Genomic DNA, 56,243 nt, shown 5'->3' with positions numbered 1-56,243 from the left:
CCCGGCGGCCCGGACTGTTCGAAGGGAGGAAGATTGACGTTGTGAAGATTCTCTCGATTCAGTCGGCCGTCGCGCACGGCCACGTTGGCAACTCAGCGGCCGTGTTCCCACTTCAGCGCATCGGGGTCGAAGTACTCCCGGTCAACACAGTGAACTTCTCCAACCACACGGGGTATGGCGCGTGGCGCGGATCCCTCATCACACCCGAGGATGTGCATGATGTGATCCTCGGCATCGAGGAACGTGGCGTGCTCCCCCAGATCGACGTGGTGCTCTCGGGATACCAAGGCGGCACCGGGATCGGCGACGTCATCGTGGATGCGGTGCAGCGGGTGAAAGCGGCGAACCCCTCGGCCATCTACGCGTGTGACCCCGTGATGGGCAACGCGAAGTCCGGGTGCTTCGTGGCGCCCGAGATCCCCCACCTCCTGCGGGATCGTGTGGTCCCCGTGGCCGACATCATCACTCCGAACCAGTTCGAGTTGGGATTCCTCACCGGCACCGAGCCATCGACGATGGACTCGACCCTCGACTCCGTCGACCTCGCCCGGGCCATGGGACCGAGCACCGTGCTCGTGACGAGTGTGGAGCGGCCCGACCGCGAGGCCGGCACCATCGAGATGCTCGCAGTGGATGCTGCGGGCGCGTGGGTCGTGCAGACTCCCCATTTGCCTTTCAAAGCGAACGGATCGGGTGACGTCACCGCGGCACTCTTCTCGGCGCACTACCGCGCGACAGGTGATGCGGCTGTGGCGCTGGAACGGACCGCGTCCAGCGTGTTCGATCTCATCGAGCTGACGTATCAGTCGGGCGAGCGAGAATTGCAGCTCGTGCAGGCGCAAAGCTTCTACGCTCATCCGCGCATGCAGTTCTCCGCCCAGCGCGTGCGCTGACGAGGCGCACAGGCTCTATCGCGGCGTGCGGATGCCGTCGCGGCGCTTGGTGGTCTGGCCGCCGGTCGGGTACACGCGGATCGGACCGGTGACGCTGAACTCGTCCTCCCAGCATTCGATGCCGGCCACGTCGGGAAAGAGCGCGCGGGTGAACACCGGGTCGCGGCCTTCTCGTCGTTGGCGGGTGTAGTCCTTGAGCAACCGGAACGCGATGCCGGAGAGCAGGCCGATGGCGATGAGATTCGTGAGTGCCATGAGTCCCATGACGCCGTCCGCGAAGTTCCAGATCAGGTCGGCGCCCGATACCGATCCCACGAGCACCGCGCCCACGACGAGCACCCGGTACGCGGTGAGCACCCCGCGCCGCTTGGTGATGAATTGGATGTTCGACTGGCCGTAGTAGTAATTGCCGAGGATCGAGGAGAACGCCAGCATGAAGATGATCACACTCAGCGCGATGTTCGACCACGCGCCCAGAGTGCCCACCAGCGCGCCCTGAGTGAGACCGATCCCTCGTTCTGCTCCCGCCAGGTCGGGTACCGACACGAGGATGATGAACGCCGTGATGGAGCACACCAGGAAGGTATCGAAGTAGACCCCGAGGGTCTGCACGAGTCCCTGCTTCACAGGATGGGTGACCGCGGCACTCGCCGCCGCGTTCGGCGCAGACCCCAGGCCCGCCTCGTTGGAAAACATGCCGCGCTTGACACCGGTGAGGATGATGTACCCGAACGCGGCACCGACGACCTCGTTGAACCCCCACGCCGACGTGAAGATCTCGGCGAAGACCGGGCCGACTCGGTCGAGATGCAGAGCCACCACCACGAGCCCGAGCAGCAGATACGCGAGCGCCATGATGGGCACGAGCACCTGGGTGACGTGGGCGATCCGCCTGACTCCACCGAAGACGACGAGGCCGGTCAGTACCGCGATCCCCACGCCGATCGCCCACGGCAGCCAGGGCACATCCCCGCCGATGCTCGCGGTCACCGTCGCCGAGATCGTGTTGGCCTGCAACGAGCTGAACGCGAATGGGAAACAGACGATGAGGATGACCGCGAACCACACGCCCAGCCAGCGGGCCTTGAGTCCACGTTCCATGTAATAGGCGGGCCCACCGCGAAAGCCCTCGGCGTCCCGCACCTTGAAGAGTTGTGCCAGCGAGGACTCGATGAAGCTCGACGCTCCCCCAACGAACGCCATCATCCACATCCAGAACACCGCCCCGGGTCCTCCGACCGCGATCGCCGTGCCGACACCGGCGATATTGCCGACCCCCACTCGCGACGCCGCCGAGATTGTGAAGGCCTGGAATGCCGAGATCGACTGCGGCTCACCCGCCGCCGTCTGGGGCGTCTTATCGGTCAGCGTCCGGAACATGTCCGGAATGAGCCGGAACTGCACCACCCCTGAGCGGACGGTGAAGTAGATCCCCAGGCCCACCACGACCGGCAACACGATCCAGGTCCACAGGTTGTCGCCCCAGGTCAGCAGCCACTCGTTCACAGAATCCATCTGGCAAGTATGGCGAACATGCCCCCCAAACGGGAAACCGGTTCCCAACCAGTGGATTCGGTGGAACGTGCTAGGACTCCGATGGCTCCATGGGCAGTTCGGCTCCGTAGTTCCACGACAAGATGGCCGGCTGCTCGCGGTAGTAGCTGAGCACGGAGACCGATCCAGCATCCAGCGTGATTTGAGCACCGAATCGAGGGGCCAATCTCAGGTACACGGCGGTCAGGATGCGCAGGAAATGGCCGTGCGCGATCAGGGCGACATCTCCCTCCACCATCGCAGGCAGTACCCGCGTGAGCACCCGCGATGCGCGGGCGGCGACCTCCTCGACCGTCTCACCGGGCGTGTCACCACGAATCACGCCGTGGGTGAATGCGCTCCAGTTGTAGCCGAGCTCGCTGCGGATGTCGCGCGTCGTGCGCCCCTCGTACCCGCCGTAGTCCCATTCGACGAGTAGCGGATCGACATCGGCATGCAGGCCCGCGAGCTCGGCAGTGCGTCGCGCACGCTGCAGCGGCGACGTCAGCACGAGCGAGAAATCGTAGTCGGCCACCAACCTGCCCGCGCCGCGGGCAAGTTCCTCTCCCCGGGCCGTGAGCGGAACATCCGTGAGCCCAGTGTGTTTGCCACTCTTCGACCACTCCGTCTCCCCGTGGCGCAAGAGAATCAGCTTCCCGGACGGGTTATCCGGAGCGGGGTGGTCGGGCAGCGGATCGATTGTAGACATACGGCCACAGTAGTATCGCTCCCCGGATTTGATGCCGAGCTGGTGCATTGTGACTTGGGACAAGCGTTTCAACGGCCCAAGCAGGAGCCCGGCGCCTAGCTCGGGGGCGTGAGGGGTGCAGCCCGGAGCCAAGCACGAAGGCGTCCGCGGGCGTTCACGTAGGGCGAGGATGAGTTCAGCGAAATCATGCGTCCCATGGTCCATTTGCCGTACCACGGGCGCCCGTACAGCTCGGCGTCGGTGTAGTCCTCGATGAGTGCCAGGAGATTGTCCTTGGCACCGACTAGGTGGGCCCTGAGCTCGTCCCACGTTTCGTCGCGGTAGGCGTCGTAGTAGCGCTGGGCGAGCAAGCCAAGCTGGTTCCATTTAAGGCCGGCGGCGGGCAGCTCATCGGGTAGCCCGGCTGCGCGGCGTGCGTGCCAGGTGGCGACCTGCTCGTTCCAGCCGATCAGGTAGGAAACCAGTTCAGCAGGACTCATCATGGTGTTTTTCGCATGCCCCGGAAGGACCTGGTCGTAGACGAGCGACGGTGGGATCCGATCGAGATCGGCTTCGAGCTGGGCCAACGTGGTGCCGATCGCGGCCACAAGGTCTGTCTTGGAGCTCGGGACGGCCATGGATTCCCTCTCGCAGATACGCCTGCGGTCAGACGGTAAAGAGTTGCAACTGCACTCTTTCACGAGAATTCGCCGTGGCGAGAGGGTCTAAGGACCCGCTGCGTGCCGACTTGACCGCCTCGGCAGCGTCTAACTGCGCCGCACGGCGATCGAGTTGGCCATGCCCCACACGATGCACAAGGCGACCACCTGTGCGGCGGCCAGTGCAACCAGCTGGTTGAAAACCAGGGCCAGCACAAACTCAAGGAAGGAGAGGATCAAGGCAGCGGCACCGACAGCGGCAAACCCCTGCTTGGCCAGGAGGCGGTCTCGTTCGTCTCGGTACTCGATGGCGTTCAGCCGGGTGATGTCGCGAGACTCCGGGCGGCGCGCGTAAAGCGCAGCACCGAGGCCCGCGGCGCCGCCGGCGACGAAGACAAACGCGGCGAACCAGTTGTGTGTGAGAGCGGTCGCGATCGCCCCCGCGAAGAGCGTGCCGGCCAAGGCGATATTGACGGTCGAGATGGGCAAGCGCTTAGTGGGATTCAATGTGGAACACTTCCTCAACGGTGGACTCGAAGAAACGGGCTACGCGAACGGCAAGACTTAGCGACGGATCGTAACGCCCTGTTTCGATGGCGTTGATGGTCTGACGAGAAACCCCCAAGGCTTCGCCAAGGGCGGCCTGGGAGAGGCCAGCGGCTTGACGCCTTGCTCTTACCTGGGATTCCATATGACAAGCGTGCTTTACTATCTGGTTTGTGTCAAGCGGGCTTGTCATATGTCCCCATTCGATGCAGCAGCCCGTCATGGACGATCGGCATACCGGCGTCCGCGTCTCCGCCAAGGGCGCAACGCGTTAGCCTGTCCTCAGTGATACTTTCTTTCTCTCTGTGACCCAGAGACCTTTCAGCGACACCAGTTCGCTCCTCGAACGAGGGACGGTGATTTCGTGCGCCCGGAAGGGGAGCTCCTTGCGGAGTTCCCCTGCACCCTGGCCCCCTCTCGAAACCACCTTAGAAAGACCGTTCACTCATGACGTCCACCGACTCTTCCGACGCGAGCACTGACGACCGCTCAACCCTCCGCGCGAACTGCGCTGACTGCTTCGCACTTTGCTGCACAGCTTTCGGCTTTCAAAGGTCCGCCGACTTTCCGATCAACAAGCCGGCGGGAACCCCGTGCCTGAATTTGGCAGACGATTTTTCCTGCTCCATCCACCACTCCTTGCGAGCACGGGGCTTTCGCGGGTGCACCGTATTCGATTGCTTCGGTGCGGGCCAATACGTGTCGCAGAAACTGTTTGGCGGAACAAGCTGGAGGGAACGCCCCGACACGAGCGCCGAGATGTTCAGTACTTTTGCCGTCGTCCGGCAGCTGCACGAGATGCTCTGGTACCTCGCCGAAGCCGCCGAACGGGCAACCGCCTCGGAGCTCTCAGGGCCGGTGGCCCAACTTCGACGCGAAATCCTGCGAGCCCTGGACGGCGATGCGTCAGAGATACTCGCGACTGATGTCGATCGGATTCGCTTAGAGGTCCGGCAAGCGTTGATCGATGTGAGCGAGGAGGCGCGCGGCGGCTATGCCGCCGGTGCCGAAGCCGACGTGAGCGACGACCTGCATCCGTCAGCGGACCTGGTCGGCCGCGACTTGCGATCGATTCGTCTGTGCGGAGCTGATCTCCGCGGCGCCTACCTCATCGCCGCGGATCTTCGACGAGGCGATCTGGCGGGGGTCGACTTGCTCGGTGCGGATTTGCGCGACGCGCGGCTCGAGGGTGCGGACCTATCGAGTGCTCTGTTTCTCACACAATTACAAGTCGATGCAGCTCAGGGCGACGACACTACCGTCCTGCCGGCTGTCCTCAATCGGCCGCGGCACTGGCTCGCCTAGGCGCTCGGACGTATTGCGCCTCTGAGGAGTGGGGTGGACGACATAGGATCGACGGCATGACCCGTGTCATCTTCATGTGTGGCCCGGCTGGGTCGGGCAAGTCCACGGTTGCTCGCCAACTAGAGTCCGGCGGCATGTCACGGCTGTCCTTCGACGAGGAGGCTTGGCGCCTGGGAATTCGTTCCCAACCCTTGGCCGAGGATGTTAGGCGCGAGATCGAAAGCCACCTGGTGCAGAAGCTTCTCGACCTCGTGATGACCCGCTCAGATGTGGTGCTGGATTATTCCTTTTGGTCGCGGCGCATGCGCGAGGAATACCGTGCCATCATCCGTCCGTTGGGTGTCGAGCCGGAGACGTTCTATCTCGCGACGCCACGAAGTGTGGTCCTGGCTCGTGTCTGTGCTCGCGCGGGACAAGAAGCGAATGACGTTCAGCTGCCCGATCATTTGGCGGCCGCCTACTTCGATAACTTCGAGATCCCCACCCCTGATGAGGGGCCCTTGACCGTCAGCACATAGTCGAGGGGGAATTAAGCGCACTTGTGACTTCCTTCTCACAGACCACGGTAGCTAGGCCGCGTCGTCATGACGATCAGTGTTCGAGTGTGAGCAGCGCCTTCTCCCAACGCGGGCCGAGGGGTTCCATCGGCCTCTGCCAGTCTTGGTGCATGGAGATTCGCGCTGGCTGGTACGTACGAAGCGAGGAACCCGGCCGGAAGGTTGAGTGTGGGACGGCGAATGGTGGACGGGTGCGAGCGCCACGTGAGCACGGAGGCGTCCTGTGAACGTGTACGGTCACCCTCCTGAGATCGTGGGGGTTTTCGATCCGGAGTTCGAGGAGTACATGCACTACATGTATCTCCCGATCCGGATGCCGGAAGGGAACGGGGTCTGGGACCTGCGCGTTCCCCGCCGGCTAGGGTTCGCATCGGAGATGATCGCACGCGCGATCGCGATCGAGGAGGAGCGGAACAACCGGTGGGACTACATCTATCTCACCGCGCGCCGCGGGTGGGCCACCCCGGGCAACCCGCTGAACCGACCCGGCTGGCACTCCGACGCGTTCGGCAAATCCGACATCAACTACGTCTGGACTGACCGTTTCCCAACCGTGTTCGCCGAGGGGCCATTCGAGCAGATCAGCGACGACCACGTCCGCTCGACCGAACAATTCGAGGAGCAGGTCCGCAGCAACGACGACATCCGCCTGGTGACCTACGGCGACCGGGTGCTCATGCGCCTGGACTCGTCCGTGATCCACACGGCGCCTGAGATCCCAGCTCCGGGAGACAACCGATCCTTCATCAAGGTGTCGTTCTCGAACGAGCGATGGAACCTGGGCGGCAACAGTCACAACTACCTCTTCGAATACGAGTGGCAGATGTTCGATCGCGCCCCGATCCGCAACGATCCGGCGCGAGCGAACGCGGATGCAGTATGAAGGCCCGCGCCGTGCGTGACCGCACTCTCGCGGGCTCCGCCGACCGCGAATCGCGGCTGACCTGAGTCACCTGATTCACCGGCTCCTCTCCTGAGAAGCGAAAACATTCTGGGTCGGAACACTTTTGGTTTCGATGTCCTCCAGCGTGCGGCCACGAGTTTCGGGAACACGAGTCCGGATGAAGATGACACCAAGAATGCAGATGGCACCGAAGATCGCGAACACCGCGTCCTGGCTCATCAATGCGGTCATGATCGGGAACAAGAGACCGACAGCGAACGATCCGATCCAATTGAAGGACGATGCGATACCAGAGGCCCTGCCGCGAATCGCCATTGGGAAGATCTCTCCAACGATCACCCAGGTGAGTGGGGCCCACGTGAACGAATAGGCGGCCACGTAGATGCTCAAGAACACCACGATCATCATCGGGTTCGCGTCCTCCATCACGGTATTGAGTATCGCGGGCAGAAGGAAGGACACACCCATGATCGTGCCGCCCACGGTCAGCAACAGGCGTCGGTTGAACTTGTCCGCGATCACCAGGAACAGCAAGGAGCCGAGCACGAGGATCACGCCCTGGATGATGGGCCACAGCAGCGCCGAACTTGCCGAATTGCCGGTGGCTTTTTCCACGATCAAAGGGATGTAATAGAAGATTGCGTTGGCACCTTGGAGCTGCTGGAACGCGGCGACACCGACCCCCGCAATGACGAGATACCGGTACTTGCTGTCGAACAACGTTGCCAGTGAGGTGTTGCCTGCCGTCCGCTTCTCGACTTGAGCCGTTTCCTTGATCGATCTGAGCTCGGCATCGACCTCGTCGGGGCGGCGAATGTAGCGAAGCACCGTGGCTGCCTCGTCTTCCTTGCCGACTTTCACCAGAAACCGCGGCGATTCGGGCAACCGCAACACGCCCAAGTACAGAATCACAGCCGGCACCGCGGCCGTCGCCAGCATCACTCGCCACGCCCACGCTTCGGGCAGATCCTTCAGGGAGAAATCCAAGATGTATGAGATCAGCATGCCGGAGACGATCATTGTCTGATTCAGGCCGGACAAGCGTCCACGCAGCCGCGCGGGTGCAAGCTCGGACATGTACGCGGGAACCGATGCGGAGGCCGCGCCGACCGCCAGGCCCAAGAAAATTCGGGCGATGACCAGATAGGTGACACCATCCGGCGGCGCTAGGCCGCAGAGAATGGATCCGAGCATGAAGACAACCGCTGCGGCGAGAATCATCTTGCGCCGTCCGAATCGATCGGAAAGCTGTCCGGCCAGAGCGCCACCAAAGATGGCGCCGAACATTACGCCAGAGGTTACCCAACCGATGATGGCGGCATCGTCAAGGCCCCAGTCACTTTGCAGGAACGGCAGAGCTCCAGTCATGACTCCGATGTCGTAGCCGAAAAGGATGCCTCCGAACGATCCGAAGAAGTATATGAATTTGCTGTCGATCTTTTTTTCATTGTCCATGATTCACTCCGAGTGAGGAACTGGTTTCAGCCCCTGGTGATCACTAGGAAGGATGGCTGGCCGGGACGGTCGTCTCGGGCCAATGCCGTCGTGCGAATGAGCGCGTCCTCGGCGATGACATGGAGCGCGGCACATTGCAATGTGCTGAGTTATTCTCGATCGCAGCTGTCCACTCTGACGCATGCCTTCCCGGCTATGGGACTTGGATGCAACACAGGTGGGCTCTCAGACCCAAAGTGAGCGCTAACATCAAGCTGTTTTGTAGCCTAGCTCACAAAATTTCGGCATCGTGACGTTGACCGGCTTGGGTCGAGGCGCTGGTTCGTCACCCGCCGGCTGGTCATCACCCGCAGCGATGGCATCGCCCACCAACACGCAGAGCTCGGGCAAGCCGCCATCTAAGCTGGACTGTTGCCCACGGAAGGAACCTCAATGAGCATGGAAGGCGCGGCCTGGAGCTCGCTGTACAAGATTTCTACCGCCAGGGACGGCAAGCACGGCTTCTCCCGTGAGTCCGTTCGGCGGATCTTGACGTTCGCGGTGCCCTACCGGTCCAAGCTGCTGATCTTCATCACCCTCTCCACCGTGGGAGCTTTCCTCGCGGTCGCGACGCCGGTACTCGCCGGCCAGGTGGTCGACGTCATCGTCGCCCAGGGTGCGGTCAGCACGATCGTTTGGCTCGCCGTCGTCATCGCCCTCGTGGCCGTGGCCGACGCCGCCGTGTCCCTCGTGACGCGCTGGTACTCGGCGCGGATCGGCGAAGGCGTGATCCTGGACCTCCGCACTGCCGTCTTCAACCACGTGCAGACGATGCCGATCGCGTTCTTCACCCGCACGCGGACGGGCGCCCTCGTGAGCCGCCTCAACAACGATGTGATCGGCGCTCAGCAGGCCTTCAGCGGCACACTGTCCGGCGTGGTCACGAACCTCGTGGCGCTGATCCTCACCCTGATCGTCATGCTCAGCACGTCCTGGCTCGTGACGGTTCTCGCCGTGATCATGCTCCCCATCTTCCTGGTACCCGCGCGCCGCATGGGCAGCCGCCTCGCCGCGCTGCGCCGCGAGGCCGCCGATCACAATTCCGCCATGAGCACGCAGATGACCGAGCGCTTCTCGGCGCCCGGTGCCACCCTCGTCAAGCTGTTCGGCCGGCCCGACGAGGAGGCCGAGGAGTTTCGCGTCCGCGCCGCCCGTGTCCGCGACATCGGGGTCCGGACCGCGATGCTGCAGTTCGTCTTCTTCACCGCACTGATGCTCGTCTCCGCTCTCGCCCTCGCGCTCGTGTATGGGCTCGGCGGCTCCCTCGCACTCGCCGGCCAGCTGAATACCGGTGACGTGGTCACCCTGGCGCTCCTCCTCACCCGCCTCTACGCGCCGCTCACCAGCCTCGCAAACGCACGGGTGGAGATCATGAGCGCGGTGGTCAGCTTCGAGCGCGTCTTCGAGGTGCTGGACCTCGACCCACTCATCAAGGAGAAGCCCGACGCCGTCGCCGTCCCCGAAGGCCAGGTGTCCGTCGAGTTCGACAACGTCCGCTTCGCCTACCCGTCCGCGGACAAGGTGTCCCTCGCCTCTCTCGAGGAGGTTGCAACGCTGGACACCCGCGGCGGCGAGGAGGTGCTGCACGGCGTGTCCTTCAGGATCGAGCCGGGGCAGACCGTTGCCCTCGTTGGTACGTCTGGTGCCGGCAAGTCCACAATTGCGCAGCTCCTCTCGCGCCTGTATGACGTCGACAGCGGCGCCGTGCGCCTCGCGGGGACAGATGTCCGCGATGTCACTTTCGCCTCCATGCGGCACAGCCTGGGCATGGTGACGCAGGACGGCCACCTGTTCCACGAGACCATCCTCTCCAACCTGCGCCTCGCGAGGCCGGAGGCGTCCGACGACGAGGTGTGGGACGCCGTCCGCCGTGCGCGGCTCGAGCCGCTCATCCGGTCCCTGCCGGACCAGCTGGACACCATGGTCGGAGAGCGGGGCTACCGGCTGTCCGGAGGTGAGCGCCAGCGGATGACCATCGCGAGGCTCCTGCTCGCCCAGCCGCGCGTCGTCATCCTCGACGAGGCGACAGCGGCGCTGGACTCGACGTCTGAGGCCGCCGTGCAGGCGGCGCTCAGCGAGGCGCTCGAGGGACGGACGGCGATGGTGATCGCACACCGCCTCTCCACCATCCGCAGCGCGGACCTGATCCTCGTGGTTGAGGACGGCTCGATCGTGGAGCGCGGTACCCACGAGGAACTGCTGGCTATCGGTGGGCGGTACGAGGAATTGCACCGGACCCAGTTCGCCGTGCAGAAGAATGTTGCCGCCGATGAGGAAGCGCTGAGCCGGACCTAGTCGCTGAGCTCGGTGCCCCTGCCCGGGATCGAACCCGCATCTGCCCTTAAGGAGGTGGTCTTACGGGCATTTGCTGAAGGGTTCAAGACCGGGTGCCGCTGAGGGATCGGCTAACGGGCATGCGGTGGCCCGGCGTCGCCGCCGCGACAAATTCACCGGCCGGAGAGCCTTGAACTCTATCCACATCGTTCAAAAACGCTGCCAAAACCCCTGCTCATTCCCAAACCATTTCCCGGATCTTGATTCCGAGCACTTTTGTGAACAGCAGTTCTGACACCCTTTGTGAGCTGCCCTCGAGCAGGCGGATGGGGCGCAGCTCAGAAACGATCGTTTGCGGGCAAAAAGATTGCAAGTGCAATCGGCTGGTTGTTTCGAACCGTTTTCCACTAGCTATGTCAACCCGATTCGGTAAATCTCAACGCGTTCTAAACCCTCCGATGAGCAGACTGGCGATGAGGTGCCCCTGAAGTCTTCTGATAGTGATGAACGTGTCGGAATCCGAGATGCCGGTGACGACTTCCCACTCCAAGCCCGCACCCACGGTATCGCTCATGAAGACGATCTCTGTCGCCAGCAACGTCCGCGCCCAGTCGCGATGCGACATCGGCCGCGATTCGTCAAGGGCGCCCATTATCCGGCGCCCTTCTGTGAACAGGTCCGAGACGGACAAGAAGCCCATCCCGATCGCTAATTCCTCGGTACACAGTGCGGGGCCGCCCCACTGGAGCAAGCCATTGCGAAGAACCAGCCGCTCGATCTCCGTCAGCTCGTATTCCGCAAACTCTTTCGCATTTTCGATCATTCATCATCAAACCACGGATCGTCTGGCCGGCCTTCGGATCCAACCCGACACGATCGTTTTCGCGGGTCTAGAACCAACGAGTGACAGGGCGCCAGCTGACGCTTGGCGGCCTGCGCTCGATCGCGCGCTCGGTCTGCGGTCTGGTTCGCATCACGACGGCGCCATAAACAGCCATCAGTCGCTGGAACTCAACAGATAGAAGACACGAGTGGTTCTAGTGAAGCTAGAGCCATGAAGACTCCGGATATGCAATCAAATGTCGATCAGTTCGACGTCGCTCCGGATCTGGACCCGAAGCTGGCGAGCGTGTAAACGACCGCGTGAAGCTCAACCCGGGCCCAGCCCTCCGGCTTGGAATCGCCGTCGTAGAAACTTCCGAAAACCAGAAGAGCCTCGACGGCCAGAAGCATGTACTCCCGCAGCTCGTCAGGAGAAATCATCATGTTCGGCGCGACACCCCTCACGCTTGCAGCCGGAGAGAGCCCGAAAAGGTCGAACCGAGTCAAAAGGTGCCCGTCACCGTCCGCGTCTTCGATGAAGTCGCAAGCGGTTTCAAACGGAATAACCGTCTCCCCCACAACCAGCTTGAACACTCCGCCAGGAGATCGCCCCCGAGAGGCCAGAAACTGTATCCACACACCCCGCTCGTCATCAACGACCTTGTAGTCACTCGCGCTACCGGCTTTTCCGATACGGAACATGCTCTCAATTCCAATGGATAATGCAGGTCAGAACTCTCCGAAGCACGGCTCAACGAGCCAACTTTATCCACCCCGCACGCCCACCCCTATCCCAAATTAGGGGGACCCGAGCCTCGTCTGACAACACCTCTTAGGTCAGCTCTAGCGAGCCCCTCGACCCTTACTCCCCGGGGGTTTCGCCCTAGAGGATGCTGGCGCTGCACCCCGGCACCCGCCCCTTCACGGAGATGTGACGGCAGTGGGGCGCCCGAACGTGCAGCGTAACCATGTCTTCGCGAGCACAGCCGCTAAATGGTGGAGTCTCCGACTGTGCCCGTAGCAACCGTGAGACTCCCGGGCCTGGCCCGGCTCGAACGGGACAGCCACCCTCACCAACTACGGGCTGGACGCACCCTTACCGGGTAGATGCATCTTGGGCAGGTTGATTCAAGACTAGCTCAGCGCGACGTGCGCGAGTCGTTCACCAAATCACCCGCGTCGCAGGCATTGTCGGCCCGCTGCACGACAACCTACCGAACATAGGTCAGAGCGCAGTTAGGCCTCGCCCGAAGCGCCCAAGGGAGAAGGTGACAACGGTGCGTAAAACGCAACGACTAGCCGAGCTGGTCAACGCCCAGCCGACTCAAGATGGTTTCGAGTTCGTAACCGCTATGGTGCAGCCCGCCGGTCCGTTTAGTCAGTGATGTTTGGGTCTAATTGGCCAGAGCGACGTTGATTAGCCAATTCCGTGAAGAGTATCGCGAACGGCCCTTTGGTCGGGCTGACAGGATTTGAACCTGCGACCCCCTGAAGGTTCTGGCCTTAATTTAGTCGCCACCGAATGTCTCCGAAAACCCTCGGATTCCCTTATGTTTACAGGGAACCAGGCGATTCGCTGCCTCCGATTGTAGCCCATCGTTTTGGGTCAAATAGAGAAGAATTAGATGGGTAAATGGTGGACTTGTGAACCCGCTATGAGCCTCATGACGAGCCCTCTCAACCTCTCCCCCAAGTGCCGCCGCAAGGGATGGAGCCCGGCCGGTGATGGCGATCGGTCGCGCGCACGGTCCGCGATCTGGTGCGCATCAGGTATGAAGACCGTTAGCCTCCTTCCATGAGTCAACAATGCGCGGCATATGACAGCGCAAGGGTCTGATGTCGATGTTCCAAGAAGGACAACGCGTCCAGAAGCAGGAGCGCCCCAAAAGAAACGAGAAGTAGTTTCGCTCCTTTCTAGGCAGCGGTCAGCGACGTTGGCTTGCCCTTCACCGCTGATCGCTGTCTGCAACACTCATGGCGTGGACGCCAGAACCAGGTCGCTCACCTCGCCCATGAGTGACCGGCAGAGGAGCCTCTACCAAGACAGGTATGGCAGGTTGGCTGGGTGAACAGTTCCGACGCGTCCCTCGTCACACTTCGTGCATACGATCCATCAGACGCGGCCGACACCCTCGCCGTTTTCACGGATGCGATCACTCAGACGGCCGGAGCTCACTACACGGCAGAGCAGATCGACGCTTGGGCACAACCGGGCCGGCGGGACCTCACCAGGTGGGACAAAGCAATGAGCGAACGTGGGACTGTCGTGGCCATCCAAGGTACCGAGGTCGTCGGCTTCTCAGACGTTGACCAAAGCGGCTATATCGACATGCTATTTGTCTCACCCAGGCACCTGCGCCGCGGTATCGCACGAACGCTTCTCAGCTTTGTTGAGCAGCAAGCGCGATCAGCCGAGACGGCCGAGCTAACCTCTGACGTCAGTGTTACCGCTTGACCCTTCTTCGAGCGCTTTGGCTTTGACGTTGTAAGAGAGCAGCGACCCATCAAGGGCGGGGTTGAACTGATCAACTATCGGATGAGGAAGAACCTCAGCTCCCCGACCAGCGTCTGATAGAGGATCACCTACCGGTCACTCCCCAGGCCATTTGCAGCGGCTCCTTACTAAAGAGCGCGCCAGGAACAACGTCGCTACCCGAACTGGGGGCGCCTGCCTGCCAAGGGGGACCTTCGAAGAGCGCCGCGGGCGCTAGTCTGACGCTGTGCAGACCGAGTTGAGCCACTCCCCTGATGTGACCAACTGCAGGGGGCGGCCTGGTCTAGTGCTCGCGGTGTGGGCACTCCTGCTGGCTTTGGGAGCGAGTCTCGCCCCATTTGCACAGTCACTGCTCGGGGTACCGTTTCAGCTGTTGTCTCTCGTTATGGTGGCTCCAGCTCTCGCCGCGCTCGTGGTCGTCATTCGTCCAGAATGGGCACCCGCATGGTGGCCCCAAGTTGCTGCAACTCGGGTGATCGTCTCGACCGTGATTGCACTGGTTGCGGTCCTCGGTTTCGTTGTCACGATGGCCCTCCTGACTGGACGCTCCCTCTCGTGGCCACCGGCTGATGTGGGGGCGCCTGTTGCCGTATTCGTCGCCGTTCAAGCATTCGGCACGCTGTGCGAGGAACTTGGGTGGCGAGGCGTTGTGCAACGGGTCGGTGAGCAGCTCGCCCGCCCCGTAGTGGTTTCCGCGATAGCCGGTTTTCTCTTCGGAGCGACACACCTCGGCTACTGGTCACTCGGCGTCATGCCTCTGTTGACGTTCGCCATCACTGCGATGCTGATGAGTCTCACAATCACCACAATTTTCACGGGCGGTCTTTGGCAGCGCATGCTTCCAGCGGTCGTCGTCCACCTTGGCGTGAATCTCGGGATGGGGGCTATCGCTGATCAGGGCGAACCGCTCGCCACAACTCCATGGGCACTCGGAGCTGCGATCGTCATGCTCGGAATTGCCATAATCGGCAGGACTGCGGCCAACAGACTGCGCACCCGGACTCGCCTTTGGAACGTCCGCGGAGATGTCTGAGGGCGCGTGAACCGCGACGCCGGCCAGTCCCGATAGGGGATCGTTCACCGGACACTCCCCCGGGCGTGCAAAACGCCCGGGGTGACGTGTGACTGTTGGCGCTTTGTGGTTGCGTTCTGTGGTCGCTCTTTGGCACACCGACCTGGTTCTCCGCGTTGGCTCGGAGGGATAGTCAGCGTCTTGTATCTCATAGGTTGCGAGACGCTTCGGCTTCTGGTGGCGGGACTTCCGTCACCCGGATTTGCCTGGAACTTGGACGCATACGTGCTCACTGAGGCTGAAGACATCGCAGAGGTCCTTCGTTGGGTCGATGAACAAGCGCGCGGACGCCGGTTCGAACTTTTCGCCGAGTTGGACGACGAGCCTGAGCGATCATTCGAGAGCCCGCGAACGACTGGGCTTGTCCGACTGCTCGGAAGTAATCCCAATGCTGATGAGCCGATTGAGATCGACCTCGTAAGCGTGTAGTCACCGCTCTCTGAATTTTGCGAGCGAACTCGTCTCGTATCGCATGGGATGTGCGGCACCAGAAACCGTCTGAACCCTCGCTGATTGGCTCGGACCGCCAGAGTCGTTCATCCTCGGGTTGTTCCTGTTGCGCAGTACGATTCCCCCGTGAAGAGAACACCCGTTGGCATGCGAACCTCCGCAGCATCGCTCTTCATTGCGTGGTTGATACACGATGCGGAGGAAGCGTTCACGTTCCCGGCTACATCAAGGATCATCGCCGCGCGGTTGGGATCCTCTCGCATTCTTGGCGCCCAGGTCCCCGCTGCGAATAGCCGGTCTGCCAGGCATCCATCCGACTTCCGCCAAGTCATCCGCCCCTGCGTATTCGAGACGTGTCTCGACTACCTTCTGGTCGGCAAGGGGCGACTGTGGAGCCCTACTTCTTCAGTGCGAGGTTGTCTGCTACCTGGTCCCACTCGTCTGACGACGGAAAGTCTGACTCGGCATTCAACTGAGCTTCACGGCCGCCATCCACAAAAAGGGTAATTGGTAGCGAGGTGGAACAACTTTGCACCCAAGCTTCATCAGAGACGTGGATGGTCAAACAAACTTCTCCATCCACAGGTGATTCGGAAGCGAAGTACCGAGCGCTCTCCTCTTCAAACAAAAGGCGAGAGGAGCCCGGGATCGTGGCTGCAGGGCCGGCAGGGAGCTTGTCCGTCTCGGCCTGGGGTCGATCGAACGCCGTCACGTTGGCGCTCGCCTGGGCGCTACAGCCGGACAATAGTGCGAATGAGGCGGTCGCGATCAGAAAAAAGGCTGTGCGTCTGTTCCAGAGCTGCTTCTCCATGACCTCATCATGGCAGCACGAACACCTGATTGATCCCCAAAAATTCTCCCTGTGCGGCAGAAGTTAGGTCGCGCCACTATCCAGGCCCCCGGGTGGCAGAACAGGCGATGCCTAGCCTCGTTACCAATGGGATATGAGGCAGCTAGGTTACGAGACACACACCATGTTGGATCGCTTCGACCAGTGTCGTTTTCCGTGCACGGCTGCACGAATCTTGATACTCGTTTGCACAGCTCGCCGGGGCCGCGGTTTGGTCAAGGCCCAGGAGAAGCGGCCGGCTCGTGGCTTTAGGCGCGGCGCGCAGTGAGCGAATATGCCGCTAGCCCGAATAAGACAGTTCCAGAAAAGCGCTCCATGGTCTTCATTTTGATGCCAGGTTGGAGACGTCGGACTCCGCTGCCGGTTAGAGCCCAGATCAGGTCTGGGAGCGATGCCATTGCGATGAAGATTAATCCGAGGACGCTCATCTGCACCCAGGCTGGGCCGGCACCTTCCTGCACGAACGGTGGCAAGAACGAAAGGAAGAACACAGCTGTTTTGGGATTGAGCACCCCGACGAGCAGGCCGCGTTGGAAGGCCTTCGCGGGTTGGACCCTTCCACCGGCGGCCGCGAGGTCCGCGAGCAACGTGTTAGTGCGAGAGCGCCATGCTTGAATGCCCAACCAGATCAAATAGGCCGCCCCCACGACCTTGACAACGGTGAAAGCCGTCGCGCTGGCGGCGATAACCGCGGAGATGCCGATGACCGCTGCCAAGACGTGCGCGACGTATCCCAGCTCGACACCCGCGACTCCGCTCAGTCCCGCTCGACGCCCCGAGCTCAGCGTGGTGGTCAGGATGAACGCGACAGAGGGGCCAGGCGCCAGGACTAAGGGTAGGCAGGCTGCCATGAAAAGGAGAAAAGTGCTCGTTTGCATTAGGTGCTCTCCATCCGTCAGGTGGGGCGAGGCTATCAGCACAGTGGGTCGGCAGTGTTTCGGGCCGCAGCCCCGACGTTGCAGTCGCCAGAAGGGGTGGTGCCGGCCGTCTCAGTACTCATGGGTTTTGAAGCACTCAGGTTACGAGACGCTCCTGCGGGTGAGACCCAACGTGAGGCCGCACAGGCACTTAGTCGAAGCGCGATAGAATTACCCAGTACCGAATCCTCCGCCCCGCCAGGTGGAGGTTTTTTAGTATGACCACTTCTCAGCCAGGCCCTGCCACCGTGTCTCTGGCGCACGAGGGCGATCGGCCCACTCTCGAACGACTTTGGACCATGTTCCGGCACGAAATGTCCGCCCACTCCGGAGTGCTCCCGAACAATGACGGCCGCTTTCGACAAGAGCGGCTCGATGCCGCCCTCAGCAATCCGGAATGGGCCGGCTTCGTCCTCAGGCTGGGTGGCGCGCCTATCGGCCTGGCTATCGTGCGCGGCACCGAATCCACGGAAAGGATTCTGAGCAGCTTCTTCCTCGTCCACGGCGCGCGCAGAGCTGGTCACGGGCGAACTGCCGTGCGGGCAATTGTCAGTCAGTATCCCGGGCGATGGGCCGTCGCGTTTCAGGACGTGAACTTTCCTGCCGCCGCATTCTGGCGGGCTATCGCTTCCGAGTTAGATGAGGGATGGACGCTGGATCATCAGGACGTACCAGGCCGGCCCGGCTTCGCACCCGATTCGTGGGCCCGGTTCCGCGTACGCAACATGTAGACGGGCACTCATATGTCGCTCGGCAGAACCCGACCTTCATGAGACCGAAGTCCACGGGGCCCTACGTGTCGCTTAACACATGGGTTAAGCGACGAGTAGGTTTCGAGACACTTACCGTTAAAGTCCAGATGCTTCATGCATTCGTGAAAACAGGACTTTTGGATCTGGCCGACGCCGCAGCGGGGGAACTCCCAGTTAGCGTGGAATGCACCGAGCGAGGGATAGCGGAGACGGCCACGCGTTTCGACGCGTCGCCACTGCGGGAGGCTTCACTGCGAGCCCGCCCCTCTGGCCTAGTTCCTGAGCCGCACTCTGAGTTTCTTCCGACGGGCGTACCCGGACAGGTGGAGCAGGGGTAAGGACAGGGCTGACAGGACGACGCCGAGTGCGGCGACTGCGACCATAGCGCCGCGCAAACCCGTCGCTTGTGACCAAACGCCGACGTAGACCGGTCCGAGGAGAAATCCGATGTAGGAAACCGTGGTCACAATGGCGGTGGCTCTGCCGCGATACGCCTCATCCACCCCCCGGGACACGAGGCTGAGCATCGTTGGGTACAGTGCCGCTGTGCCGGCCGCGGCCACGATCAGCCCGAGGATGGCGATCGGAACGGTCGGGGACGCAGCGAGGATCAGCGCACCGGTGGCCGCTGCAAGGGATCCCAAAATCACTATGGGTCTCTCGTTGCCCTGTTGGATGCGCCCCAGGGCAAACCGAGTGACGGCGACGACACCGGCGAAGACGGCTGGCCCGACGGCGCTGAACCCGGGGCCGGCGCTGAGTTGGTCCTCGAGGAAGACCGCACCCCAGCTCTGGTGGGCGTTCTCACTCGCGAACGCGAGCGCGCCCAACACGCCGACAAGCAAGAGCGGCGTGTTGCGCAGGCGTAGGCCGCGGCCGGAATTAGGTCCAGGCGCCCACGCGGCTTTGCGAGTCGGGTTAGCGGCGCCTTGAATTGAGAGAGAGCGCAGAACGCTCGCGCTGGCTACAAGTGACAAGACAGCCACGACCAGGAAGGGGGTGAATACTGGTGCGCCGATCCAAGAGGAGAGTCCTGTCGCGATACTTGCCAGAACGACGAAGCTCGAGAACACACCTCCTGAACGCATGATGATTGCGCTCCCCGATGCTTGCTCTGCACGGCCGGCGATCGAATTCATGGCGACATCGGTGGCCCCACTAGCCAAGCCAACCACGGCGAGCCCAACACAGAGGGCAACGAACCCGTGTGCGGTCAGCGACACACCGAACCCGGCCAAACCGAGGGCGACGATCGCCGCCACCGCGAAGCGGAGCCCCCACTTGTCCAACGCCCGCCCGGTGACCAACATGGCAGGCAGGGCCCCAGCACCAATGAAAAGAAGAGCGAGGCCCAATTGGCCATCGTCGACATCCGCTTGCATCCGAAGGCGAGGGACGCTCGCTCCCCACGCACCCCAGAAAGAGCCGAAGGAAGCGGCAGCGAGATACGCGGCGAACACCAGTTTGCGCACGGGTAACGTTTCGGAAGACATGTGTGTGACGTTACACAGTTACAATGGGGTTATGCAATCACTCCCGCAGCGTCGCCCCACAATGAGCCAGGTTGCCGCGCGAGCCGGAGTGTCGGTGATGACGGTTTCCTACACGTACAACCGCGCCGACAGAGTCTCGGCCGAGAGCCGGGACAAGGTGCTGCAGGCTGCCGCCGAGTTGGGTTACGCGGGCCCTGATCCTGCGGCACGGTCCCTGCGCTACGGCAGTACCCGCACACTTGGAGTCATCCTGGGCGAGCACCTCACCTACGCGTTCGACAACCCTCAGGCCGTCACATTCCTGGCCGGCATCGCAGAGGTCTGTGCGGATCGAGGATACGGAATGCTGATCGTGCCCACTGCCGGAGGCGCCGAAGACAGTCTCCGAGTCAGCGAGGCCGCCGTTGATGCATTCATAATATGGACAACGACCGACGACGACCCCGTGCTCGACGCAGTTTCAGGAAGCGGTCGGCCTGCGGTCATCCATGGTGGGCCTGCCCGCGCGGGCTTCAAGCTCGTGAGCATCGACAACCGAGCGGCCGCCTTTGCAATGGGCATGAAGACCTTCGCCGGTGCCCACCGCCCCGCAATCCTCAGCTTTCCCCTGGATTCCTCGCGAAAGACAGTGCTCGCTGCGGGCATCGACCCCGACGCCGTGCGGTTCCCCGTGACCAGGCAGCGCCTCCTCGGGTACAGGGATGCAATTGAAGCGCTGGGGCTTGACTGGAACGACGTGATTGTAGGCGCCGCGGCAACCAACAACGAGGGCGAAGCCCGCTCCCTCGCCGAGCGAATGTTCGCCCTAGAGCACCCTATCGATGCAATCGCGGCGATGAGCGATGACCTGGCACTCGGCGTCCTGGGCGCTGCGACAAGCGCACAGCTCGCTGTCCCCGAGACTCTCTCTGTAAGCGGATGGGACGATTCACGAGCGGCCGCTCTCCACCAGCTGAGCTCGGTTGCCCAAAACCTGAGAGCCCAAGGGACGCTGGCGGCCAGGCTGGCTCTCGGTGAGGAACCCGAACCAGCCCCAGATGACTGGTCAGTAGTCGTCCGAGCGTCAACTGGGTAGCCAGCGACTCAACGGACCGAGCACGGCCATACCCTGATCAGACGGATGGGCGTCAACCGTGAGCCGTTTTTGCGATCTGACGACCTCTCGTAACCCGTTGGTTGTGAACCGTCTTAGGAGTTGAAGACTGGGGCAATGGACGGTGCTTTTGGTCCCAGTGCTAGCAACTACTCTTTCAGCGGCAGCGTGTCCCCACTGTCCGCAAGATACTGGGTCGCACCCCTTTGCTTTGACCAGCCGAATCGATAGGAGCCTTGTGTCATTCATCGTTCAGACCGGCAGGGTAGTCGACCCGGGGCCTATTCAGGATGACGACGGGTTCCTTTACGGTGGGTGACCATTGTGTCTGGCACGGAGAGTCTCGCCGAGTTCGAGGGAGAAATCTCTTATCGGGTACTAGTAATGGGCGACCACACAACTGTTGTTGGCAGGTTGACCGAATCGGGCGACCAGCCGATTCTGGTCTTCGCGGGTCGGTATACCGCAGTGGCTGACGCGGATGGGAAGGTGACCCACCAGGTCGACGCGAGCCATGTAGGTCTCTCGTTGAGTGACCCGGCGTTCGAAAGTACGGGGTCGAGCGCCGCTCCGCCTTGGTATTGAGCTGCTCGGTTCGATGACTCGAAAAGCATGGGATTTGAGGCAGTTAGGTTACGAGACAGCTCTCGTTCTGGCTACATGCGATCGAGTGGATGAGCGCGCCACCCCCATCTACGTGAAGCCTGCGCCCATTATGCTTGATTGTCTCACTAGCTCGGGGCGACCGCCCAAAGCGGTCCGTCCCCACAACGGTCCGGGACGTCAGCGGTCGAGACGTCCCGACTCGTTTCGCCGCCACCAACATCGATTGTGTCGCCCATGTGGTATGTGACCCCGTTCAGGACTAAGAACTCTCCGTCCCCAGAGATTTCGTCTTCCGGGAAGACAGGGATCGTGCCGTTTCGAGCCGAACACATCTATTATCGAAGTCCAGGACGCCCGATAGCGCAGCCGCGTTCCCCGCGCCCGAACTCGCATCGTAGGTCACAGCGCCATCATCCAGGTTCGGGAGTCGCGTGCAGCCAGCAAGGGCCAAGACAATGCAGAGCAGCTGTCGCTTTCGCTACGTCTGTTGCGTCTGTCGGCTCCGCAACTCAGCCACCAGTCGAACCAATTCCACGATCCGGTCGCGGCTCGAAAAGTTGAAGATCCCCCATCCTGATTGGTTTGGCACGATCGGAAGCTGGAGGTCGCCTTCTGGTGTGCTTACCTGTATATCGATTCTCGGAATCGACCGGACACCCAATGCGAACTCTCCTTTTTCTACTGACGTCACGTTTTGCCACGGAATCTGCACGAGCAGCTTCAATGGTCGATGTCCCGAATAGACTTCTAAGCCGCGATCGTTAGCGACAATCGCGAGAATAGATGCCTTTTCCGATCTAGGCGCACCGAGCTGCAGCAGCGCTTCCCAAAGGCCTGTTCCATGCCTCTTGTCGACGTTGAGCACGAGACTGTTGGGTTGTACTTCCGAGAGCTCGCGCACTCTTCGATTAAGGCGTTTGCCGTAGAGGATCATCCCCAAAAAGATCAAGAGGGCGAGTCCCGCGATAATCGCAACGGAATAGACGAACGCAATCGCGTTCTGCGACTCATCTAGCTTGTCGGCGCGATCGACAATCGTAAGAATTCGGCCAGCTATGAAGATTGAAAACAGTACGACGAAGACGAAGAACGAGTTTCTTAGTCCTTTACCCGGGGACGATGGCTTACTGATTGTGGCTCCCCTTTCTTACTAGACCGTGAGGATGGAGGGCCAGTGCGGCTTAGCCCACGAAACTCGAACTTAGGGAGCCCGCCAGGAAACCATAGCGTTCGCACTGCTCGCCGCCCAAGCGGTCGCCCGAGACGCCCCTTTTCATGCGCCCAGCGATCCTCCCGCGCGACCTAACGACCAACCTCCGCTTCATTTCAACAGCGCGCTGCGAAGAAGACTCGCGTTCTAAACCGATTTCGTGAGCGACGGCGCGCTACAGGGATGTCGAAGTCTTCTACATTCACGGGTACAGGAATGCCTCCGCATTTCCCCAGGCCGCGGGACAGCCGCATAACAAGTTCTCTTGTCTCGAAACCCTACGGAAGCAGGACAGGTCCAGATATGAGACAAGGCACCTGCCGCTCGTCGCGTGAGCAGGCGAACTTCGACGTCTCGTAACCCATGGGATATGACGCACTTAGGTTACGCGACCCTCAGACCGCGCTCATTCGTGGGCATTCATGATTGCCAAATGCGGTCTCAACGCGGGTGCATTGCGCCGAGGGGGCGACTACTGCTGTGGGAGGCTGACTCCCATGGAGACCATAAGTCAGCGACAGACAACTAGGTGCGATCCCGGGGCAGTGCTATTGACGATGGTGCTCGGCGTTTGCTTCGGTCTCGTCTCAAGCGTGGTCTGGGCTGTTGTCGGTCATGTCATCAACGCCAATGCCAACCCCGGCCTGGCAGCTCCTTTCATTGGTCTGGAACTGTATCTCGCCGTAGTCGGTGGCTTGTTGTTGAGTTCGGTCGCCGTCGTTGGTGCCGCTGTCGCGCTGGCCATTGCGGACCATCACCTGAAGTCGTCCCGCTTAGTACAGGGAGGCATCGCCGGTGTGGGAGCGGCATTGGCAGGGCTCGGACTGCTCGTCTACCTCGGTCCAACGATCGTTCTGGACGGCGGTGGGGCTGCGGGCATACTCGTCTTCGTCGCCGCTGCCTCGTGTGGGCTGATGTGCATTCGAGCGAGCGCGCACAAATTCGTCAACTAGCCCTCGTCAACGCTCTAGGACGTCTCGCAACCCATGCGATATGAGGCAATGAGGATATGAGACAGTTATCGATCGGTTTCTCGACCGGGGTACGCCGAGTCAGCCGGGAGCGGAGGAATTAATAGGGCGCGTCGCGGCCGAGCACCTGTGTGAGCTTGGCCATCAACGAGTGCTGCATCTGCCGGGACCACCCGGGGCTCTCTCCGCTGGGCATCGACAGGACGCGTTTGTCGCGCGAGCCAGTGCACTGGGCATGGTTGTCGAGATCGGCCAAGCCGGCGACTGGACGTCCGCATCCGGATTTGATCTTGCTCGCACCATCCGCCCGGACGCGTACAGCGCAGTCTTCGTCGCCAATGACGCGATGGCGATCGGTTTGATGCACGGCCTACGCGGCCGCTCGATCGGTGTGCCCAGCCAGCTTGCTGTGCTGGGAGTGGATGATTTGCCCGAAGCCCGGCACTTCGATCCGCAGCTGAGTTCCATCCGACACGGCCTGGCCGCGGAAGGGCAACTCGCTGCGCAAACCTTAATCTCGGCGATTCAGGGCAGTCCTGAGCCCGACCCATCACATTACCTGCGTGTCCACGTCGTTGGCCGTGCCTCGACCGGTTCCTCCGGTGCCGACCCTCGAGAAACCCGTTATCGATAACAGCTCCTAAAGTCCGCCGACGAGTATTGGATTTCCTTTACGCTATCGACGGCGCTGTGTACGGCGCCCATGATGGGGAGAAGGAATTCGATGAAGGTAGCTGTGCCGGGGGTTCCTCCGCTCGCATGGGTCAACGGCCAGGGAGTTGCCGAAACGCCAACAACCGGTGTCCTCGTCGTCACCGCTGCCGCAGGCGCTGACTGGACCAACGACGCCTTCGGTGGACCCCAACAACACGCAGCGTCCTTGCTCGGATTCGTCCCACCGGGAGACTTTTCCTTCTCAGTTCGCGCTCGGGTCCTGACCGAACGAACAACTTTCGACGCTGCAGTCCTGGCGATCTGGGGCGACAGCGACCATTGGGCAAAGCTGTGCTTCGAATACTCACCCCAGGGCCAAGCAATGGTCGTGTCCGTGGTGACAAACGAATACTCGGATGACTGCAACTCAGCAGTTGTCTCCGCGGACTCGGTCTACCTCCGCGTTGTTCGCTCCGGGTCGGGTTGGGCCTTCCACTCTTCCGCCGACGGTCACAAGTGGGTTTTCGTGCGCGTCTTCCGCCTCGCCTACGAGGGCCCTGTGCATGTGGGCTTTCTCGCGCAGGCCCCCATGGGAGACCAGTGCGTCACCGAGTTCAAGAACATCACCTACAGCACCAATGTGCCGGCAGATTTTCGAGACGGGAGCTAATTCCGCAGGTCACCAGACCGCTAGAGAGACACCGCAGTGCAGGCGTCTCCAAACGTTGCCAAGCGACGCACAACGATACGTCGCCACGTGCGCTAGTCGAGCGCCGACATCGTCCCTGATGTCTCGAAACTTATGGGATACGAGACACGTGAGTTACGAGACATCGTGATCTGAACGGGCGTTGCCACCAAGGCTCGCGGTCGACGGCGTTACGGCGCGGTGGCTGGTCAGACCGTGTGCGTTCCTGAAAGAGCTAATCCATATACTTTTCAACCACCGAGCTCGATGGCGGGACGCGGGACTCGATGAGGCCAAGAGCAGCCGCGAACTGTGCGTCTTTGGCCGCTCCGGTGGCGATCAGGCCGGATGTTTGCGGGCATATTGGCAGCGCGAAATCGCGACCGTTTACCCGAACCCAGAGGATTATCGCTCGATCGGTTAGGTAGGCGAAGGTCACGCTCCCGAACTCCCAGGAGGTGGCACATGACCACGAGATACGGACGACGCACTCTACTCGGCCATGCCGCCACCGCCAGAGTTCGAACTTAGGCCCAATGTCCACGAACACAAGGAATGCGCCGGATCGTGACCAGCCCGACGCGAGCCTGATGCCTTTGAGAGATTGGACTGCCATTACCAATTCGGGCGACGATGAGGTCACCACTGGCTCGTACCCCGCTTTGCGAAGCGCCCTGGCGAGCATACGGGCGGGGCGATACAAATACCAGAAATACAAGCCCACAGCGAGGAACGCACTCAATGCGAAAATTAGAGATGCGGGAAGTGTGGCCCAGAGCTGGGCGGGTGTCTTTCCGATAAATCGTGCTGACAGGCCGGGGAGGACCACCGCTGCACTGATCCCGACGAAGCTCAAATACACTAGCCAATTTATGCGCGTAGGCCGCGGGAGCCGATCCTTCTCGCTCAACAGATCCCCACCGATCTTGGGCACATGAGTCTCACCGCGCCTCTCTGCTCACTGGTCAATCTACGGCACTGCTTGTAGGGGCGATCGCCTCCTATCCCTTGGGATAGGAGGCGACTCACGGGGCCACCTGGTTGGCCCCAGGGGTGACCCCGGTCCCGTATGCCATGGCGTGTGAGGCACTTCGGTTACGAGACTTTTCATCGCGACAAGGTCGTACCCGCCGGAAGGATCGTTTGAGGCCCTCTTTGCCGAGACGGCAAAGTCTGCGAAGACCGCGCCGCGATGCCGCCTCTGGACCAATACGATCTCTTCATGGTGACATCACGGCGAGGGAATCAGTTCCGACCGGATTGGCGAACCGAACACGCACTTCACACAGGCCTGCAACCACTAGAACCCCTACCCGCGCTCCTCATGCTGTTTTCTCGAGCACTTCTGCTCTGGATACTTATCCCGCTCGGATTCACCGTTTGGGTGCTCGGGTCGCCGTGGTTTCTGCTCAAACATGTCTCGCTTGGACAATCCCTGGGTTGGCTCGATCTGAATCTCTGCGTTGCGCTCCAGCGCGGCCCACTGCGACCGTTCATCGCGAAGCCACGAGTCAAATGGATCCCCGGAAGCAAGATGCACCAAACAGAACACCGAATACGGATGCTCGACCTCTGGTGAACCGACCGCTGGCCCGTCGCACACAGGCAGGTTCACCAGGATGGCGCACGAATCGCGTTGCACCGGATTCCAAATCAGCTCAGGTTCGCTAGCGCGGGGCATGTCGATTCCCATGCACAGTGTGTGGAGCCTGCGGAAGCGGTCGTAGAGCAAACACGACGGTGATTCTGTCTCGGAACCCTACCGATGCGAGACAGGTCCAGATGCGAGACAAGTCAGCTGCCGCTTGTTGCGTGAGCAGGCGAGCTTTGACGTCTCGTAACCCATACGTTTCGAGGCAGTGTTGTTGCGAGAGTGCCGCAGCGTGACGGGAGAAGCTCCCGTGTCTGTCCGATTGGCCAGCGCCATAGTGCTGCTACTCAGGGGTATCGAAGTCCTTTACATTCACAAGAACAAGGAAGGTTTCGGCATCTGGGCTGCACTCATCGAAACCCGTGAGCTGTGCCGGGTCCGAGAACTTTTCGAACTCCTCACGAGCAACGAGGTACCCCCTGCTTCCGGTCAGTTTCTCGCCAATATAGACAGTTCCATTCGCATCACCGACAGAAGTCTGGTCGGGCAGCAGCTGGAATCCGAGCGGCCAGATTATGGGGTACACCACACCCCCTGATAGTTCTAATGCAACGCAACCATCAGCTGTTGCGACCGTACCAGCGATGTCCCGATGCTCGTACTCTCCAGGGATCCTGCCAGTGATGATCCGCGGACCGCTGCCCGTTGTTGCACCGCTGTCGGTGACGGTAGGGGATTCAATACCGGTCGGATCGACACAACCCGGAAGGAAAAACGTCGGCACCAACAGCGACGCGGCTCCCCAACGCCTAAACGTCTTAGTGCCACCACCTACGCTGCGCATGGGGCTGAACCTAGCAGTACCTCGATGGGAGATTGTCAAGCATCTCAAAATGCCAGCCACGGCGGCATCTTGGAAATCGGACGCACGACGTCGGGCACGGCATCCTGCTGTCTTATAACCGTACCGATGCGAGACAGGTCCAGATGCGAGACAAGTCAGCTGCCGCTTGTTGCGTGAGCAGGCGAGCTTTGACGTCTCGTAACCCATGCATTTTGAAACACTTGGGTTTCGAGGCACTTAGCGCTTCTGACCTTTTAGCGTTGGCGTCGGATTTGGTTGGAACCAAATCCGGTGGTGCCGGACACTTCTAAGTATGAGCACCAGTGATTCAGTTGAGTGGGACCTAGCTCTCGCCGGACGCGGCGAGGCGTTTGGCCGCGTGTATGACCGACATCACGATCGCGTACTACGTCACAGCCGGCGTCTGGTGATGAATTTTGTTGACGCAGAGGACGTTGTTTCTCTTGCGTTTCTGGAAGTCTGGCGGAAACGAGATTCTGTTCGTTTCGTTAACGGATCGCTCTTGCCCTGGCTGCTCGTCGTCGCAAACTATTCCGCGAAAAATCTGTCTCGTAGCGCCCGCCGCCATGAAGCACTCCTCCGCCGGCTACCACCCATCCAAGACGCCCCTGCTGCTGTGGACGAGCTCAGCGACATCGAACTGGCTCTGTCCCGGCTACCCGTTGCTGCACGTCAAGTCATCACTCTCTGTGTGCTCGAGGGATTCGAAGTAAGCGAAGCGGCGATCGTGCTCAACGTCCCGGACGGCACAGTCGAATCCCGGCTCTCCCGAGCAAAGAGAAGGTTGGCTCAAGAATTTCTAACCGGACCGGTCCCAGCAACCGCGGAAAGGACATCATGACCAACCACTCCTCGTCTCAAGCTCGACAAGAGGCATTTCGCACCCTGCTTATCTCACAAGTTGAAACTGATGCGCTCACCGGCGCCCCCCAAAAGACCTCGTCCAAGTGGCTCCCCGCAACCCTGGTGACAGTTGGAATCGTGATCATCGGCAGCCTCGCACTCGGGAACCTCAATGGTCAAGAGAGCGACACGCCCCTGGCAACGGCCGGCCCTGTCGCAGTCAACCCGCCGGACGCTTCCGGCGACGAGACCGTCGCTAGCGACCCAGCAGAGCTTGCCGCCGGCGCACAGCTCGTGGTTTTGGGAACGGTCATTGGAGTAGAGGAGACGCAGGCTCCTGCCGAGGTGCCACAGCCCTATGGCGTGGTGAAGACGTTCACACTCGTCCTCTCCACAGACCAGACGATACAAGGCACTGCGGAGCCGGGACCGGACGGTTTTTTGCGTATAGTCATCCCGTCTTTCGCCACCAGCACTGGCGGACTATCGGTCGACGAATACCTCCAGCGCATCCCTCTAGGCAGCGAAATAGCTGCCTACCTGGAACGGGGTTGGCCCGCCAGCGGGGGGATGGTGAATACAAACCCTGAGTACGCAGCAGCCGACCAGGTCCCGCTATACATTCCGACCACCAGCCAAAGCCTGGCGGTGCAGGTTCACGAAGCCTCCGCCGTGTTCTGGCCGCTCACAGGAACATGGAAGGAGGGATCAATTCGTGACGCGTTGCCGGGAGGCACCCTCGTCCCTCTGGCGGGCGATTGAATCAATGGGCGCGACGCGCTCAGCTCTCCATGGCACCGTTGACGCGCCGCGAGAGCGTCATAACGCATGGGTTTTGAAGCACTTGGGTTTCGAGACGCATCGCTCCAAGCCGCTGCACACGTGCGCTCTAGTTCTTCAGGGGCGCAATCGTGGTCTGCTCGTCGGAAGAAGACTCCGCCAGCTTTCGTTTGACCAGGGCGGTTAGATCGACGGAGGAGCCCAGCCGGAGGTTGACACCGGCTGGGTCGGGCGTTGAGGACTGATTGCGGGAGATCATCCCGGCAGGCCCATGTGTCCGTAAACGTTGCCACCCGCGGGGGCTTCGTCCACCACTGTGGTGGTCACAGCCGTCCATCCCACTATCGCTCCCACTGGGAGCGGATAATCGCCGCCGAGCGCCACGACGGTCGTTCGTTCCCCGATCATTTCCCCGGTTTCGGGATCGATGATCATGTCGAGTCTGGTCTTCTGACCCGATTCCTGCCGACCAATGGCAATTCCTGTGCGTCCGTTGAGCGTCGCGACTCCCTCAGTGATCATGACGCCGGGGATCATGGCTGCGGCTTCGTAAAGTGCTCCGCGGAGGTCTGCTGGAATTCCGCCACCGCGGAGGGTGTCTGAAATCCAGACGAGCGCTTCACCGTCAGGTGAGGGGCCCTGGCCCAACGTAATGCGGTAGATGTTGTTGAGGAGCTGGTATGGGTCGCGGGGCAGAGCCGCCAGCATCTCGACGTCAGAGCTGGGGCTGCCATAGAAGGCGCCGCCCGCGGCTCGCACGTTTTCCTGGTAGTCAGGGCTGCCGCGTTTTGCCAAACTCTGCTCCCACTCCGACTGCATCGCGGCCTCGGACTCAGGCCCGAAGGCTTGATACGGCTTCCTCATACCCCGCATCCAGACCCAATCGTCATTGAGATTGGCCGGGATATAGAGCTGGTCCTCGGTGATCGTGAGGAAGAAAATTTCGCGGCCGTTCTTGCCGGCGGGGCCCAGTCCGTTGTAGACCGCGCTCGTGTCCACCCGGAGATACTGACCTGGCTTGAGCACAGGGTCTGCTGTGGCGATAGTCAGCGCCGACGCTTCGTTGAGCACGGCAGCCGCGGCGGGATCGGCGCCGCCGCGCCAGCCGGCGAGCCCGATCATGTCGCTCATGATCAGGCCAGTCACGAGCGTGGCCGCCACAGCCGTGCAGGCAGCCGAATATCCAACTCGGCGCAGAACGGGCATGCGCCTGGCGACGGACGGGCGGGATGCCGGACGGCGGGATTCCTCAATGTGCGCCAGCAATGCCGCGCGACCGGAGTCGAGTGCTTGCCGACTCGGCTTGGGTGGGTTAGTACGAGCGCTGCGGAGCAGTGTCAGTTCGTCCATGAAAGGTCTCCTTATCGGTAGCAATGTCGAGAGCGGAGCGAAGCAGTCGACGCGCCCGGTTGAGCCGGGAACGCACGGTGCCGAGAGGAATTTCTAAGGCATCCGCGACGCCTTGGTAGTCGAGATCTCCCCAGGCGTAGAGCAGCAAAGTGTCTCGGTCACCCACCGACAACCGCCGCAGCGCACTTTCGATCCGTTTAGCGGATCGCGCCGCGTCCATCCGTGCGCCAGCAAGCTCGATCGCGTCAGGCACAACGTCAGCCGCGATTCCTGCGACCATGCCTCTCCACGCGACTGCCTCCCGCCGGGCATGCTGCTTCAGCAGCGTTGTGGCGATGCCCAGCAGCCACGGAAGAGCGCTGGTCGCAGATGCGTCGAACCCTCGCCGCTTGTCGAAGGCGACCAGGAAGGTTTCGGACAAGATATCGTCCGCGACCTCCGCGCCGATCCGGCGAGCCGCGTATCGGTGGATCGTCCCCGCATGCCGGTCGTACAGCGCCGCGAATTCTTCCGGGCTGCCGATCGATCTCTCGATCACCTCGTTGTCTGTGCTCACACTAGGTATTGCTCATTCACCGATAAATAGTTCACGATTCGACCATAGAAGCTGAGGACCGGCCCGCCGCGCAGACCTGAGCTTCCGCGCCACTCCAGCAGGCTCCATCAGCGAAGGCTTCGGTGTCTCGAAACCCTACCGATACGAGACAAGTCCAGATGCGAGACAAGTCGCCTGCCGCTCGTCGCCTGAACGGATGATCTCCAACGTCTCGTTTCCCATGGGTTATGAGGCGGTCTTGCTTCGAGACACGTGCCCGCAGTGCGCTCGAATCGCCGCACGCAACGCTGTGGGGCGTCAAGGCACTCAGGAGTGCGTCCCGGTTCGGGGCTGTTGGGAACAGGACAGCGCGTAACGGACACTATTTATTAGGGCTCCGAAGGAGCGCAAGGATCAACCGGGCAATAGGCTGCGGCCAAGGAGCGGGGATGAAGATTCCTTGATCTCACACCGAAGAGCACCAGTCTTGAGGGGCAGTTGATGAAGCACAAATACAGAAGCATCGCAGTGATAGTGGTCGCGCTTGCCCTGTCTGGTTGCGCTGGAGGGGCCATCAGCACCGGGGCGCCAGCGTCCTCGCCCGTGGCCGGCGAGGAATCTGGCTCCACTATTGCTTTCGTCGACGGTCTCTTGACGTACGAGGTCACGAGAGTAGGCGACAATTTCATCGCGCTGGGGGCCGCGTACGCGGGAGAGGTTTCATTCGAGGACGGATGTCTTCTCGTCGGTGGTGCGCCGTTCGTGTTTCCCCGTGACGGAACGAGCTGGGACGGAACGACTCTCAGACTCAACGGCAACGAGTTCGTTGTTGGCGACCAAATATCGGTGGGTGGTGGCGGTGGGCTCGAGGGCCTAAAACTCCCTGAGAATGCTACTGACCAGTGCGGAGGTGAGGCACCCATTTTTGCCTCCACAATCGACGACAAGAGCTGATACCTGAAGACGGCAGGACGGTCCTGGCTGACTCGTGAGTATTGATGGTACCGCATAAAGGAACGGAGTAGCGGGGCAAGGTGACCCCCACCAGGGCGATATCCGTGACTCATTTCCCATGGGTTTCGATACACGGGGGCTAGGCGACGTCGGGCTCTCAAGGAGCCCTCCGATGACCCATAAAGACCCGGACCAGACCTGGGCGCATTCGACCCTGCAGCCTAGGCAAAATCCGAGCGATCCTGGCGCAATGGAGCAGGTAGGTTGAGGACATGAGCGCGCGTGGTGGCGTCGTCGTGAGGAGCAGGCGCGGGTGAACGACACTGAATCTTCCCGATGTACTGGTTCGGCCCGCATTTTTCAGGCGCTCTGGATTGTGGGCTACCTGATTGGCACCAGCACGCACACCGTCGATCTCCTGCTGGGTGGCACAAACGCCTATTCGTCCTTCCCCGATCCTCTTCGCCTGTTCTGGATCTTGCTGACGGTTTTAGATCCGCTTGTCGTCGTTCTCATATTGCTCCAGAAACAGGTTGGCGTCGTCCTCGGTGTTGTCGTCATCGTCGTCGACGTTGGCGTGAATGCCACGGTTTACGCCACGATCGGAGGCCTTTCACTCTTTGGCGTACTCTGTCAGACGCTGTTCGGCATCCTGATACTCATCACGGCTCGACCACTATCCGCCTGGTTTGCCGCCGTCAATCGATCAAAATGACTCACGGGCATAGACGTAGCCCGCGAGCACGTGCTGGGCGCAACAAGGGAATTGTCGCGCCCATGTCTTGTATCCCATGCGATAAAAGACACATAGGTTTCGAGACACACTCAGTGCGAGGCCCTCTCCGCCAGACGCATTGAAGGCAAGCGCACGCGTCGACGGGTCTGCGCCTCGCCATGCCGTGGTCTTTCCGCGATGGAACCACGTTCGGCGTGCGGACATTATTAGGTATGACGGCAGCCCGGGGGATTAACGAGTACGAGGTCTGGGCTCGCGCCGTCGACGGGGATGCGGGGGCGTTCGGGGAGCTGTTTGATGAACACCGCGACCGAGTGTTCGGCCACGCCCTGCGCTCGCTCGCGTCACGCCACGATGCTGAGGATGCCACGGCAATCGTGTTCCTCGAGTTGTGGCGCCATCGACGTAGGGTACGCGTGGTTAATGGCTCGGTTATCGGCTGGTTGTTGGTGACCACAAACAACGTCTGCCGCAACCAGGCCCGTTCGGCGAGGCGCTACCGCCTGGCCCTGGCGAAACTCTCGCCAGAAGCGGCGAGCCCAGACCCGTCCGACGACCTGTCGCTCGAAATGGACCGCGCCCGCAATGCGCCGGGCGTGCGCGAGGTCTTCAATCAGCTCAGTGCGCGGGATCAGAACATCCTTACGCTCTGCGTGCTGGAGGACCTGACCACCGCAGAGGCAGCCCTGGCTCTGCGCATCCCCATCGGCACGGTGAAATCTCGGTTGTACCGAGCAAAGAAGAGAATGGCCGAGTTGATGATGCAGTCTGCACCCGACGCGAGAGAACAGTGGAGTCTGTCATGAGCCAGGACCGAACAGGTCGACTTGATCGACCTTCAGAGTTTGACCCGCGCCGTAGCGATGAGATCCGACGCCTTCTCACCGGCCAGGTGGCGGCAACAGCCAGGCCTCGCAGGGCCCGACTTTCGCGCACAGCGTTCTCGCTCGCTGCCACGGCGGCTCTTCTGTTCGCCGGCGGCATCGGTGCCGGCGCCGTGGAGGCCTACGACCAGCTCTCCATGAGCGCGGATGCTCAGAACGCAGTCCAATCCGATAGCCCCGCATCCGCGGAGGCCTTGAGCGGCTTCAGCGCCTCTGCAATCGACCTTGTGCCGATTCTTATTGTGGATGGTGAGGTCGGCTACGCACATCGGGACGCCCTCGAAGCGGCCAACCCGCTTGCGGAGTCCCACCTGTCGGGATCCGCCAGCGCCGATTCCGAAGCATCCACCACTCTTGTGCCGATTTATCTTGCGGATGGTGTCACCTTGGTGGGCTCTTTCGATCCTGCCGCATTGATCCATCCGTAGCCTCTCTGCCGGCAGCGTCCATGCTTCTGATCGGAAGCCCAGTTGGCCGTTCCGTTGCCCAATACACGCGGTAATGACCCACGCGGGACACCCAGATCAAGTCGGATTGACACCCATTGATGCGCTGCGGACATTTCTAGGTTAAAGAAGCAACCCAATGATCAGAGTGCGGCAGATCGAGGCGATGCCACTCGCCACGTCGGCGCGGCGCATGCCCACATCACCACAAAGGGGTGAAGAAGTGATAGAGATCGCGTCCTGTTTTATCGGTCTTGGACTGACGGCTCTGGCATTGTCCGGGTGCGCGGCAGCTTCCGCTGAGGGCATTGAGCCCACCGCAGCCTCGCCTGCCAACTCGCTCACGCCCGCCGAAGTCAAAAGTGCAGCCGTACCGAACGAAGAATTCTCGTCGGCTGTGGGTCCGGTCTTGGAGTCGTTTCCGAACGACTACGCCTTCTTCTACTTCGACAGCGAACTTAAACCCGTCATCGGTTTCACTAATGAAGCGGTACCCGCGGTTCTAGCTGCGGTCAAGTCGACGGGGCAGCCAGCGCAGATCCTCGAGGACTCCGGGTTCACCGATGCTGAATACAATGCAACAGCCGAACAGCTTGTCGCTGACCTGCAAGCGACGTGGCCCACGAATGTTCCATTCCCCATGATCGGTGCGCGACCAGACTTTGGTGTCGGCGTGCTTGGTGTCACCCGAATTGCCGATGAGGGCAGCTCGGATGCGGCCCGGTTGATCCAAGAGTCGACCAGGTTGATCGAAGAGGCAGATGTCGGGTCACCGTTCTCGGTTCAGGTCGATAAGAACGTACTCGGGCCAGGAAAGCCGGCCACCGCGGTTGACCGATAGGGATCGTCCAGCAGACGTTCCTCGAGTGGATCCACACACCTGTGACTTTTGCGCTCTGGCAGCGTTTTTAGCGCATCGAACTGATTGCGTGCGCCGGTCCAGAGCGGCGTCAGCGTCTTGCATCCCATGGGTTTCAAGACAGGTAGGTTGCGAGACAGATCCGGCTGGAGTGCCGTTTAGGTGACTAATTGCTGATTTCGAACGATCACTTATGAATGATCCGCGGCGCGCGCCATCAGTGTCAGTCGTGCAGCGCCGGGCTGCCTATCAGAAAGGTGCCGATGTCCAAGGGCAAACGCCGACACCGTGAGCTCATAGCGCAGCGCTCCCGCCAGAACCAAAAAGCCCCCGGCCATGTGACCGGGGTTTTTAGTGTGCCCACTTGTGGCGCTTGAGGCTCAGGTACTCACGGTTTTTCCTCAGGGCTTACTCAGCAAACCAGTCGGCTATTCCCTGAGCCAGGGCAGTACGCTCCGAAGCACAGCGACGGTCCTGCTCGACGAAAGGGCACGTCGGACGCTAAATTCAAAGGGGTACTCGGCATGAACAAGATCATCTCCTGCCTCATCGGCGTGAGTCTGTCAGCACTAGCGCTGTCCGGTTGCGCAGCGGCTTCCACCACGGGCGCTGGGTCGGCCGGAGTGGCCAGTGTCGAGCCGAGTCGACTCCCCATCGTGGAAGAACACGCTCCCCCGTCCGACGCGGCAACTACAGCCATGAATGAGTTCGCTGCCCTAAATCAAACGCCGCTCGGCGACGCCACGGCGCTCATCGAAGAGCAGTTCCCCAACGAGTTCGCCTACGCCTTCTTCGATGACTCCAGCGCCATGCACGTGGGCTTCGCTGGAACGGCGCCGGCTGGAGCAGTCGCACTCCTCAAGGGCACCGACCTGCCCTACGTCGTCATCGAGTCCGTGGGCTTCAACGCAGCGGAGTATCAGCAAGCGGCCACCAGCGTTGGCGAGCAGACTCGGAAGTACGTCACTTCCGACCGCCAGGTACAAATCTCTCAGGACTCCTCGATGGCACCAGGTGCGATCAAGGTGAGCTTCCAGTCAGATGACGCCCAATTCAGGAGCGACCCCGGACTTAGGAAATCCATCACGGTCGACACACCCTTCAGGATCATCTTCGACTTCACGAACACCTCCCTCATCAGCACCCTCTTCTGAGCGGCTTGACGCGAGTTCGGTGATTCGAACAGGACGAGCGACCGCCTAGATCGGGTGTGGCGCGCTCCTGCCCATCGACTCCGATCCAAACGTTTACTCGGTTGGGGCCGATATCGGCGATCGGATAGTGACTGCGGTGGTGGCGCGCGACTACCTCCGTACGTCACCCTTGCCTTCCAGACACGAGCCTGACGCCACAGCCCTAAGCTGGCCTGGCCACATCGGGGTTTCGATGCCACGCACTAAGCGCAGCCTTCGTCCTGTCTCGAAACCCTACCGATGCGAGACAGGTCCAGATGCGAGACAAGTCAGCTGCCGCTTGTTGCGTGAGCAGGCGAGCTTTGACGTCTCGTAACCCATGGGAAATGGAACACCTAGGTTACGAGACACCTGAGGCTCGTCGGCATCAGTGAACAACCGTTGATCAATTCGGCACGCTCGAGGTACGAGCACCGGTTTCGACGCCGAGCACCCGTGGTGTTAGGTCAGCGCGAGCTCAATCAGTGCTGGGTAGTCCGCGTCAGCCAAATCCAGGGATTCTGCTTCCTCCGGCGTGAACCACCCGAACGTGTCATGTTCGTCCGGGGCGGCGTTGATGACGGCACCTTCCCAGTCGACGACTTTCCAAATATCTATGCGTGCGTCCAGCGTCTGGATTGCATGGAGAGCCGGTCCGACCGGTGGAGCAATCTCAATATTCAACTCTTCCCGCAGCTCCCGCACTAGCGCTTCGCTGCTGCTCTCGCCCGGCTCAAGATGTCCGCCGGGGAAGTCCCAGACGTCGGGGTACCAACGCTTTGATGACGATCTGTGGACCAGCAACACGCGGCCCGCCCGCGTGAGTAATCCGCAGGCCACCTGGTGCTTCAGAAGATCGTCCATGATCGCGAGCCTAGAGGTGCCGCAGAAACCTGGGTCTCATATTTCTGGACGTCTTTCGGATGTGCCGCATCCATTGGGATCCGAGACGTCTGGCCCGGTGCTCGCCGTGCCGCCAGGACTGATCTCTGCGTCTCGTATCGCATGGGTTACGAGGCGCTCAGGTTACGAGACAAACGCTGCTGGGTGGTGGCCCCGTGACAGTCACGATGAAGGTCGGGACCCGGGGCATGCAAGTCTGGCGACGAAATGAGATGCAAGAGCTGCGCTCAACATCAGGGCAGCTCCTCGCGCGGTGTCGCCCGCGGTGAGAGGCGTGGCACTGCGCCTGAGGGAGGCGCGGGAGATCCGGGCCCCGGGCAGCATTACGAATGGTGCGGTAACCAGTCCGGCGGTGTATCGCTTGAGAACAACGGAGGCCAGGACGTGGGTGGCCACATGCGCTTCTAAGCCCGCTGTGACAGCGCGATACAGTCGTGACTTGCCGTTGGTCTGTATACCCCGAGCGCACGCCCCTCCGACGAGCAAGCCCATTAGAGCAATGGCGATCGCGGACTGGGCCGGAGTTACCAGAATGCGGGAGGATCCCAACCGCGCGGCGATGATCCTTGATGTAGCCGGGAACGTGAACGCTTCCTCCACATCGTGTATCAGCCACGCAATGAAGAGCGATGCTGCGGAGGTTCGTATGCCAACGAGTGTTCTCTTCACGGGGGAATCGTACTGCGCGACATAAGCAACCCGAGGACGAACGATTCTGGCTGCCGAGCCAATCAGCGACGATTCAGACGGTTTCTGGTGCCGCATATCCCATGTGTTTCGATACACGGAGGTTAGGCGACGTCGGGCTCTCAAGGAGCCATCCGATGACGCATGAAGACTCTGACCAGACCTGGGCGCATTGGACCCCGCAGCCTAGGCAAAATCCGAGCGATCCTGGCGCAATGGAGCAAGTAGGTTGAGGACATGAGCGCGCGTGGAGGCATCGTCGTGAGGAGCAGACGCGGGTGAACGACACTGAATCTTCCCGATGTAGTGGTTCGGCCCGCATTTTTCAGGCGCTCTGGATCGCTGGCTACCTGATTGGCACCAGCACGCACACCGTCGATCTCTTGCTGGGTGGCACAAACGCCTATTCGTCCTTCCCCGATCCTCTTCGCCTGTTCTGGATCTTGCTGACGGTTTTAGATCCGCTTGTCGTCGTTCTCATACTGCTCCAGAAACAGGTTGGCGTCGTCCTCGGTGTTGTCGTCATCGTCGTCGACGTTGGCGTGAATGCCACGGTTTACGCCACGATCGGAGGCCTTTCACTCTTTGGCGTACTCTGTCAGACGCTGTTCGGCATCCTGATACTCATCACGGCTCGACCACTATCCGCCTGGTTTGCCGCCGTCAATCGGTCAAAATGACTCACGGGCATAGCGGGTGTCTCGTAACCCCACCTATGCGAGACAGGTCCAGATACGAGACAAGTCAGCTGCCGCTTGTCGCGTGAGCAAGCGATTTTTGACGTCTCATATCCCATGAGTTTCGAGGCAGAGAGGTTGCGAGACGCGGTGGCCGCTCTTGGGCATCACGCGGGTGCCCGTTATGCAGCCGCTAAGTGCCCTAAACGACCCCGAAGCGCAGGACAAAAGGTCTGCATGAGTTAGTGAATTGTGGTTTACTAATTTCATGGTGAGACCGCAGAATCGATCAGACGAGCAGTTGCTGGATGCCATCGATGCGGCCCTGACAGAGCGGCCTGCCATGACGCCGTGGGCTCTCCAAGACGTAGCGCCGGCGGCCGGCATGAGCCCGGCAGGTCTGATCAAGCGGTTCGGCTCTAAGCAAGAGCTGCTGCTCGCGCTGACGCGGCGGTGGATCGAGCACATCCCCGATGCGCCCACCGCCCTGGGCAATGAACTGGCCGAGCTGCGCGCCTACCTGGACGAGAACTTCGCTGCACCGTCGACAGCGGCGGCCATTTCCGGCCTGGGTGCCCTGACGCGCGACCTCTGGTCTCCTGCATCCGCCGCGCTGCTACGAGACGGTTGGAGCAAACAGGCGTGCTACCTGACTGCGCTACTAAAGCACCTCCCCCTGCGTGCAGACGTGGATCCGCACCGCGCTGCGCTGACCTTGCTCGACGCTCTTCACGGCAGCCTGTACCGCCAAGCCGTCGAACTCGAACCGACTACGCCCACCCTTACGCTCGACCTCCTCTTGGAAGGCTGGAAATGACTCACAACCGCTCCTGGACTGGATGCGTGTTTATTGGCACGAGTCTCGACGGGTTCATCGCGAGACCTAGTGGTGACCTCGACTGGCTCACCAGCCCCACCACTCGACCGCACACCACGGATGTGACAGCGCACCCCGCTCTCACATGGGAGACGTTCTTCCCGACGATCGACACGCTCGTCATGGGACGATCCACCTACGAGACAGTCTTGGGTTTCGATTCCTGGCCTTTCCACGAGAAGCGAGTCATCGTGCTGAGCACAACGATCGAGGCGGACGATCGGGTGGAAGTCGCACGCACGGTCGAGGAAGCCAGCAGGATGCTCGACGCCAGAGGAGCTTCACGTGTCTACATCGACGGCGGTCGTACCATCCAGGCGTTCCTCGCTACCGGGCTCGTCGACGAGATAACCGTCTCGATCGCACCCGTTCTGATCGGGCAAGGTCACCGTCTCTTCGGTGACCTCACCAACGATGTGACCCTAACCCTGCGCGGACACCACAGCAGCGAGGGGGACGGTCTTCTTCGGGTGACCTACGACGTCGATTCGCGGTAGCTCCAAGGCGCCCCCGTAGGCGGACGATCACCGCGGCGGCGCCATAAGGTCCCTTCACAGTGACGGCGTGGCGCCCTCGCGAACTTTCTACTTCCCGTGCAACGGGCCCGGCTTGGACTCGCAGTTCGCTGCCTCAAACGCGACATTATGTTTGTCTCGTATCCCTACGGATGCGAGACAGGTCCAGATCCGAGACAAGCCACCTGGCCGCTCGGCGCGTGAACAGGTGATCGCCGGCGTCTCGTATCCCATGGGATACGAGACACGCAGGTTACGAGGCACCTCTTCATCACGCTGGCTGCCCAAGCGATTTGAGGGGCCCAGCACCGTGTCGGAATCGCTGCACGTCGAGCCGATAGCCTAAGGCCATGCGCGTAGGGGTGTTGTTCTGCGGGGATAGTGAAGAACGAGACGTGTCGATCGCTAGTGCCACGCAAGTGGTGCAGGCGTTGAGGTCTCGCGGGCATGACGTCCTCCTTGTGGACACCGCTCTAGGGGCCGTTAGCGCCGCATCGGAACCGGCCGCGCTCACTGCGTCGGTCCCCGACACGCCTCCAAGCCGCGACAGCCTAGACCGGCTCCAAACTCGTAGGTCAGAATTGACCGTCGCCTCCGCCGTCGCGGGAACTGACGTGGTGTTCCTGGCGTTACACGGAGGCTCTGGTGAAAATGGCCAGTTCCAGGCCTTGCTGGAGCTGGCCGGTGTCACTTTCACTGGCAGTGGATCCCTCGGTAGCGGTCTTGCCATGGATAAAGACATTTCGAAGCGGCTTTTCGCATCTGCGGGCATCGAAACGCCCGGCTGGGCGATCTGGGATAGCAAACGGCCCGGTCAGGCCGAGCCGATAGGTTACCCACTCATCGTCAAGCCGAATTCCCAAGGGTCCACGGTCGGCCTCTCGCTCGTCCGGTCGTCGGTTGAATTGGACGCAGCGCTCGAGACGGCATCGCGATACGGCGAAGTGCTACTGGAGCAGTTCATCGCCGGGCGTGAGCTGACGGTCGGGGTTCTCGATGGAATCGCCCTGGCAGTTGGAGAAGTAATGCTCGATCCCGACAGCGCATTCTCCTACCAACAGAAATACCAGGCCGGCGCCGTTCGAGAAGTTTCCAGCTCAGGTCTCTGAGGAGATCGCCGCCGAAGCCCAACGATTGGCGCTTGTTGCCCATGCATGTCTCAAACTCGACGGGTACAGCCGCGCGGATTTCCGTCTGGACGCGCAAGGTGTTCTATGGCTGATCGAGGTCAACACGCTGCCAGGGCTCACAGCAACGAGCCTCTTGCCACAGTCAGCCGCCGCGGTCGGGATTGATTACGCGACACTCGTTGAACGCATCTGTGGCTTGGCCATCGAAAAATCGGCAAAGAGAGCGCGCTAGCGTGGTGCCGGGACCGATGACAATTGGTGTTCCCGTCTCGTGACCCATACGTTTCGAGACTGAAAGGGTTGCGAGACATTGGGGCCTCTTAGACACCGAATGTGTTGTCCCAAAGTTCGGCCAGGGTGGTCATTCCTCCGCCGGCGGCAGCCCACATTTCGTACATTCGTCCTCGTTGGGTATTCGTTGCGTTCCGATAGTCGAGATACCGTTCGAGATTCGGTTGCCCTACCCAGTTCAACGCTCTGTGTCCGAGTGCGATCCCTGGTGCGTTGGAGTGAAGGGCGAAGTGCTTTATCTCTTGGGGATGTTTCTCGATGACTCGAAGAATCATTTCTGCGGAAATATCGCGATGCAAGTCTTCGGCCATTTTCCGCACGGTAGCGTCGGGATCGGTTAGTAGGCGTTCGATTTGATCGGGAGATAGCGATTCGCAGAGGACTGCTTGTGCACGGTCCATCGGGTCGTCGCTGTTGATTAGCGTGGCAACATCTGAATGGATCACTGAGTCCCAGTTTCCGATTTTGTGAGATCCGGCTCTGCGCTCTTCATGCGCCCAGACTAACGACGTGCGCGGGCAAGTGGGTTGCTGCAAACTCATAGGGCCCTTGAGTTGGTTGTGGATCAGCTGCGCGTGGCGTCTCGACGATGCAGGGGATCTAAATGGAATCACCGAGCTGGCGTAGCCAATCACTGTTCTGTCTCATATCCCTACCGATTCGAGTCAGGTCAAGATGTGAGACAGCTCACCTGCCGCGCGAGCTGTCGATCTCCCACGTCTCAAATCCCATGGGATATGAGGCACTCAGGTTATGAGGCACCCTAGCGGCATCGGCTCATACAGTCGCGGCGAGACTTCAGAACCCTCGCTGGCCCCGCTCAATGTCGGCTCGCACGTCCGACATCGCTCGAGCTAGTTCTGGATCGGAGCCTTGAAGATCCCGAGCAGCGGATGCGCTGAGCCGCCGCCGCGAGGACAGCAGGTAGAAGGCCGCCAGAATCAAGAGAGCGAGCCCGAGACCACCCCCAGCGATGAGCACAATCATGAGAGCGCCGGCAGTCATAGGAGTTCCTTTCATCGGTCTCTGGCGAACCTGTCGCCTTTAGACTCACATAAAAAGCTGGTCAATAGTGTTTATCGGCCGAATTGAGCACCCGAATGTGAGGGGCAAGCATGCTGCTTCGACACAGCTCAGCACTCTACCCGGGCGTGCGGTGCCGTCGCATATCCCATGGGATACGAGGCATCTGGGTTGTGAGACACCGGTAACCCTCGCGCTGAGCGCGTGCCCCTTGCAAGATTGGCTTCCTGCTGAGACTCGTGCTTATGCGCAGGGGTTCCTAGTCTGGTTCAATGACCAGTTCAAACAGCGAGCTGCCTTCTCCGATGGGCGCGCGGGGTTCACACGAAGCTTCCCGCGACTCGGGCAGTCACGTGCATCTCAGCGCCTCGTACGAACCACTCGTCAGAGCAGAATTGGAAGCCGTTGATGCTGAAGACATTTCGCCGAGCAGAGGCGCCAAGGACACCGATGTGTGGTTGACCGAATGGCAGGTCGGCGATGACGGCTTTGACGTCGCTCTCGGTGGGCACGTCGACTGGGCTCTCATCCCGATGGATCAAGGCTGGGCGTCCCGCTTGTTCGCAGGCCGTCGAACAGTCCTTCTGCAGCGTGACACCGAGGCAGGGGCACGGGGGCACCGGACGGATTGGACGTACCGTTCCGGTCGTGTGGTTCGGATTGATCAGGTCTCGGTGCGTTACCGTCCGGCGCAAGCGCAAGCGCCAGCGGAACGCGGACTGGTGCCAGAAACCGGTGGAGCAATGCAGCACAGCGTGCGGAGCCTGCGGACGCCGCGCACACATCACGGTCGAATTGTCGGCTGGATAGTCCGACTCAGGGGCTAAGAATCTCAAGCACGCTCCCTCGACCAAGCAAGTAGTGCCAGGCCGGACAGGCGCCCGGCGTCTCTTAACGCATGGGATACAAGACACTTAGATTACGAGTCACCTTGACCGGTGCCGCCAGCGAACCTCCTTGATTCAGGGCGTCCTCTGCAAGCATTGCGACTGAAGCGACTTCGAAGCGCTGTGTAGGCTTCGGCCATGACCTGTCGGAACGGCTGTCCGCCGGCTCTCGCCCTCGCTGCCCTAATACTGTTGGCAAGCACCGCGTGCGCTAGCAGCTCCTCCGAGGCTGGCCTGGACATCCCGACCGTGAATTTACTGACGCTTCTCCCAGGATCGACTGTTCAACTCGCCGGCACCGTCACGATTGCCGAAAACGGTTGTTTCCACCTAAGCACCAAGTCGGGCAGATACTTCGTCATTTGGCCCGAGGGGTTCGAACAAGACGGCGACCAAGTGTCCATCCCTTCTGGCCCGGTGTTCTCCGCCGGTGATGCCGCCATCGGGTCAGCCCGCGTTCTGGATGTCTCGGCGGCGGTCGCGGCGGGCGACGGCCCGGAGGGCTACATCGGCGCTGTCATCGACTTCTGTGCGGGAGAGGGCGAGCCGGTAGCCGCCTTCTCGGAGATCGCAGCCGGCTAGGTGGAAATCACTTCGGCGTCGGCGCGAGAAAGCAGAACGACTCCATCGCGATCGCCTCCGAAAAATGAAGCCCGAATGCTCTCCTGTCCGCTAATCATGCGCCGGAGCTGACTCAGGCCACCGGTAATCAGGGCCTCGAATCTCATGGGTTACGAGACGTCTCGTTCGAGCAATGTCATGGCGCCGTCGAGGCCTGCTGTCGTTGCAGCACTCTTGTCAGCTGGGTCGATTGCCTGCCAGCGACGGACGCCTGGACCTTTCAGCGTCCTGCGGCACCTTCTTCGAGACGCCTCAGCGCGCTCGGCAGTGCGTAGACCGAGTTTAGGAATTCGAGATCAATGTCCAGGTCCGGGCGCACGTTGGACCGGTCCAGCCCCCACACGGCTGTGCCCCGGCGTCGTATCCAACTCATCACTCGATTGACCCACCGCTCGTAGTCAGCGGACACCGACCGCATTGAATCCGCCTGTGAACCGATCGAGCTGGTGCGCAGCTCTGTTGAGGTGCTTTGACCTGGATTCCATAGCAAGACGGGCGACAGGTTGGAATCGACCAGCCATCCATTCTCAGCGCTCGGGTTCAGACGCTCTCGATTGATCTGGTTGAACACTGCAGCGCGAGCAGGAGAGGTGAAGGCGGAATCGCCGTCACGAAGAATGACGGGTGCGCTGAACCGGTTCGATCGCAACATGACCGTCCCATCGCGTACCGCTTCCTCCGGTGTGTAGCTCAGTGCCGGCTCCCGTACCAGTGGCCAAGGATGCAACGACACCTCGTCACCGTAGCGAAAGAAGTCAAGCAATTCCGCGGTGTCGTGAGCATCGGCATAGAAGTAGACCGCAGTAACCATGGCCGAAAACTATCACTCCGTTGGTCCGGTGATCCCGTCTCAATACCCTACAAATGCGAGACAGGTCCACATTCGAGACAAGTCAACTGCCGCTCGTCGCATGAACAGGCCATCTCCTACGTCTCGTATCCCACCGGGCCAGCGCAGCCGTAGCCGGTATCCAAAGCCAGAATGAGACTAAGCCCGATTTATCGAGACATTGTCTCGAAACCCTACGGATGCGAGACAGGTCCAGATACGAGACAAGTCACCTGATGCTCGACGCTCGAACATGGCGGTCTCCTCTGTCTCGAATCCCATGGGATATGAGACACGCCGGTTACGAGACATCTCCGGCCTGAGCCACGTCCTGGCGCACAGGACACTACTGAGCACGCACCGAGCGTTCGTTCTCTCAGCGGTTTCTACTGGTCAGATCCCCGTCATAGCTGTTGCATCTGTCGGCTCCGCAACTCAGCCAGCAGCCGAACCAATTCCACGATCCGGTCGCGGCTCGAAAAGTTGAAGATCCCCCATCCCGATTGGTTTGGCACGATCGGAAGCTTGAGGTCGCCTTCTGGTGTGCTTACCTGTATGTCGATTCTCGGAATCGACCGGACACCCAATGCGAACTCTCCTTTTTTTACTGACGTCACGTTCTGCCATGAAATGTGCACGAGTAGCTTCAATGGTCGATGTCCCGAATAGACATCTATGCCGCGATCGTTAGCGACAATCGCGAGAATAGATGCCTTTTCCGATCTAGGCGCACCGAGCTGCAGCAGCGCTTCCCAAAGGCCCGTTCCATGCCTCTTGTCGACGTTGAGCACGAGGCTATTGGGTTCTACTTCCGAGAGCTCGCGCTGTCTTCGATTTAGGCGCGCGCCGTAGAGGATCATCCACAAAGAGATTAGGAGGGCGAGTCCCGCGATAATCGCAACGGAATATACGAACGCGATCGCGTGCTGCGACTCACTCAGCTTGTCGGCGCGATCGACAATCGTAAAGATTCGACCAGCTATGAAGATTGAAAACAGTACAACGAAGACGAAGAACGAGTTTCTTAGTCCCTTACCCGGGGATGATGGCTTACTGATAGTGGCTCCCTTTTCTTACTAGACCCTAAAGATGTGAGGACCAATACGGCTCAGCCCACGAAACTCGAACTTAGGGAGCCCGTCAGGACACCAAAGCGTTGCTCGCCGCCCGAGCGGACGCCCAGAGACGCCCCTATCCATGCGCCCAGCGCTCCTCCCGCGACCTATCGACCAACCTCCGCTTCATCACAACAGCGCTGCGAAGAAAGCTCGCATGCTAAACACGGGACAACTCACGCCGGATGCCGCATAGCCTAAGGGCGAATGCCAACGTCTCGGATCCCATGGGTTTTGATACTCATTGGTTAGAAGACACCTCGAGCTGGCGCGGGCGTCCGCGTTGAGTGGTTCCGCGCGCCGCGCGACGATATAGACCGAACCAGATGAGATGGAAGCAGACGTGTCACGTTTGCCTGCTTGACGGACATGCATTGAATGAAGGACTGTCCACAAACCTGCAGGAGTGACATTGATTAGCGACCACGAGCTGGACGCACGTCTCGCGCAGCTTGATCCGGCGCGGTCGGTCTCGGTTGCTGACAAAGCATTTGATCAGATGCTGAGCGGAGTCCGAGCTTCCCCGCGACGTGGCCCACGCAGCTTGAAGATTTCCGCCATCATCGCCGGCGGGGTGATTGTCCTCGGGGCCGGCGCGTTCCCTGCCGCAGCCGCCATTCAGGCGTTTCTTGCTCAGACAGTTGAGATCACGCCCGGGGCAGGGACCGAAGCGATACCTGGCAGCGATTGGATTGATACTGGCGCCGAGGACATCGACGAATTCGTAGCGTCACGATATCCCGCATCTCTCCCTCTACCCGGCGGAGTCGATGCAGCCGACGTCGTTGCGACAGTCGCTTTCTCGATCAGCCGATCAAGTGGGCTCCGTCAAGAGGTCGGCGTGGATGTTGCCTATGAGTCCTACATCTACTGCCGCTGGGTGGACGTGTGGCTGACAACCGATAGCAGTGGCGACTTCGCCGGGCGCGATTACGCGGCGAAAGTCATGATGGACGCCACGACCTGGCCGGCGCGCGCGGCCACCGATGGCGGCGGTGTGGTGGACAGTCAGATCGCCTTCGCTCGGGCCGCCGCTGCCGGAGACCGGGCCGAAGTGCAGACAGCCTTCGACTTAAACGGGTGTCCCGGGTGGAAAGCCTTGGGTTCGGAGCAGTGACGGGCACATCGAACGTCACGGCGCTGACAGAGGTCCGCTCTTTTGAGGCCAGCATCCGCCCGCTGATGCCTAAACTGCTGGCGTACTTCACCAGGAGGGTGCTTCCGTCGGTGGATGCCGCCGATTGTCTCTCGGAGACCCTCGTCGTCCTGTGGCGGCGGCGCAGCGAGCTTCCTGGCGATGAGGACGGACTCCGTGCCTGGAGCTACGGGGTCGCCAAAGGGGTGCTCGCCAACCATCAACGAAGCCAGATCAGACGCACACGCCTATCCGAACGCCTGCGCGACGACCTCTCCCGGAGTCCGTCGCCAACAGTGGCCGCTGACACAGGGCTCAGCGAGGCACTGGCTACGCTCTCTGACGTGGACAAAGATCTGGTTTTGCTCGTCGCGTGGGATGGTTTTGGGGTCGCCGAAGCCGGAGAGCTCCTGGGCCTCACTCCCGGCGCCGCGCGCTCGCGCTACTCCCGAGCGCGAAAAGCGCTCAGAGAGCAGCTCGCCTGAATCTAATGGGCGCCCAGACCGCAGCACCTTACCTCTTCCACCTCACCACTGTCCAAAGGAACTCATGGCCATTCACCTTCGCCCCCGCAGATGGGCCCTATTCCCGCTGCTGATCGCGGCCTCGTTCCTCACGGGATGCAGCGCTGGCTCAGCGCCATCGGCTACGCCCTGGCCGGTACCCACGGCAAGCTCGGACCCCACCAGCTCCCGCGCGGTCAGCATTCCGATGCCCGACTTGGGCCCCTCACCAGCGCCCGTACCCCTGACAGATGTCGATCGTGAAACCCTTCGCCTAGCGAATCTGGATGCTCAATGGCAATCCGTCGTGTCCATGTTTCCCGACGCGAAACGCCCCGATGTCGAATTCGCCGCCTACCTGTCAGGGGCGGATCAGGCCGAAAAGCTGGCCCCGTGCTACACGGGAAGCGGCATCAAGTACTCGGAGGGAAGAGACGAAAACGGCACTGTTGTCGGGCTGAGTCCCAGCATCATCGATGAAGCATCCGCAGTGGCAATTTACGTCTGCGATGCGGCGTATCCGCATCAGCTCGTTGCACCACCGAGCCCGGAGATACTGGGGTATCTGTACGACTACTTCACCAAGTTCGTCGTTCCTTGTTACGAGGCCAACGGCATTACGAACACCCCAGCGCCCACGCGTGAAGCCTTCATCACGCAATGGCCGAACCAAAACTGGTTCCCCTCGATGGAGGACGTGGCCGACACGGCAGACGGCGATGCCATCGAGACAGCCTGTCCGCTACCGCCGCGCTAGCCGCGGTTGATGGCAGCAACATCGAAAGCGACCGCCGTTCAAAGCGGCGCACCAACCTACGCACGCAGAAAGCAAAAGCAAATATGTACCGGAGTCTCTTATTCACCGCGTTAGCGATCGCGTCCCTGTCTGGCTGCGCAGCGGCGCCACCTGTCTCGTCCCCAGGGACGACCGAGATCGTGGAAACGTCAAGCCCTTTGCCCGCTGCGGATCCCGCCGAAGCAGCATGCGTGTCGCTCAGCGAGCCGGCATCTCTGGGCTACAACGCCTGGAACGATTTTCAGAAGGGAACAATCGACCTCCAAACGAGCATCGAGCAATTGACACGCGCCGCTGAGCTGTTCAGAGCCGTTGAGGCTCCGCCGGGAAGCATCGCTATCGCTGTGTCGAATGTGGTGACATATATCGATGCTGCTGTCCCGGGACCCGAAGGGCAGCCGTATGACACCGGCACAAGTGAGTACTTCAACCTCACTTCAGCACTGGCAGCGGCTTGCTCCGCCTCAGGAAACGAACTGATCGTGAGAGCACACGGCGGTTAGTAGCTGGTGCCGTCGGCTCCAAGTACACCCGGCCAAGAACCGCGCTCGTTCTCGGCACGCGATCAGGAGCTGGTCACCCTCGTCGTCTGGGAGGGGTTGAGTATCGCTGAGGCCGGCGGGGTCCTTGATATCCGCCCGGGCGGCTCGGGCGCGGTATTCGCGCGCGCGGCAAGCTTCGTGTGTATCTGGGCTGAGTGGCCGTTGCGCCCATCGTCCAACCGTCGTTGCCGTGGCTGTTCGCCTGTGTGAGGTTGTGGCCATCTCAAGTGATGGCTGGCGGAGTCCAGAAGTGCTGGTCGCACCGAAGAAGCCGCGGGACCCCGACCACGGCTTCTCGCTGTGTCCGCGCATGCTCCGCTCGTGAAGGCTGCGACTAGAATCCACGGGTGACTGACCACGAAATCAAGAAGCGCAAACGACTCCTTGATGGCCCCGATGCTGTGCGGGTGGGCGCAGCGCTTACCGGAGGGGGCTTCGTCGCAGTTGCCCTCTGGCCGTACATCTTGACATTTCCGAGTTCTGAAGACGTCTACTCGCAGTGCATTACGCTCACAGCCGGTCACCTCACACACATCAACCGGTCAACCTTTCCCACACAGATCTTCTGCGAGACCGAGGGGAACCCATTCGCAGGCGCCCTCTACCCCTTTTGGGCATCTGTCGGAATGAGCTCTGTGCTAGCACTCCTGGTCTTTGCCGGGTTCTACGGCGTGTGGATGATGGCGCGCCGCGATGGACGCTTAGACGACAGGACCGGATACGACCGATCGTGAGTCAGTCGAAAGCGTGAGCGTCGAGGCGCACAATCGCGACCATCAGAATCCGTCTCGAAACCCTACCGATGCGAGACAGGTCAGGATGCGAGGCAAGTCGCCTGCCGTTCGTGGCGTCTAGAGGAGCGTCGATCACGTCTCGAATCCCATGGGCTACGAGGCACACAGGTTACGAGCGGCTGAGCCGCGTTCCGCGGCGTCGTGCAGAACGCGGACAGGGCTGTTTTCATAATAGGCACATCACTGTGCACGATTGTCCGGTTACTGCCGGCGGGAACCCGACGCCCAGACTCGTCCATGCTTTGGCCACCTCGCCGTATTCACCGGGAGGCAGCTGGTGATTGCGCCCATCGAATGCGAAACCTGCGCTACGTTTCGTCAGGGGGGAGTTCTTGTCGGCGAAGAGTTCAAGCGACGTGCAAATTTTTTTGTCACGTTATGCCCACTACCCGACATGAGTAGGTATGAACGATTCAACGGGTGACGTAGAAGCTCGGATCGGGGCGCTCGGACGTGTTCGCATGTCCGCTGGCGCCCACGATGCGACCCAGGCTCTGACCATCTTGTTTGAGGATCCGGAAGTCCGTGCCGCCATCGAGCCTGCACGGCCTCGCCGGTTCAGCGGCGTCACCCGCCGCCACCGCATGGTCATCGGCAGTCTTATCGCGCTGGCCGGCCTCGGTGTCGGAATGCCGGCGGTCGCCACCTCAATCCTCGCCCGGACCGGAGAATTCGGTGACCCGTCAACGGGAACCGAGGAAGATGCCACCGAATGGATAGACCCGGGAGCTGAGGGCGCCGGCCAGGTCGTCATTGATGCCTATCCGGAATACCTGACGCTCCCGCCCGACATGCCGAAGAACGCGGCTATCGCTGATGTGTCTCGTTGGGTGACGAAGGTTGTTGGCGGCGCTGGTGCAGGCCAGTCGGTTATGCAGGAGGGCCTGATCACTCAGAATTATGAGTTCTTCGGGGTGTGCGCGTGGTCAGACGTGTGGTTGGAAGCCCGGGCGTCCGGAGACACGGAGGACCTGGCTCGCGCAACGTTATGGCTCAGTAACACCGACAACTATCGGCAGTTCATGGGGGTCGCGGCGCCGAGCGCTTTCGACCGGATGACCGACGTCGCGGCGGCCGCCGCAGCCGGTGAACCGCAGCTCGTCGAGGAGACGTTCGCGGAGAACGACTGTGCTGTCCGGATGGCGAGGATCAAGCGATGACCGGGGCAGTGGACACCGGCGCTCCGGACCGGGTGGCAGCGGATGTCGAGGAGTTCATCAGGGCGGTCGCCGAAGAGTTGTTGGCGTACTTCGCCCGACGGGTGACCCCGCACGAGGACGCTGCCGACTGCCTGTCCGAGACTCTTCTGGTGCTCTGGCGCCGGCGAGGCGCGTTGCCGCAAGCTGACGATGAACGACGGGCGTGGTCCTTCGGCGTGGCCCACAATGTCCTGGCCGCCCACCGGCGGAACGGGATACGACGGTTGGCGCTCACTGGGCGCCTGCGGGACGAGCTGCGCGTGTGGCCGATCGCACCTGAATCCAGTGACGACGCGGCCATCACGGCCCTCGCCTCGCTCTCGGGACGCGATCAGGAACTGGTTACCCTCGTTGTCTGGGAGGGACTGAGCATCGCTGCGGCCGGCAGTATCATCGGCATCCGGCCAGAAGCGGCTCGTGCCCGGTACTCACGAGCACGCCGCAGCCTGCGAGCACGCCTGAGTCTGTCATGAGTGCGGCTAGGGACCCGCTTGCGATGGCCACCACGAAGAAACAGAGATGGTGGAATCAGTGGAGCGGAGGCGCGTGGCTGTCCCTGGCGGTCGCACTCCTGGGCGTGTCCCTGGGATCGACGTTCATCGCCTTCATCTCCGGGTTCAACTTTGACCCAAACGATTATCCGGAGTCGCATTACGCCGCCAAGATCCCCGTAGTCGTGGGTGTGATGATTGTGTCTGTACTAATTCCGGCACTTTCTGCGGCTGCGTCCTTGCTGTCTGTTCTTGCCCGTCCGTTCCATACACCGAGGACTGCGACCGCAGTGGTTACCCTGTTTATGGCGCTGATATTCGTTTGGGCCTGCTGGGTAATGGGTATCCAAGCGATCCAGGAGTGCGTTAGCTTTGCCGAACATGTGCCCGCATGATCTGCAATGACGCGTAAAACGCTCGCCCATCCATCCCGAAATCCCATGGGTTCCAAGCCGATGCTGTCTGTCACACTTCGATCAAATTCAAACGATTTTCCCCAGCCAAGTCCTCTCTATGGCTTGGGGCGCTAGGCATCCGCCTGTCTCGTATCCCTACCGATACGAGACAGGTCCAGATGCGAGATAAGTCACCTGCCGCTCGTCGCCTGGACGGATGATCTCCCACGTCTCGTTTCCCATGGGTTTCGAGACGGATAGGTTATGAAACACGTGGAGATGACGGCCAACCAACAAACGTTTCTGTCGCGCGTGGCTTAGACCTAATTCCTAAGCGATTGACTACGAGTTCGGCTGATCGAGACGTTCCATCCAGGCCCCGGTGAGGGCCAGCGGGGCGAATCCGAACTTGGCGTACAGGCCATGCGCGTCGTCTGTGGAGAGAGCGATACGGCGTAACCCGAGCGGGCGGCAGTCGTCAACAATTCCGGCAACGAGCATCGCCCCGATACCGTGGCCGCGAACTTCGGGGTCGACGAAGACGTCGCAGAGCCAGGCAAATGTCACCCCGTCAGTCACCATCCGCGCATATGCGACCTGCCTGTTCGATGCGGTGTCGTAGACGCCGAAGTTGCGTGAGCCGTCTATCGCGGCATCCTGCCGGGAACGGGAGCGACCGGGAGCCCAATACGACTGCTCACTGATCCAGCGATGCACCCGTTCCCGGTCGATCTCCGCGGTGTCTCCTGAAAAACGATATTCAGCGTCCATTGCCTTATCTAACTGGTGAGAGTAGGGATCCGCTCTCGCAACTGGCCCACGTTCAAGAAAAATGCGTCCCAGCTTGGCGGTCGAAAATATAAGCCACCGTTCGAGCCGTACTGTGCGGCATTCCTGGGCGCTCGGCGCGAAAACGCCCGGCCCAGTCAGATTTTCCCGCCGCGGCGTTCTTCAGGGAGCTAGATCCTCAAGCCGTCGCGACCATGCCACCTCTTGGTGTAGTTGCCCAGTCTCGGTGAACAGTCGAACCTGGTGAGTCTGCGCAAGTACCTCCGCCATTTCGTACCGGTCTGCGGACCTAAAGCCGAGCTTTTGCCAGAACGGGCCTGACCGGCGCGAGAACAGCCATGCTTGACTGGCACCGGAGCGAGCGGCATCTGTCATAGCGAAAATCGCCAGGCGTGACCCAGCGCCGGCCGCGCGACGCCCTGGAGCGACGGCGACACTGCGGACTAAAACGTGCGCTCCGTCTGGGCTCAACTCGTAGCCGGTGCTGCCGATGATTGAGCCGCCCGGATCGTGCTCGGTCCAGAGTTTCACAGTGGGGGCGTCAAGACCGGACACGGTCAGATCCGCCTCGCAAAGAAACATCCGAAGCTCATCGATTTCAGTCGTGGCTACCTGTCTCAACAACACGCACCCATTCTCGTGGAGAGTCATCTAGACCGGTGACCGCGGCGCCTGGGTAGACCTGTCGGAGCCCTCTACGAAGCGCCTACCTGCCGCAGTTAATCAACTGCGGGCACGTCGGGGCCCAGCTTTCAGGGACGGCTCAGCATCATTAGCTTCTGCGGGTCGGGAAACGGCACGAATCCCACCTGCTCGTAGAGTCCGTGAGCGTCGAGAGTCGAGAGAATCAAGCGCTTAAGTTGCATCGGCGAGAGCTCATCGACAACCGCTTGAGCGAGGATACGACCAAGCCCTCGGCCTCGTAACGGGCGGTCAATATAGACGTCGCACAGCCACGCGAAAGTGGCTTCGTCGGTAACGACACGGGCATATCCGCACAGGTCACCGGTAGAACTGTAGACGCCAAAGTTCAGCGAGCCCTGGGCGGCCCGTCGAACAACATCCTCGGTCCGGCCTAGCGCCCAGAACGCATCTGTGGACAGCCAGTGGTGCACCTTTGACAAATCGATGCGACTCAGTTCGGTATCGACGGTGTACTCATCAGTCACGGACATGCATCCACGATATGCGTTGAACCTAGGGAACCGGGAGGACGCGCCCTCGCCGCAGTCGATCAACGAAGTAGGTGGCAAAAAAGGGTCGCATTTGAGGGCGCCCGGGCAACCAATCCTCCCGACTGCCTCGAAGTTATTGGGCCTGGCTTTTGACCGACTCCAAACTAGAGCTGGAACTGCGATATGTGATTACTCCTGAGCGTCACGTTGACGCCGGGTCGGGTTTTCACGAGGCGTCTCGTAACCCTACCGATGCGAGACAGGTCAGGATGCGAGACAGGACGACTGCCGCTCGCATCGTAGAGAGGCGAGACCATGGGTTATGAAGCACTTTGGTTTCGAGACACGTCTGCCACGTTGACTAATCAACCCAGTAACTGCTGACGAGCGCCCGCCATAACTGGTCGGCCGACCACTCGGTCGTGTCAGTGGGGTCGCCGTGAACAAGGTGGGATCGGCGCCACTGTGCTTCCGGGCCGTAAAGTCGATAAGCGATCCGCGCTCTGACTCGAAAGTCCTGAGTTTGAGGATCTGGAGAGCACAACTGCACATGGAAGTCGAATTGTCCTCTGGGAGTGATTCTCACCGCCCGCAATGCCGAATCGAACGCTGCGTGAATCTCACTTACGTCCTGAGTTTCACGGACGTTGTAGATCGAGGTGCTTGTGCCCACGGCTGCAGGACACCGCTCATCATCGAACAGGACAAGCGGCCACGACGGCTGCTCTGAATCACCCATTTCCAAGGTCCTCTCAAGCTCACGCCGTCGATTTCCTGCGTCGCATCTGCGAGGGACACCGGCGGGGATAAATGAGCACGACCGCAACCTCCGAAGAAGAAAGACCAGTTGCCCAGAAACGCTTCGCGCCACACTGCCGCCGATGCCTGCGCCGATCTTACCTACTGCACACGCATCGCCGGCCAGCTGCCGGGGCGTTCTCCGCTGTCGCTTGGTAGGGGGAGTGGAGGGGACGGGTCATATCGCAAAGGGTCCCAGAGCCAGGGTCGACGAAGGCGCTGCTTGAGTTTTGGGCTGCCTGTTAGCCTCGAGCATGGTCTGGTGGTGGCGGCGCAAAGTAGTGGTTCCGAGCTATCCGATCGATGTGCGGGTTCCACCATTTGCTGCGTGGCCTCGGATTGGCATCGTCGGGCGAATCGGGCGAGGCCCGGACCAAGGAGAATGGGTCCTCGTCAACCCAGTTCGGGACCCGACGAGTGGGGCTCTTGTGAACTATGTACTCGAACTGCCCCTCGACCTTTATGACGCGAACGGTGATCTCATCATGGACGACCCATGCGTTGATGGGCCTCGTCCCGACGGCGAGGGTGGGCTGATCGACTACCTCACTACCGCGCTCGATGTTGAATGGTCAACTGATGCAATTGTGGTTGCGGAAACGTGGACACGGGAGCGTCCGACTCAGTGATTTGCATTGAGTATCGCCTGCATCTGCTGACGTTTCAGCGACAGGTAGTTGGCCATCCGTGCAGCTGATTCGGCCGCGTGCTTTGAGATGACCTGGGGGCTGTAACCGAGTTGCTTGACCAGCGCCGCTGGCGTCAGATGCATCACGAGCTCGCGTAAGGCCGCGTTGCGGGCGCCGCCAAGGTCCAATCCCCAGTCACGCAAGCATTGCAGCATCGATCCCGGACTGCCGTGATGGCCTGCGAGGGTTCCCGGGAATAGCGAGGCGGTCCCGGCGTTCGTGTTCTGCTGGTTTAGGCGAGCCTGCGGGTGCACTCATGCGATCGCGGCCATCGGTGCTGGCATTCGAGCGGCTGTCGTGCCCAATCAAAAGGGAAGCGAACGGCGGGTTCACCTCGATCGCAGTTGGCTTTCGAAAATATAAGCCGTTTGACTGTCTGCGACGCTCACAGGGTTGGCACGAAGGTGAGAGTCTCGGCGCTCTCAGTGCCGTCAACGGCAATAGCTTGGCCGCAGGGGTGGGTCGCGGGCGCCGAAACGGTTGGAAGCACGTTCCACTTCTTCGACACGAAGCCCGACGACGCAGCGTCTTGCCGGGAAGGGCAATTTCGTTGTCGTACCGTCTCGTAACCCTACGGATATAAGACGTCTCGTGGCCGTGATCTGGGCTTCTTCTAAAATCGTCCAGATCCCGCGACGGCCGAGTCTTTTAACTACGTCGCATAACCTCCGGCGGAAATTTCGGTACCCTTCGTTAGTTATGAGACACCTTGTCGACGCTCAAATGTCGGCTGCGACTGCCTAGCTATCGGCATGAACGCTGCCACAATCTCTCCAGCTGGGTACGACGACACCTTCCTCGAGTTGCCGCTGCAGCTTCCCGCGCCGAACAAGGGCACCATCACTCGCGAACTGACCTATACACACTTCACCGTCCTCCTGGAGCCCGTCCGTCGCCTTGCCATCGCGACCGGTGTCAACATCGACGGCAACCACCTCGTCGACGTCGACCGCGGCGATGACTGGCACTTCGACTCGCGCATCCCCACCAACGAACAGACCGGTGAGGCCGTCTACGCGAAGAACGGCCTAGACCGCGGGCATCTCGTCCGGCGCCGAGACCCGGTCTGGGGCGACGCCGGAACCGCCCAGCAGGCCAACGCTGATACCTTCGCCTACACCAACGCCGCCCCGTAAGCCGGGGCATTTAACCAGTCGAAAGAGCTCTGGCCAGGACTTGAGGACCATGTCCTCACCTACGCACGCACCAACGAGAACCGCATCAGCGTTTTCACCGCACCTGTGCTCGCCATTGAGGATCCGGTTTACCGCGGCACCGGGATCCCGCAATCATTTTGGAAGATCGCGGCGTGGACCACCACGATGAACGGTTCCACCGTCCTTCGATCCGCCGGGTTCGTTTTAGACCAAAGCCCCCAGCTGGCCGATATCGACCTTGACGATGCCGGCGGTCGAGCTCTCATCGACGGCACTCCCCCGCCC

The 56,243-nt window shown here is 61.0% G+C and carries 60 protein-coding genes and 1 pseudogene (1 of these 61 only partly in view); 36 read left to right on the top strand and 25 right to left on the bottom strand.

Features of this window, described 5'->3' with window-relative positions:
* The first annotated feature begins 41 nt into the window (after window positions 1–41).
* The gene (pdxY, locus tag E3T22_RS06560; protein WP_088455823.1) at window positions 42–893 is read left to right on the top strand and encodes a pyridoxal kinase PdxY; all 852 of its coding nucleotides are present in this window, start codon (window positions 42–44) and stop codon (window positions 891–893) included.
* A 15-nt stretch (window positions 894–908) separates the two neighbouring features.
* Here pdxY and E3T22_RS06555 read toward each other — a convergent pair whose 3' ends face one another.
* From E3T22_RS06555 to E3T22_RS06535, 5 genes are all read right to left on the bottom strand, one after another.
* Window positions 909–2,408 (bottom strand): sodium:alanine symporter family protein, encoded by a 1,500-nt coding sequence (locus E3T22_RS06555; RefSeq protein WP_103432370.1) that lies wholly within the window; start codon window positions 2,406–2,408, stop codon window positions 909–911.
* 70 nt (window positions 2,409–2,478) lie between these two features.
* Entirely contained in the window at window positions 2,479–3,135 is a 657-nt protein-coding gene (locus E3T22_RS06550) for a histidine phosphatase family protein (protein ID WP_103479024.1), read from the bottom strand.
* Window positions 3,136–3,230: 95 nt separating this feature from the next.
* The gene (locus tag E3T22_RS06545; protein ID WP_134480569.1) at window positions 3,231–3,752 is read right to left on the bottom strand and encodes a ClbS/DfsB family four-helix bundle protein; all 522 of its coding nucleotides are present in this window, start codon (window positions 3,750–3,752) and stop codon (window positions 3,231–3,233) included.
* A gap of 129 nt (window positions 3,753–3,881) precedes the next feature.
* Entirely contained in the window at window positions 3,882–4,262 is a 381-nt protein-coding gene (locus E3T22_RS06540; RefSeq protein ID WP_134408562.1) for a hypothetical protein, read from the bottom strand.
* Between the two features lie 4 nt (window positions 4,263–4,266).
* Window positions 4,267–4,464 carry a helix-turn-helix transcriptional regulator gene (locus tag E3T22_RS06535; protein ID WP_088457937.1) on the bottom strand — a complete coding sequence of 66 codons (198 nt, stop codon included), beginning with the start codon at window positions 4,462–4,464 and terminating at the stop codon, window positions 4,267–4,269.
* Between the two features lie 302 nt (window positions 4,465–4,766).
* On the opposite strand from E3T22_RS06535, the gene E3T22_RS06530 reads away from it, so the two are divergent.
* The 3 genes from E3T22_RS06530 (at window position 4,767) to E3T22_RS06520 (ending at window position 7,064) form a co-directional block, all read left to right on the top strand.
* The gene (locus tag E3T22_RS06530) at window positions 4,767–5,624 is read left to right on the top strand and encodes a pentapeptide repeat-containing protein (RefSeq protein WP_134408561.1); all 858 of its coding nucleotides are present in this window, start codon (window positions 4,767–4,769) and stop codon (window positions 5,622–5,624) included.
* 56 nt (window positions 5,625–5,680) lie between these two features.
* A complete protein-coding gene (locus tag E3T22_RS06525; protein ID WP_198415012.1) occupies window positions 5,681–6,142 on the top strand; it encodes an ATP-binding protein in 462 nt (153 codons plus the stop codon).
* 292 nt (window positions 6,143–6,434) lie between these two features.
* On the top strand, window positions 6,435–7,064 hold the full coding sequence (locus E3T22_RS06520; RefSeq protein ID WP_134480568.1) for a hypothetical protein: 630 nt from the start codon (window positions 6,435–6,437) through the stop codon (window positions 7,062–7,064).
* 75 nt (window positions 7,065–7,139) lie between these two features.
* Here E3T22_RS06520 and E3T22_RS06515 read toward each other — a convergent pair whose 3' ends face one another.
* A complete protein-coding gene (locus E3T22_RS06515; RefSeq protein ID WP_134480567.1) occupies window positions 7,140–8,540 on the bottom strand; it encodes a sugar porter family MFS transporter in 1,401 nt (466 codons plus the stop codon).
* Between the two features lie 432 nt (window positions 8,541–8,972).
* Here E3T22_RS06515 and E3T22_RS06510 point away from each other — a divergent pair, with 432 nt between their 5' ends.
* The gene (locus E3T22_RS06510) at window positions 8,973–10,874 is read left to right on the top strand and encodes an ABC transporter ATP-binding protein (RefSeq protein WP_134480566.1); all 1,902 of its coding nucleotides are present in this window, start codon (window positions 8,973–8,975) and stop codon (window positions 10,872–10,874) included.
* Between the two features lie 415 nt (window positions 10,875–11,289).
* Here the strand turns inward: E3T22_RS06510 and E3T22_RS06505 are convergent, their stop codons facing one another.
* Window positions 11,290–11,676, bottom strand: coding sequence for a hypothetical protein (locus E3T22_RS06505; protein WP_134480565.1), 387 nt, complete (start codon window positions 11,674–11,676; stop codon window positions 11,290–11,292).
* Window positions 11,677–11,939: 263 nt separating this feature from the next.
* Window positions 11,940–12,377, bottom strand: coding sequence for a hypothetical protein (locus E3T22_RS06500; RefSeq protein WP_134480564.1), 438 nt, complete (start codon window positions 12,375–12,377; stop codon window positions 11,940–11,942).
* A 1,363-nt stretch (window positions 12,378–13,740) separates the two neighbouring features.
* Here E3T22_RS06500 and E3T22_RS06495 point away from each other — a divergent pair.
* Both E3T22_RS06495 and E3T22_RS06490 read left to right on the top strand, forming a co-directional pair.
* Window positions 13,741–14,130, top strand: coding sequence for a GNAT family N-acetyltransferase (locus tag E3T22_RS06495; protein WP_241983613.1), 390 nt, complete (start codon window positions 13,741–13,743; stop codon window positions 14,128–14,130).
* 424 nt (window positions 14,131–14,554) lie between these two features.
* Entirely contained in the window at window positions 14,555–15,202 is a 648-nt protein-coding gene (locus tag E3T22_RS06490; RefSeq protein WP_134480563.1) for a CPBP family intramembrane glutamic endopeptidase, read from the top strand.
* An 886-nt stretch (window positions 15,203–16,088) separates the two neighbouring features.
* Here the strand turns inward: E3T22_RS06490 and E3T22_RS06485 are convergent.
* Both E3T22_RS06485 and E3T22_RS06480 read right to left on the bottom strand, forming a co-directional pair.
* Window positions 16,089–16,502, bottom strand: coding sequence for a hypothetical protein (locus E3T22_RS06485; protein ID WP_134480562.1), 414 nt, complete (start codon window positions 16,500–16,502; stop codon window positions 16,089–16,091).
* Window positions 16,503–16,789: 287 nt separating this feature from the next.
* A complete protein-coding gene (locus E3T22_RS06480) occupies window positions 16,790–17,419 on the bottom strand; it encodes a LysE family translocator (RefSeq protein WP_134480561.1) in 630 nt (209 codons plus the stop codon).
* A gap of 257 nt (window positions 17,420–17,676) precedes the next feature.
* Here E3T22_RS06480 and E3T22_RS06475 point away from each other — a divergent pair, with 257 nt between their 5' ends.
* Window positions 17,677–18,189: a GNAT family N-acetyltransferase gene (locus E3T22_RS06475; RefSeq protein ID WP_134480560.1), complete on the top strand. Its 513-nt coding sequence runs from the start codon at window positions 17,677–17,679 to the stop codon at window positions 18,187–18,189.
* Between the two features lie 293 nt (window positions 18,190–18,482).
* Here the strand turns inward: E3T22_RS06475 and E3T22_RS06470 are convergent, their stop codons facing one another.
* Complete coding sequence (locus E3T22_RS06470) at window positions 18,483–19,703, bottom strand: MFS transporter (RefSeq protein ID WP_134480559.1); 1,221 nt, start codon at window positions 19,701–19,703, stop codon at window positions 18,483–18,485.
* Here E3T22_RS06470 and E3T22_RS06465 point away from each other — a divergent pair.
* A complete protein-coding gene (locus tag E3T22_RS06465; protein ID WP_370291456.1) occupies window positions 19,702–20,778 on the top strand; it encodes a substrate-binding domain-containing protein in 1,077 nt (358 codons plus the stop codon). The two genes, E3T22_RS06470 and E3T22_RS06465, sit on opposite strands and share 2 nt — an antisense overlap.
* 1,102 nt (window positions 20,779–21,880) lie before the next feature.
* Here E3T22_RS06465 and E3T22_RS06460 read toward each other — a convergent pair.
* Complete coding sequence (locus tag E3T22_RS06460; RefSeq protein WP_134480557.1) at window positions 21,881–22,336, bottom strand: hypothetical protein; 456 nt, start codon at window positions 22,334–22,336, stop codon at window positions 21,881–21,883.
* Window positions 22,337–23,163: 827 nt separating this feature from the next.
* Here E3T22_RS06460 and E3T22_RS06455 point away from each other — a divergent pair.
* The 3 genes from E3T22_RS06455 to E3T22_RS06445 all read left to right on the top strand — a co-directional run bounded on the left by E3T22_RS06455 (window position 23,164) and on the right by E3T22_RS06445 (window position 24,907).
* On the top strand, window positions 23,164–23,565 hold the full coding sequence (locus E3T22_RS06455; RefSeq protein ID WP_134480556.1) for a hypothetical protein: 402 nt from the start codon (window positions 23,164–23,166) through the stop codon (window positions 23,563–23,565).
* Window positions 23,566–23,632: 67 nt separating this feature from the next.
* On the top strand, window positions 23,633–24,217 hold the full coding sequence (locus E3T22_RS06450) for a substrate-binding domain-containing protein (RefSeq protein ID WP_134480555.1): 585 nt from the start codon (window positions 23,633–23,635) through the stop codon (window positions 24,215–24,217).
* A gap of 90 nt (window positions 24,218–24,307) precedes the next feature.
* On the top strand, window positions 24,308–24,907 hold the full coding sequence (locus tag E3T22_RS06445) for a DUF1349 domain-containing protein (RefSeq protein ID WP_134408942.1): 600 nt from the start codon (window positions 24,308–24,310) through the stop codon (window positions 24,905–24,907).
* Between the two features lie 1,327 nt (window positions 24,908–26,234).
* Here E3T22_RS06445 and E3T22_RS06440 read toward each other — a convergent pair.
* Together E3T22_RS06440 and E3T22_RS06435 are read right to left on the bottom strand one after the other, a co-directional pair.
* Complete coding sequence (locus E3T22_RS06440; RefSeq protein ID WP_134480554.1) at window positions 26,235–26,618, bottom strand: hypothetical protein; 384 nt, start codon at window positions 26,616–26,618, stop codon at window positions 26,235–26,237.
* 241 nt (window positions 26,619–26,859) lie between these two features.
* Window positions 26,860–27,360 carry a hypothetical protein gene (locus E3T22_RS06435; RefSeq protein ID WP_134480553.1) on the bottom strand — a complete coding sequence of 167 codons (501 nt, stop codon included), beginning with the start codon at window positions 27,358–27,360 and terminating at the stop codon, window positions 26,860–26,862.
* A 313-nt stretch (window positions 27,361–27,673) separates the two neighbouring features.
* Here E3T22_RS06435 and E3T22_RS06430 point away from each other — a divergent pair, with 313 nt between their 5' ends.
* On the top strand, window positions 27,674–28,222 hold the full coding sequence (locus E3T22_RS06430) for an RNA polymerase sigma factor (RefSeq protein WP_134480552.1): 549 nt from the start codon (window positions 27,674–27,676) through the stop codon (window positions 28,220–28,222).
* A gap of 140 nt (window positions 28,223–28,362) precedes the next feature.
* Window positions 28,363–28,986: a hypothetical protein gene (locus tag E3T22_RS06425; RefSeq protein ID WP_134480551.1), complete on the top strand. Its 624-nt coding sequence runs from the start codon at window positions 28,363–28,365 to the stop codon at window positions 28,984–28,986.
* 273 nt (window positions 28,987–29,259) lie between these two features.
* On the opposite strand, the gene E3T22_RS06420 is transcribed toward E3T22_RS06425, so the two are convergent.
* Both E3T22_RS06420 and E3T22_RS06415 read right to left on the bottom strand, forming a co-directional pair.
* Window positions 29,260–30,354, bottom strand: coding sequence for a CU044_5270 family protein (locus E3T22_RS06420; protein WP_134480550.1), 1,095 nt, complete (start codon window positions 30,352–30,354; stop codon window positions 29,260–29,262).
* Window positions 30,317–30,910 carry an RNA polymerase sigma factor gene (locus tag E3T22_RS06415; RefSeq protein WP_241983612.1) on the bottom strand — a complete coding sequence of 198 codons (594 nt, stop codon included), beginning with the start codon at window positions 30,908–30,910 and terminating at the stop codon, window positions 30,317–30,319. Before E3T22_RS06415 ends, E3T22_RS06420 begins: the two co-directional genes overlap by 38 nt.
* Window positions 30,911–31,390: 480 nt before the next feature.
* Between E3T22_RS06415 and E3T22_RS06410 the strand changes: the two genes are divergently transcribed.
* The 6 genes from E3T22_RS06410 to E3T22_RS06385 all read left to right on the top strand — a co-directional run bounded on the left by E3T22_RS06410 (window position 31,391) and on the right by E3T22_RS06385 (window position 35,922).
* A complete protein-coding gene (locus E3T22_RS06410; protein ID WP_134480549.1) occupies window positions 31,391–31,843 on the top strand; it encodes a hypothetical protein in 453 nt (150 codons plus the stop codon).
* Window positions 31,844–32,156: 313 nt separating this feature from the next.
* A complete protein-coding gene (locus E3T22_RS06405) occupies window positions 32,157–32,558 on the top strand; it encodes a hypothetical protein (RefSeq protein ID WP_134480548.1) in 402 nt (133 codons plus the stop codon).
* Window positions 32,559–32,791: 233 nt separating this feature from the next.
* Window positions 32,792–33,385, top strand: a complete 594-nt coding sequence (locus E3T22_RS06400; RefSeq protein ID WP_134408949.1) for an RNA polymerase sigma factor — start codon at window positions 32,792–32,794, stop codon at window positions 33,383–33,385.
* Entirely contained in the window at window positions 33,382–33,891 is a 510-nt protein-coding gene (locus E3T22_RS06395; protein ID WP_134480547.1) for a hypothetical protein, read from the top strand. The genes E3T22_RS06400 and E3T22_RS06395 overlap by 4 nt, the downstream gene beginning before the upstream one ends.
* 157 nt (window positions 33,892–34,048) lie before the next feature.
* Window positions 34,049–34,750, top strand: coding sequence for a hypothetical protein (locus E3T22_RS06390; protein ID WP_134480546.1), 702 nt, complete (start codon window positions 34,049–34,051; stop codon window positions 34,748–34,750).
* A 716-nt stretch (window positions 34,751–35,466) separates the two neighbouring features.
* Window positions 35,467–35,922, top strand: a complete 456-nt coding sequence (locus E3T22_RS06385) for a hypothetical protein (protein WP_134480545.1) — start codon at window positions 35,467–35,469, stop codon at window positions 35,920–35,922.
* 480 nt (window positions 35,923–36,402) lie between these two features.
* On the opposite strand, the gene E3T22_RS06380 is transcribed toward E3T22_RS06385, so the two are convergent.
* Both E3T22_RS06380 and E3T22_RS19655 read right to left on the bottom strand, forming a co-directional pair.
* The gene (locus E3T22_RS06380) at window positions 36,403–36,804 is read right to left on the bottom strand and encodes an NUDIX domain-containing protein (protein ID WP_134480544.1); all 402 of its coding nucleotides are present in this window, start codon (window positions 36,802–36,804) and stop codon (window positions 36,403–36,405) included.
* Between the two features lie 201 nt (window positions 36,805–37,005).
* The gene (locus E3T22_RS19655; protein WP_134480543.1) at window positions 37,006–37,608 is read right to left on the bottom strand and encodes an HXXEE domain-containing protein; all 603 of its coding nucleotides are present in this window, start codon (window positions 37,606–37,608) and stop codon (window positions 37,006–37,008) included.
* 200 nt (window positions 37,609–37,808) lie between these two features.
* Between E3T22_RS19655 and E3T22_RS06370 the strand changes: the two genes are divergently transcribed.
* The 5 genes from E3T22_RS06370 to E3T22_RS19470 all read left to right on the top strand — a co-directional run bounded on the left by E3T22_RS06370 (window position 37,809) and on the right by E3T22_RS19470 (window position 40,961).
* Window positions 37,809–38,210 (top strand): hypothetical protein, encoded by a 402-nt coding sequence (locus E3T22_RS06370; protein ID WP_134480542.1) that lies wholly within the window; start codon window positions 37,809–37,811, stop codon window positions 38,208–38,210.
* Between the two features lie 265 nt (window positions 38,211–38,475).
* Window positions 38,476–39,024: a TetR/AcrR family transcriptional regulator gene (locus tag E3T22_RS06365; RefSeq protein WP_134480541.1), complete on the top strand. Its 549-nt coding sequence runs from the start codon at window positions 38,476–38,478 to the stop codon at window positions 39,022–39,024.
* A 26-nt stretch (window positions 39,025–39,050) separates the two neighbouring features.
* Window positions 39,051–39,581 (top strand): dihydrofolate reductase family protein, encoded by a 531-nt coding sequence (locus E3T22_RS06360; RefSeq protein WP_241983611.1) that lies wholly within the window; start codon window positions 39,051–39,053, stop codon window positions 39,579–39,581.
* A 368-nt stretch (window positions 39,582–39,949) separates the two neighbouring features.
* Entirely contained in the window at window positions 39,950–40,708 is a 759-nt protein-coding gene (locus tag E3T22_RS06355; RefSeq protein WP_255453163.1) for a D-alanine--D-alanine ligase, read from the top strand.
* A 25-nt stretch (window positions 40,709–40,733) separates the two neighbouring features.
* Window positions 40,734–40,961: a hypothetical protein gene (locus E3T22_RS19470; RefSeq protein ID WP_255453164.1), complete on the top strand. Its 228-nt coding sequence runs from the start codon at window positions 40,734–40,736 to the stop codon at window positions 40,959–40,961.
* Between the two features lie 88 nt (window positions 40,962–41,049).
* Here the strand turns inward: E3T22_RS19470 and E3T22_RS06350 are convergent, their stop codons facing one another.
* Window positions 41,050–41,466, bottom strand: a complete 417-nt coding sequence (locus E3T22_RS06350) for a hypothetical protein (protein ID WP_134480539.1) — start codon at window positions 41,464–41,466, stop codon at window positions 41,050–41,052.
* Between the two features lie 849 nt (window positions 41,467–42,315).
* Between E3T22_RS06350 and E3T22_RS19650 the strand changes: the two genes are divergently transcribed.
* Window positions 42,316–42,870 carry a DUF6578 domain-containing protein gene (locus E3T22_RS19650; RefSeq protein WP_370291451.1) on the top strand — a complete coding sequence of 185 codons (555 nt, stop codon included), beginning with the start codon at window positions 42,316–42,318 and terminating at the stop codon, window positions 42,868–42,870.
* A 456-nt stretch (window positions 42,871–43,326) separates the two neighbouring features.
* Entirely contained in the window at window positions 43,327–43,512 is a 186-nt protein-coding gene (locus E3T22_RS06345) for a hypothetical protein (protein WP_134480538.1), read from the top strand.
* A gap of 259 nt (window positions 43,513–43,771) precedes the next feature.
* On the opposite strand, the gene E3T22_RS06340 is transcribed toward E3T22_RS06345, so the two are convergent.
* Window positions 43,772–44,362, bottom strand: a complete 591-nt coding sequence (locus tag E3T22_RS06340; protein ID WP_134480537.1) for a hypothetical protein — start codon at window positions 44,360–44,362, stop codon at window positions 43,772–43,774.
* Window positions 44,363–44,784: 422 nt separating this feature from the next.
* Complete coding sequence (locus E3T22_RS06335) at window positions 44,785–45,240, bottom strand: hypothetical protein (protein WP_134480536.1); 456 nt, start codon at window positions 45,238–45,240, stop codon at window positions 44,785–44,787.
* 661 nt (window positions 45,241–45,901) lie between these two features.
* Between E3T22_RS06335 and E3T22_RS06330 the strand changes: the two genes are divergently transcribed.
* The 8 genes from E3T22_RS06330 (at window position 45,902) to E3T22_RS06295 (ending at window position 51,350) form a co-directional block, all read left to right on the top strand.
* The gene (locus E3T22_RS06330; RefSeq protein WP_134480535.1) at window positions 45,902–46,612 is read left to right on the top strand and encodes a hypothetical protein; all 711 of its coding nucleotides are present in this window, start codon (window positions 45,902–45,904) and stop codon (window positions 46,610–46,612) included.
* Window positions 46,609–47,115: an RNA polymerase sigma factor gene (locus E3T22_RS06325; protein ID WP_134480534.1), complete on the top strand. Its 507-nt coding sequence runs from the start codon at window positions 46,609–46,611 to the stop codon at window positions 47,113–47,115. The genes E3T22_RS06330 and E3T22_RS06325 overlap by 4 nt, the downstream gene beginning before the upstream one ends.
* Before the next feature lie 325 nt (window positions 47,116–47,440).
* Complete coding sequence (locus tag E3T22_RS06320) at window positions 47,441–47,890, top strand: hypothetical protein (protein ID WP_134480533.1); 450 nt, start codon at window positions 47,441–47,443, stop codon at window positions 47,888–47,890.
* A gap of 230 nt (window positions 47,891–48,120) precedes the next feature.
* Window positions 48,121–48,432 (top strand): hypothetical protein, encoded by a 312-nt coding sequence (locus tag E3T22_RS06315; protein WP_134480532.1) that lies wholly within the window; start codon window positions 48,121–48,123, stop codon window positions 48,430–48,432.
* A gap of 386 nt (window positions 48,433–48,818) precedes the next feature.
* Window positions 48,819–49,205: a hypothetical protein gene (locus E3T22_RS06310; RefSeq protein ID WP_134480531.1), complete on the top strand. Its 387-nt coding sequence runs from the start codon at window positions 48,819–48,821 to the stop codon at window positions 49,203–49,205.
* A gap of 464 nt (window positions 49,206–49,669) precedes the next feature.
* Complete coding sequence (locus E3T22_RS06305) at window positions 49,670–50,425, top strand: hypothetical protein (RefSeq protein ID WP_134480530.1); 756 nt, start codon at window positions 49,670–49,672, stop codon at window positions 50,423–50,425.
* A complete protein-coding gene (locus E3T22_RS06300) occupies window positions 50,422–50,937 on the top strand; it encodes an RNA polymerase sigma factor (protein WP_134480529.1) in 516 nt (171 codons plus the stop codon). The genes E3T22_RS06305 and E3T22_RS06300 overlap by 4 nt, the downstream gene beginning before the upstream one ends.
* Window positions 50,938–50,960: 23 nt before the next feature.
* A complete protein-coding gene (locus E3T22_RS06295) occupies window positions 50,961–51,350 on the top strand; it encodes a hypothetical protein (protein ID WP_134480528.1) in 390 nt (129 codons plus the stop codon).
* 342 nt (window positions 51,351–51,692) lie between these two features.
* On the opposite strand, the gene E3T22_RS06290 is transcribed toward E3T22_RS06295, so the two are convergent.
* The 4 genes from E3T22_RS06290 to E3T22_RS06275 form a co-directional block, all read right to left on the bottom strand.
* Window positions 51,693–52,121 (bottom strand): GNAT family N-acetyltransferase, encoded by a 429-nt coding sequence (locus E3T22_RS06290; RefSeq protein ID WP_134480527.1) that lies wholly within the window; start codon window positions 52,119–52,121, stop codon window positions 51,693–51,695.
* A 180-nt stretch (window positions 52,122–52,301) separates the two neighbouring features.
* Complete coding sequence (locus E3T22_RS06285; protein ID WP_134480592.1) at window positions 52,302–52,721, bottom strand: GNAT family N-acetyltransferase; 420 nt, start codon at window positions 52,719–52,721, stop codon at window positions 52,302–52,304.
* A gap of 170 nt (window positions 52,722–52,891) precedes the next feature.
* Window positions 52,892–53,314 (bottom strand): GNAT family N-acetyltransferase, encoded by a 423-nt coding sequence (locus tag E3T22_RS06280; RefSeq protein WP_134480526.1) that lies wholly within the window; start codon window positions 53,312–53,314, stop codon window positions 52,892–52,894.
* Window positions 53,315–54,734: 1,420 nt separating this feature from the next.
* Window positions 54,735–54,944, bottom strand: coding sequence for a hypothetical protein (locus tag E3T22_RS06275; RefSeq protein WP_134480525.1), 210 nt, complete (start codon window positions 54,942–54,944; stop codon window positions 54,735–54,737).
* A gap of 609 nt (window positions 54,945–55,553) precedes the next feature.
* Here E3T22_RS06275 and E3T22_RS06270 point away from each other — a divergent pair.
* Window positions 55,554–56,243, top strand: a pseudogene (locus E3T22_RS06270) (DNA/RNA non-specific endonuclease); it runs 204 nt beyond the window's last position.

The sequence above is a fragment of the Cryobacterium sp. TMB3-10 genome (assembly GCF_004402305.1).
In the GTDB taxonomy this organism is placed as follows: Bacteria; Actinomycetota; Actinomycetes; order Actinomycetales; family Microbacteriaceae; genus Cryobacterium; species Cryobacterium zongtaii.
Note: the sequence above shows the minus strand (reverse complement) of the source record. Positions and strands in the feature narration are given on the sequence as shown.

Bases quoted from the DNA above. Each gene is read 5' to 3' on its own strand.
- E3T22_RS06555 (WP_103432370.1), bottom strand. From the start codon at position 2,408: ATGGATTCTGTGAACGAGTGGCTGCTGACCTGGGGCGACAACCTGTGG.
- E3T22_RS06550 (WP_103479024.1), bottom strand. From the start codon at position 3,135: ATGTCTACAATCGATCCGCTGCCCGACCACCCCGCTCCGGATAACCCG.
- E3T22_RS06545 (WP_134480569.1), bottom strand. From the start codon at position 3,752: ATGGCCGTCCCGAGCTCCAAGACAGACCTTGTGGCCGCGATCGGCACC.
- E3T22_RS06535 (WP_088457937.1), bottom strand. From the start codon at position 4,464: ATGGAATCCCAGGTAAGAGCAAGGCGTCAAGCCGCTGGCCTCTCCCAG.
- E3T22_RS06530 (WP_134408561.1), top strand. From the start codon at position 4,767: ATGACGTCCACCGACTCTTCCGACGCGAGCACTGACGACCGCTCAACC.
- E3T22_RS06525 (WP_198415012.1), top strand. From the start codon at position 5,681: ATGACCCGTGTCATCTTCATGTGTGGCCCGGCTGGGTCGGGCAAGTCC.
- E3T22_RS06515 (WP_134480567.1), bottom strand. From the start codon at position 8,540: ATGGACAATGAAAAAAAGATCGACAGCAAATTCATATACTTCTTCGGA.
- E3T22_RS06510 (WP_134480566.1), top strand. From the start codon at position 8,973: ATGAGCATGGAAGGCGCGGCCTGGAGCTCGCTGTACAAGATTTCTACC.
- E3T22_RS06505 (WP_134480565.1), bottom strand. From the start codon at position 11,676: ATGATCGAAAATGCGAAAGAGTTTGCGGAATACGAGCTGACGGAGATC.
- E3T22_RS06500 (WP_134480564.1), bottom strand. From the start codon at position 12,377: ATGTTCCGTATCGGAAAAGCCGGTAGCGCGAGTGACTACAAGGTCGTT.
- E3T22_RS06490 (WP_134480563.1), top strand. From the start codon at position 14,555: ATGGTGGCTCCAGCTCTCGCCGCGCTCGTGGTCGTCATTCGTCCAGAA.
- E3T22_RS06485 (WP_134480562.1), bottom strand. From the start codon at position 16,502: ATGGAGAAGCAGCTCTGGAACAGACGCACAGCCTTTTTTCTGATCGCG.
- E3T22_RS06480 (WP_134480561.1), bottom strand. From the start codon at position 17,419: ATGCAAACGAGCACTTTTCTCCTTTTCATGGCAGCCTGCCTACCCTTA.
- E3T22_RS06475 (WP_134480560.1), top strand. From the start codon at position 17,677: ATGACCACTTCTCAGCCAGGCCCTGCCACCGTGTCTCTGGCGCACGAG.
- E3T22_RS06465 (WP_370291456.1), top strand. From the start codon at position 19,702: ATGTGTGTGACGTTACACAGTTACAATGGGGTTATGCAATCACTCCCG.
- E3T22_RS06470 (WP_134480559.1), bottom strand. From the start codon at position 19,703: ATGTCTTCCGAAACGTTACCCGTGCGCAAACTGGTGTTCGCCGCGTAT.
- E3T22_RS06460 (WP_134480557.1), bottom strand. From the start codon at position 22,336: ATGATCCTCTACGGCAAACGCCTTAATCGAAGAGTGCGCGAGCTCTCG.
- E3T22_RS06445 (WP_134408942.1), top strand. From the start codon at position 24,308: ATGAAGGTAGCTGTGCCGGGGGTTCCTCCGCTCGCATGGGTCAACGGC.
- E3T22_RS06440 (WP_134480554.1), bottom strand. From the start codon at position 26,618: ATGGGAATCGACATGCCCCGCGCTAGCGAACCTGAGCTGATTTGGAAT.
- E3T22_RS06435 (WP_134480553.1), bottom strand. From the start codon at position 27,360: ATGCGCAGCGTAGGTGGTGGCACTAAGACGTTTAGGCGTTGGGGAGCC.
- E3T22_RS06430 (WP_134480552.1), top strand. From the start codon at position 27,674: ATGAGCACCAGTGATTCAGTTGAGTGGGACCTAGCTCTCGCCGGACGC.
- E3T22_RS06420 (WP_134480550.1), bottom strand. From the start codon at position 30,354: ATGGACGAACTGACACTGCTCCGCAGCGCTCGTACTAACCCACCCAAG.
- E3T22_RS06410 (WP_134480549.1), top strand. From the start codon at position 31,391: ATGAAGCACAAATACAGAAGCATCGCAGTGATAGTGGTCGCGCTTGCC.
- E3T22_RS06400 (WP_134408949.1), top strand. From the start codon at position 32,792: ATGACGGCAGCCCGGGGGATTAACGAGTACGAGGTCTGGGCTCGCGCC.
- E3T22_RS06395 (WP_134480547.1), top strand. From the start codon at position 33,382: ATGAGCCAGGACCGAACAGGTCGACTTGATCGACCTTCAGAGTTTGAC.
- E3T22_RS06390 (WP_134480546.1), top strand. From the start codon at position 34,049: ATGATCAGAGTGCGGCAGATCGAGGCGATGCCACTCGCCACGTCGGCG.
- E3T22_RS06385 (WP_134480545.1), top strand. From the start codon at position 35,467: ATGAATGAGTTCGCTGCCCTAAATCAAACGCCGCTCGGCGACGCCACG.
- E3T22_RS06380 (WP_134480544.1), bottom strand. From the start codon at position 36,804: ATGGACGATCTTCTGAAGCACCAGGTGGCCTGCGGATTACTCACGCGG.
- E3T22_RS19655 (WP_134480543.1), bottom strand. From the start codon at position 37,608: ATGCGGCACCAGAAACCGTCTGAATCGTCGCTGATTGGCTCGGCAGCC.
- E3T22_RS06365 (WP_134480541.1), top strand. From the start codon at position 38,476: ATGGTGAGACCGCAGAATCGATCAGACGAGCAGTTGCTGGATGCCATC.
- E3T22_RS06355 (WP_255453163.1), top strand. From the start codon at position 39,950: ATGCGCGTAGGGGTGTTGTTCTGCGGGGATAGTGAAGAACGAGACGTG.
- E3T22_RS19650 (WP_370291451.1), top strand. From the start codon at position 42,316: ATGACCAGTTCAAACAGCGAGCTGCCTTCTCCGATGGGCGCGCGGGGT.
- E3T22_RS06340 (WP_134480537.1), bottom strand. From the start codon at position 44,362: ATGGTTACTGCGGTCTACTTCTATGCCGATGCTCACGACACCGCGGAA.
- E3T22_RS06335 (WP_134480536.1), bottom strand. From the start codon at position 45,240: ATGATCCTCTACGGCGCGCGCCTAAATCGAAGACAGCGCGAGCTCTCG.
- E3T22_RS06305 (WP_134480530.1), top strand. From the start codon at position 49,670: ATGAACGATTCAACGGGTGACGTAGAAGCTCGGATCGGGGCGCTCGGA.
- E3T22_RS06300 (WP_134480529.1), top strand. From the start codon at position 50,422: ATGACCGGGGCAGTGGACACCGGCGCTCCGGACCGGGTGGCAGCGGAT.
- E3T22_RS06295 (WP_134480528.1), top strand. From the start codon at position 50,961: ATGGCCACCACGAAGAAACAGAGATGGTGGAATCAGTGGAGCGGAGGC.
- E3T22_RS06290 (WP_134480527.1), bottom strand. From the start codon at position 52,121: ATGGACGCTGAATATCGTTTTTCAGGAGACACCGCGGAGATCGACCGG.
- E3T22_RS06285 (WP_134480592.1), bottom strand. From the start codon at position 52,721: ATGTTTCTTTGCGAGGCGGATCTGACCGTGTCCGGTCTTGACGCCCCC.
- E3T22_RS06280 (WP_134480526.1), bottom strand. From the start codon at position 53,314: ATGTCCGTGACTGATGAGTACACCGTCGATACCGAACTGAGTCGCATC.